This window comes from Streptomyces sp. NPDC003635 (assembly GCF_053587635.1).
In genome coordinates, this window is record NZ_JBSFOK010000052.1 from 1 (window position 1) to 57,462 (window position 57,462).

Sequence of the window (57,462 nt, forward strand, 5' to 3'; positions counted from 1 at the left end):
GATGCTGAGGGCAGGGCAGGTGCCGAGGCCGCCGGGGACGGTGCGGGCGCCGAGGCCGCTGAGGGCAGGGCAGGTGCCGAGGCCGCCGGGGACGGTGCGAGTGCCGAGGCCGCTGAGGGTGCCGCTCGGCCGTCCGAGGCCGAGGCCGAGTTGGCCGCGCAGCGGGTCGAGCGGGAGCGGATCGCGCGACGCAAGGCGGAGAAGGCCGGGCCCATCGAGGCCGGGGCCAAGCTCAGCGGGACGGCCGCGGATCTGCTGGCGGCGGTACGGGCCGTGGAGGGGGGCGCGAAGCCCGCGGCCACCGTCTTCGCCGAGCCCGAGCCCGAGCGTCGCCGGACGGCCCCGGAACCGCCGCGGCGCACGCAGCCCGTGGTGGCCGAGGCACCGGCGGCACCCGCGGCCGAAGCCGTCGCGGGCGTACGGCGGGTGCTGACCGAGGGAGGCGCTCCGGACGCGCTCGCGGGGCAGGTCGCGGCCGTGCTCGGGGAGGGCGCGGACGAGGAGTTGCGGGCGGACCCCTGGCAGTTGCTGCGGGTCACCGGGGTACGGCCCGAGCAGGCAGACGGGTTCGCGCGGGCGCTGCTCGGCGCCGAGTGCGGGCCGGACGACGAGCGGCGGGGACGGGCGCTGACCGTCTGGCTGCTGGAACAGGCGGCCGTGGCGGGGCATACGGCGCTGGAGCTGCCGACCCTCACCGCGGCGCTGGCCCGCCAGGGCGTGCCCGACGCCGACACCGCCGTACAGAACACCCTCGCCGAGGGCGAGGCGCTGGCCTTTCAGGACGCGCTCGACGACGCTCCGGCGGCGGAGGACGAGGAGGAGGAGCGGCCGGTTCGGGTGCTGGTCGGTCTGGAGCGCTACGCCCTCGCCGAGGAGAGCCTCGCGGACGGACTGGGCCGGTTGATCAACTCCGTTCTCAAGCAGGACGGTTCGGCGCAGGCCTGGGAGGAGGCCGCCGCCGCTGCCGGGGGCTCCGCGGGCGAGCTGATCCGCGCGGTCGCCGGTCACGCCCTGGTCCTGCACACCGGTGGAACGGCATCGCTCGCCGAACCGGCGGCCCTGCTCCGCGCGGCACACGCCATGGGCCTGCGTGCCTGGGCCGCCGCCCACAGTCCCCTGGGCCGGGGACGGTTCGGGGCGCTGCTGGAGGAGGGCGGGCCCGGTGTCGCGACCCTGGCCGGGCTGCTCGGCGGGGCCGAGGGGCCCGGACGGGATGCCGAGGGGGCGCTGGATCTCGATCTGCTCGTCGTGCTCGACGCCCCTCAGCTGGACGTCGAGGCGGCCGCGCTGGTGGCGGAGTCGCTGCCGGACGGGGCCCGGCTGGTGCTGGCCGGGGACCCGGGGGTGCTGTGGTCCGTGGGTCCGGGGCGGGTGTTCGCGGATCTGCTGGCCGCGCGGGTGTGTCCGCAGGTCGCCTCGCGGCGGCCCGATCCCGGTCCGCTCGGTGAGCTGGTCTCGGGCATCGGCATCGGTGAGCTGAACCAGGTCGAGGCGCCCGGCAAGGAGGTCGTGATCGTGCCGGTGCGGGACGCGGGCGAGGCCGTCCACCGGACCGTGCAGCTCGTCGCCGACTCCGTGCCGCGGGCCATCGGGGTGCCGCCGGAGGACACCCAGGTGATCACTCCGGGCCACGGCGGTGCGGCCGGCACCCGCGCGCTCAACGTCGCGCTGAAGGAGCGGCTCAACCCCGGCCCCGGCCGTTTCGGCGGCTTCGACCCCGGTGACCGGATCGCCTACAGCCCCGCGCCGGGACGTACGCTGCCCGGCCGCGTGGTGAAGGCCGACGCCGACGGGCTGCACCTGTCCTGCGTCGGTGAGGCCGTGGTCGTGCCGAAGGAGCGGGTGGAGCAGTCCGTCCGGCACGGCTGGGCACTCACCGCGCACCAGGCGGCGGGCGGTCAGTGGCCGGCGGTCGTGGTCGTCCTGCCCGGCGACGCGGCGCAGGCGCTCAGCCGTCCCTGGGTCTACACGGCGTTCGGCCGGGCGGAGCGGCACCTGTCCGTGGTCCACGGCGTCGAGCAGGCACTCCCCCGGGCCGTGGCCGAGGTCCAGGCCAAGCCCCGCACGACCCGGCTCCCGGCACTGATCAGCCCACAGCCGGCCCGGCCCAGCTAGTGCCGCGTCAGGCAACGTTGCCCGTCAAGGAGCGGCGTCCGGTGCGTGCTCTCGGCGTGCCGGGTGCAAGCCCTCGTACTGGACGTACTTGGGCTTGTGCCCGGTGCGGCGAGAGCGCGTGCCGGGCGACGTGACGGGGCGAACGTTGCCTGACGCGGCACCAGGCGGGTACGACCGAGCCGCGGCCGCACGTCACCTCGAGTAGCGCATCAGCGCTCGGACCATGTGGCACGTCGTGTCCGACGGCGGGTGCACGCCGATCAGTTCCGCCGTGTCGCGGATCGTCTCGTTGCGGGCCTGGTTGGGCATGTAGACGCCCGAGTCGAGCAGGGCTATGGCGAGGCGCAGGGCCTTGAGGCGGCGGTTGTGGGTGATGTACCAGTCGCGCGGGCGGCCCGGGGGCAGCGGGCGCTTCTCCAGCGGCGCGTACGGCAGGTCCAGCAGGACAGGGCGCTTCGCGGTGGACTGGGTCGGCAACGACTTCGGCTTCAGTGCGGCAGCGGGCACGGGCATCCTCCTGTCGCGGTCGGGGCGCCGTCGTCCGGACACTCCGGCGACGCCCTCGAACACTGCTACCAGTGTACTGCCCACCACTGACAATCAGCAGTCCGCCAAATCCATCAAACTCCCTGGTGAAACGGGTAATTGTCGGTCTGTCACGGTAGCTTCGGGTGGGATTCCTGAGGCCGGGAAAAATCGAACAGAGCCGGCCCCCGAACCCACCGATTACCGTGGGCACATGGAGATCTGGATCAACCCCGCCTGTTCCAAGTGCCGCAGCGCCCTGACCCTGCTGGACACCGAGGGCGCCGACTACACCGTCCGCCGCTACCTGGAGGACGTACCGACCGAGGGCGAGATCCGCGCCGTACTCGAGCGGCTCGGCCTCGAACCGTGGGACATCACCCGCACCCAGGAGGCCGCGGCCAAGGAGCTCGGGCTGAAGGAGTGGGCGCGGGACGAGGACTCCCGGGAGCGGTGGATCACGGCCCTCGCCGAGCACCCCAAGCTCATCCAGCGCCCGATCATCACCGCGGAGGACGGCACCGCGGTCGTGGCCCGCACCGACGACGCCGTACGGGACGCGCTGTCCCGAAAGTGACCTCCGCATACGGTTGTTGAGGCTTTGTCGCTCGGGGTGAGCGCGGGCTCCGCGCGCTGTTACCCTCCGCCGCCATGACCTTCCATGATCATGGAACGCCGTACGGCCAACCCGCCCAGCCGGACCCGCAGGCCGCCTGGGCCGCCGAGCAGGAGCGGATCCACCGGCGGCGCGGTCGCCGGGTGGCGGCCGCCGTGACGGGCGGTGTCCTGGCCGTGGCCGTCGCCGCCGGGTCCCTGCTGCTCCTGGGCGGCGACGGGGAGGACACCGCCGCGGCCCCGGAGCCGACCGCGAGCGCCACCCCGGAACCGTCGCCCACCTCCGCGGTCCCCCGCGTGGACGTCGGCACGCCGTCCAACGCCCCGAGCGCGCTGCCCTCGCTCCTGGCCCGCCCGATCATCGGCCCGCAGCAGGCGTTCCCGAAGGAGACGGTGACGCTCGAGGACGGGTCCGCCTACGAGCGCGTCGACCTCGTGACCACCACCGACTGCGCGCGCGGGATGTCCCAGGAGCTGGCGGAGCTGATCGAGCAGGGCGAGCCCTGCGCGCGGATGACCGCGGCCCTGTTCACGGACGCGGACCGGCGCTCGCAGGTGACGGTCTCCGTGCTGAGCTTCGAGAACGTCGAGGACGCCTCGCGGGTGTTCATGATGGCCTCCATGGACCCGGTCACCTACCAGGTCGTCTCGCTGGACCCGGCACCGGAGGCGGGACTGCCGACCGTGCCGCCGGGGTCGTCCGGGGTCTTCGAGCGGCGGATGACCGTGCGGTCCGTCGTGTTCGCCAACGGGCAGTGGGGCGACGGTTCCGAAACCCGCGTGGACGAGCTGACCCGGCAGACCCAGGGGCTGCTCCAGTACGTCCACGACGACGTGATGGCATACGAGGGCGACGGCTCCGAGGGATGACCGGCCCCGACTCCGCCAGGTGGCCGAGCCCCGATTCCACCCCAACTCCCTTGTGACACAGGTCACTTAAGTGACTCCTGTAACCGCTGAGTAACTTCGTTCGGTATCTCGTACATAGCGGCGTACAGCTCCCCACCACCCAGGAGGCGCGTATGTCACGCAGGAGAACACTCAGTACGAAGAAGAAGGTCGCGCTGCTGGTCAGCGCGGCGACCGTCGCGGGCGGTGGCGCCTTCGTCATGGCCGCCACCTCGAACGCCGCGCCGTCGCCGAAGTCGGCCGCGGAGTCGAGTGTCTGCCAGGGCCTGGCCACCGCGCTCGGCAACAACCAGCGGTTCATCGAGGGCCAGAAGGCGAACCCGGACGCCCAGTCGCAGGCCCGGATCGCCAACCGCGAGGCGGTCATCGCGCAGATCAAGGTCCAGCAGGAGGCGTCCGGGTGCGTCGTCGGGGAGTCGGCTCAGGGCTCCCAGGCGGCACAGCCCGCCGCGCCGCCCGCCGAGGGCCAGCAGTCGGCGCAGCCCTCGCAGCCGGCCCAGCCCGCTCAGCCCTCGCAGCCGGCGAACCAGGCCGGCTCCGGGCAGCAGGTCTGCAACGGCTCCACCGTCACCCTCTCGGGTGAGGGCGGCGCCCCGGCCGCGTCCAGCAACCAGTTCCCGGCCGGCACCAAGCTGAAGGTCACCAACCTGGACAACAACAAGTCCACGACGGTGGAGGTGACCTCGGTGTCCGGCTCCTGTGTCCTGCTGAACAACGCGGCCTTCGAACAGGTCCGTGAGCCCGGCAAGTTCCTGATCCGCCGGGCCGTGATCGAGAAGGTGGGGTGAGTCTCGGACCGCCGGAACCGCGTCACGTGTCCGGCCCTGCCGCTCCCGGCCAGGAGCGGCAGGGCCCGCGTGCGTGAAGGCCCGGGCGGGCACGGACCCGGGCGCGTGAAGGGCCCTCGTCGCCCTCACACCGTGAGTCGCGCCACACCACCCCCAGGTAACACGGGGTTCACATTCGAGCAATGACCGGGAAATCGCCTGTTGACAGGCTCGCGGGCATCAAGCGCGGCGCCCCAGTGCCGCAGCGCCGCAGCACCCGCAGTGCGCCTAGAGACCCACCCCGAAGGATGTGTCCCGTGACCTTCAAGGCTGAGTACATCTGGATCGACGGCACCGAGCCGACGGCCAAGCTCCGCTCCAAGACCAAGATCATCGCGGGCTCCCCCGCCGGTCTCGACGCGCTGCCGATCTGGGGCTTCGACGGATCCTCCACGAACCAGGCCGAGGGCCACGCCTCGGACTGTGTGCTCAAGCCGGTCTTCACCTGCCCGGACCCGATCCGCGGCGGCGACGACATCCTCGTGCTCTGCGAGGTCCTGAACATCGACCTCACCCCGCACGCCACGAACACCCGTGCCGCGCTGGCCGAGGTCGAGGCGACCTTCGCCGCCCAGGAGCCGATCTTCGGCATCGAGCAGGAGTACACCTTCTTCAAGGACGGCTACCCGCTCGGCTTCCCCAAGGGCGGCTTCCCGGCCCCGCAGGGCGGCTACTACTGCGGTGTCGGCGCCGACGAGATCTTCGGCCGTGACGTCGTCGAGGCCCACCTCGACAACTGCCTGAAGGCCGGTCTCGGCATCTCGGGCATCAACGCCGAGGTCATGCCCGGACAGTGGGAGTTCCAGGTCGGCCCGCTGGCCCCGCTGGAGGTCTCCGACCAGCTGTGGGTGGCCCGCTGGCTGCTCTACCGCACCGCCGAGGACTTCGGTGTCTCCGCCACCCTCGACCCCAAGCCGGTCAAGGGCGACTGGAACGGCGCCGGCGCCCACACCAACTTCTCCACCAAGGCGATGCGCGAGGGCTACGACGCGATCATCACCGCCTGCGAGTCCCTCGGCGAGGGCTCCAAGCCGCTGGACCACGTCAAGAACTACGGCGCCGGCATCGACGACCGCCTCACCGGTCTGCACGAGACCGCCCCGTGGGACAAGTACTCCTACGGCGTCTCCGACCGCGGCGCCTCGGTGCGTATCCCGTGGCAGGTCGAGAAGGACGGCAAGGGCTACATCGAGGACCGCCGTCCGAACGCCAACGTCGACCCGTACGTGGTGACCCGCCTGCTGGTGGACACCTGCTGCTCCGCCCTGGAGAAGGCCGGCCAGGTCTGATCCGCAGCCTTCCCGGTAAGGGGCGCCCGCCGACACGGCGGGCGCCCCTTCTGCGTATCGTGCGCTGCCATGGAGATCGACTGGGGGAAGCTGGAGCACGCCTACGGCTCCGCCGAGGACGTGCCCGCCCTGCTGCGGGCCATGGCATCCGAGGACGCGGAGGCGCGCGAGGAGGCGACGGAGGAACTGGTCTCCTCGCTGTGCCACCAGGGAACCGTCTACCCGGCCTCGGTCCACGCGGTGCCGGAACTGGCCCGCCTCGCCCTGGAGGGCCCCGGCCACCGCGCGGAACTGCTGTGGCTGCTCGGCGGCATCGCGGACGGCGATGGGCGGGCCGAACTGCGTGCCGCCGCGCGACGGGCCGTGGCCGTCGCCCTGCCGCCCCTGTCGCACCTCGCGCACGACACCGACGCGCGGGTACGGGAAGCCGTCCTGCTCCTCATCGCCGCGTGCGGCCAGGAGTACGCCCTGCCCCTGCTCCCCCTGTTGCGGGCCCGTCTCGCCGAGGAGCCCGACCCCGAGGTGCGCGGCAAGGTCGTGACCGCGCTGGCGCTGCTGGACGCGGGCGACGGCGAATGGCGGCACGCCCTGCTCACCGACCCCGAGCCCCGGCTCAGGATCGCGGCGGCCGAGGACCTGCTGCGTACGGCCGAACTGCCGCTGCCCGGTGACCTGGTGGACGTCGGCGCGGGGGCGTACGCCGAGGACCCGCACGAACGGTACGGCGGTTACTGGCCCGTCCCCTACACACCCTTCACCGACCGGCTCCTCGACGACCCCGACGCCGCCGTCCGGGCCCTGCGTCAGGGCGTGCCGCTGGCCTTCGGGATCGTCGGGCGCTGGCGGGACCGCGAGGCGGACGTCCTGCCGTGGCTGCCGCCCGAGTTGGATGCCTGGGAGCTCCAGGATCTGGCCCAACTGGTCCGCGAGTTGCCGCCGGAGCTGCACGCGCGCGTGCGGGACCTCGCACGGACCCACCTCACCGGCGACCCGCTCATGCGGGCGGCAGCGGTCACCGCGCTGGCCCACGCGCGGGCGCCGGAGGCCGTCGAGGAGGCCGTACGCCTGATCGAGGAGGACTCCGGAGCCGCGCCCGGGCCGTACGGCGTGTTCCGGGCGGCCGTGGCCGTGGCCGAGGCCTTCGGCGCCGACGCCCTGCCCGTGGCCCTGGCCGTCGCGCGGAGTGTGTCGCGGCGGCCCGAGGCCATCTCGCCGTACCTCATAGGGCTGTTGAAGAGGTACCCGGAGGCGGCGGCGGAGATCGTCGACGAGCTGGCCGCTTTGGTGCCGCGGCTTGAGGGCGGGTACGCGTGGAACGCCGTGTCCGTGCTCGGGCGGCTGGGTCCGGCCGGTGGGGAGGCGGCCGAGCGGGCGTTGCGGGAGGCGACCGCGATCGACCACCAGGACCTGCGGCTGCGGGCCGCCGTGGCCCATCACCGGGTGAGCGGGGAACCGGAGTTGGCCCTGAGCGTGCTGCGGCGGGAGCTGGCGCACGGCGAGTCGTCGTGGCCCGTGGGCCACGCCGGGAAGCTGGGCCCCGCCGCCGCGCCCCTGCTGCCGCTCGTCGAGCCGTTCCTCGCCCCCGGCCGGGCGCCCGCCTCCCGGGCCGAGGGTGCGCTGGCCGTGTGGCGCATCACCGGCCGGACCGAGGACACCGTCGAGCTCATCGCCCTCGTCCTCGCCTCGGCCGAGCGGTTCCACCCCCGGGAACTCGACGCCGTGAAGGCCCTCACGGAGATCGGTCTCGTCCCCCGGTTCACCGTGCCCGCGCTGCGGCTGGCTGCCGAGTCGCCGCGCCGGGTGGCCCCCGACCTCGGGACCGGCGAGGCCCGCCACCTCGACTACACCGTCCGGGACGCCGCCCGGACGCTGCTGGCCACGGCGGACGTGATCGACTGAGGAATCGTCCTCGCGGCCGCACGAGTGATCTGCTGACGGCAGAGCGCTGTTCCCTCCCCCGTCCCGACCAGGCAGAGTCACCGGTATGAGACTTCTGATGCTGGGCGGAACGGAGTTCGTGGGGCGGGCCGTCGTGGAGGCGGCCGTCGGGCGCGGGTGGGAGGTGACCGTCTTCCACCGGGGGCGGCACGAAGCGCCGGACGGGGTGCGGGCGTTGCACGGTGACCGCACGGCTGAGGACGGGCTCGCGGCGCTGGCCGAGGGCGAGTGGGACGCCGTCGTCGACACCTGGTCCGGGGCGCCCCGCGCGGTGCGCGACACGGCACGGCTGCTGCGGGACCGGGTCGGGCACTACGTCTACGTGTCGAGCTGCTCGGTCTACGAGTGGGCGCCGCCCGCCGGATACGCCGAGGACGCCGTCGTGGTGACCGGGGCGGCGCCGGACGCCGGGCAGACCGCGTACCCCCAGGACAAGCGCGGCGCCGAACTGGCCGTCCTCGACGCCTTCGGCGCGGGGCGTTCGGCGCTGGTGCGGGCGGGGCTGATCCTGGGGCCGTACGAGAACGTGGGCCGGCTGCCCTGGTGGCTGAACCGGATGGCCCGCGGCGGCCCGGTGCTGGCCCCCGGCCCCCGGGACCTGCCCCTCCAGTACGTCGACGGCCGCGACCTGGCCGAATGGGTACTCGGCGCCGCCGAACAAAGGCTCAGCGGGCCGTACAACCTCATCTCGCCTCCCGGGCACGCCACCATGGGCACGCTGCTGGACGCCTGCGCCGCGGTCACCGGCGGCACGGCCGACCTGCGCTGGACCGAACCGCGGGTGATCCTCGACGCCGGGATAGAGCCCTGGACCCAGCTGCCGGTCTGGGTGCCGCCGGGCAGCGACATGCACGACGCGCTGCACAGCGCCGATGTGTCCAGGGCGGTCGAGACGGGTCTGCGCTGCCGTCCCGTCGAGGAGACGGTCGCCGACACCTGGGCCTGGCTCCAGGGGCTGGGCGGTACGGCGCCCCAGCGCACGGACCGGACGGCGAAGGGCCTGGACCCGGAGGTGGAGGCGAAGGTGCTGGAGTCGGCCGTAGGTGTACCTGGCACCACCCCCTGAGCGGGGGCCCCGGCCCCGTGACCCGGTCCCCCGGCTCGTCCAGACTGACGGCATGACGACGACAGAGACGATGAGCGGCAGCCAGGCCCGGGGCATGGTGATCGCGGCACTGCGAGGACTGGGACTCTCACTGGTGCTGCTGCCGGGGGCGGTGCTCTGTTTCACGCTCACCCTGGTGTCCATCGCGCTGATCCCGATCGGCGTCGGGATCGTGACGACTCCGTGGGTGCTGACCGGCGTACGGGCGTTCGCCGACTGGCGGCGGGGCGTCGCCGCCCAGTGGGGCGGGGTGAGGATCCCGTCGGCGTACCGGCCGATACCGCGGGGCGCGAACCCCTGGACCCGTACCTTCGCGATGCTCCGCGACCCGGCGACCTGGCGGGACCTGCGGTGGCTGCCGGTGGACATGACGGCCGGTTTCCTCACCGCGCTGCTCCCCGCGGTGCTGGTGCTGTACCCGCTGGAGGGGTTCGCGCTGGCGGCGGGGCTGTGGCGGACCATGACGGGCGGGCCGTACGGCGAGTACGGCCCGTACTGGTACGGCTTCGTGCCGGTCAGCGACCAGACCTCCGCGTTCGGCGCCGCCGCGCTCGGCGCCGTCCTGCTCGTCCTCGCCCACCGGTACGCCGTGAGCGCCTTCCAGCTCCACTTCCGGCTCACCAGGGCGGTCCTCACCCCCAGCGCGGCCGAACTCGCCGAGCGGGTACGGGTGCTGACCGAGACCCGGCGGGACGCCGTGGACACCTCGGCGGCCGAACTGCGGCGCATCGAGCGGGATCTGCACGACGGGGCACAGGCCCGGCTGGTGGCGATGGGCATGGACCTCAGCACGATCGAGATGCTGATCGAGAAGGACCCCGAGCAGGCGAAGCAGCTCATCGCGCAGGCCCGCAAGTCCTCCGTCGACGCCCTGTCCGAACTGCGCGACCTGGTGCGCGGGATCCATCCGCCGGTCCTCGCCGAACGCGGACTCGGTGACGGCGTACGGGCGCTCGCGCTGCGGCTGCCGACGGCCACCGAGGTGACCGTGGAGCTGTCCGGGCGGGCCGAGGCACCGGTGGAGTCGGCCGCGTACTTCGCCGTCAGCGAGGTCCTCACCAACGCCGTGAAGCACTCCGGCGCCGACCGGATCTGGGTCGACCTGCACCACCGGGACGGCATGCTGCGCGTCACGGTCACCGACAACGGCCGGGGCGGCGCGGTGATCGGCGCCGGGTCCGGGCTGGCCGGGGTCGAACGCCGACTGGGTACATTCGACGGCGTCCTGGCCGTCAGCAGCCCCGCGGGCGGTCCCACCATGGTCACCATGGAGATCCCTTGCGCGTTGTCCTAGCCGAAGACCTGTTCCTGCTGCGGGACGGACTCGTCCGGCTCCTCCAGGCCTACGACTTCGAGATCGCCGCCGCCGTCGAGAGCGGCCCCGAGCTCGACAGCGCGCTGGCCGAACTGGAGCCGGACGTCGCCGTGGTGGACGTACGGCTGCCGCCCACGCACACCGACGAGGGCCTGCAGTGCGCGCTGCGGGCCCGCCGGGCGAGACCCGGCCTTCCGGTGCTGGTGCTCTCGCAGCACGTGGAGCAGCTGTACGCGCGCGAACTGCTCGCCGACGGGGACGGCGGGGTGGGGTATCTGCTCAAGGACCGGGTGTTCGACGCGGAGCAGTTCGTGGACGCCGTACGGCGGGTGGCGGCCGGCGGCACCGCGATGGACCCGCAGGTGATCCAGCAGCTGCTGACCCGGCGGGCGGCCGAGGACCGGCGGCCGCTGGACCGGCTGACCCCCCGGGAGCGGGAGGTGCTGGAGCTGATGGCGCAGGGGCGGTCCAACGCGGCCATCGCCGCCCAGCTCGTCGTGACGGAACGGGCCATCGCCAAGCACACCTCCAACATCTTCGCCAAACTGGACCTGGAGGTCTCGGACGACGACAATCGCCGCGTCCTGGCGGTTCTCGCCTATCTGGACCAAGGGCGCTGAAATGGCAATCCCCCAAGGGCAGTTGCCGTGAAATTTCTGAGACTGCTGAACACCTCTGGGACTTCGTCCGTATGGAACGGAGCCGCTTCACTCCTGTCGGGCGCCTCGCTGCCCCGCAAGGAAGTCAGAGGAGTTCCATGGGACGCAACACACGAAAACGCCGTACGCCGCTGGCCACCAAGGCCATAGCCGCATCGGCGGCCCTAGCGCTCGGTGGGGGCGGGCTGATCTGGGCGAACTTCTACGCATCCGCGCATGAATCGGGCACGGATCAGAACCGGACGAGGTCGGCCTCGGCGCAGATCGCCACGATCGACTGTCCCGACGTGGGCCAGCAGCTCACCGACGTGCCGGCCCAGGCCCGTGGTGAGGTCGACGGGGAACTGGCCACCCTGGACCAGCAGATCACCGAGGCCTACCAGCGGCTCGCGACCACGCGAGACGCGCAGGCGGGAGACGCGAGCTTCGTCCAGAACACGATCCTCCAGCCGCTCAAGGACCGCCGGAAGGCGATCATCGACCGGATCCAGCTGGAGATCAACCGCGTCGGCGGCAGTGCCTCGGAGGACCTGGACAACCTGTCCGGGTGCACGGGCACCCCCGCCGAGCAGCCGCAGACCAACGACGGCGAGGCCGACCAGGGCCAGGACCAGAACGGCGACGGCCAGGACCAGGGTGACGGCCAGGACCAGGGCCAGGACCAGGGTGACGGTCAGGACCAGGGCGACGGCCAGAACCCGGGCAACGGCGGTCAGGGCGGCAACGGCCCGACCGCGGACGACTTCGTCGACATCACCCAGGTCCAGGCGAACGCCCAGCCCGGCGTCGGCGCCAACGGTCTGCGGGCCAACGGCCGGTCCGGCTCGCGGGGCACCTTCACCACGAAGTGCGGCACCAACAGCAACGACAACCACAACACCGACAACGTGATCGTGGCCCCGGGTGTCAGCAACGGCGCCCACCACCTCCACGACTACGTCGGCAACCAGAACAACGACGCGTTCGCGAGCGACCAGGAGCTGGCCGGGGCGCAGACCACCTGCCAGAACCAGGGCGACCGGTCGTCGTACTTCTGGCCGGTGCTGCGTCTGCAGGACGGCAGCCAGGACTTCGACCAGAACAACGCCGGCGGCGGCACCGAGGGCAACGTGGGCAAGATCCTCGAACCCGTCCAGGCCCAGCTGAAGTTCGTCGGCAACAAGCGCGGCAAGGTCGTCGCGATGCCGCAGGCGCTGCGCATCATCACCGGTGACGCCAAGGCCTTCGTCAACGGCAACGCCAACGCGAACGTCAACTGGAGCTGCACCGGCTTCGAGAACAGCGTGCAGCTGGAGGACAAGTACCCGATCTGCCCCGAGGGCAGTGACGTGGTCCGCACGACCAACTTCCAGAGCTGCTGGGACGGCCAGAACATCGACAGCGCCAACCACCGCACCCACGTGGCGTTCGTCCAGGCCGACGGCACCTGCGCCAACGGCTTCAAGGCGATCCCGCAGCTCCAGGTCCGGCTGGTCTACGACGTTCCCGCGCCGACCATCGAGAACGGTCAGGTCGTGAACCCGTACGCGGTGGACAGCTTCCCGGAGAACCTGCACAAGCCGATCACCGACCACAACGACTTCATCAACTTCTTCTCCACGAGGCTGATGAACAAGATGGTCAACTGCATCAACACCGGCCAGCGCTGCCAGTGACGCCATGAGGAAGGCCGGCGGTGAGAAGTTCTCACCGCCGGCCTTCGCGTGTGCTCAGTGTTCCGAGGAGTGGCCCTCGGAGTGGTCGCCGGTGTGCGCCGTGTGGTCCGTGCCCTCCTCGAGGTCCCCGCCGAGGGTCTCGCGCAGCGCGGTGAGGGTGCTGGTCTCGTCTCCGACGGCCACCCACTTGCGGCCGACGAGGTAGTGACCGCCGTAGTCCTTCGCGCCGTTGATCCACTCGCGCTGCCCGCGGTCGGTGGCGAAGGTGGCGAGGATGAACTTGCCGTCGGCGTCCTTGCAGATGGCCTGGCGGATGTCGTCGGCGTCGATCTGGATGTCCGGCGCGCAACTGACCTCGGCGGCGAGCTGCTCCAGACTGCCGGACGCCGTCTCGGGCACGTCCTGCCCCTCGTCGGAGCCTCCGGAACCACACCCCGCGAGCACGAGCGCCGCGAGCATCGCGAGCACCGGTCGGGTCACCTTCATCTCTTCCTCCTACAGGGGCCTCCCGGTGGATACGGCTCCCGCGCGCGGAGCACTCAAAATACCGATGCCCCCGTGCACGCGCGCGTGCGAGAGTGACGCCCGTGGACCAGGACTGGGAAGACCGCGTGACCGCCGCTTGGGCGAGCTTCGACGACTACGCCGAGGAGCGGGCCGCCGACTTCCGGGCCGTGATCGACGCCCTCGTCGCCGAACTCCCGGACGGCAGCCCGCTCCGCCCGTTCGAGCAGGCCTGCGCCTGGGACTCCACGGGCCACTCCGACAAGGCGGTGCCGCTGTACCGGGAGGCCCTGGAGCGGGGCCTCACCGGGTACAAGGCCCGCCGGGCGAAGATCCAGATGTCCAGCTCGCTGCGGAACACCGGGCGGGCGGAGGAGGGCGTCAAGCTGCTGACGCCGGAACTGGACGCCCCCTCCGACGAGTTGGACGACGCGGTGCGGGCCACCCTGGCGCTGTGCCTGTCCAGCCTCGGCCGGGACCGCGAGGGCCTGTCCCTGGTGCTGGGCGCGCTGGCGCCCCATCTCCCGCGCTATCAGCGGTCGATGGCGAACTACGCGCGGGAGCTGGTCGAGCCCCGGGCGTGAGTCACCCGGGTGGCGGTGACCAACCAACGGTTCGCTCGTTTGGCTGGACGTGCAGTCACAGGATGTCGCCCCGCGCCCCACACCCGCCTCCGACCCCGTCGTGGACGTCGAACAGGCCGAGGCGGCGCTTGTCGAGCACTACCCCCGTCTGGTCCGGCTCGCCTACCTGGTCCTGCCCCCGGGCCTCGGCCGCAACCGGCGCGTCCTGACCGCCCACGCCCTCACCCAGCGGGCCCTGCCCCGGGGCCGGACGTCCTCGCCCGTGATCCCGGCCCAGTCGACGGGCCGTGAGCAGGACCCCGGGTACGCCTTCGTGCGGCTGCAGGTGGTGCGCACCGCGCTGGAGGCGGGCCTGCCGCTGACCCTCAAGGCGTGGCCCAAGCGGTCCCAGCTCCCGCCGCTGCTGCCCCAGGTGCGGGGCCTGCGGCTCTTCCCGCGCTCGGGCGGCGCCGACGAACTCGCCCTGGACCAGCGGCTGTCGGCCCTGTCCGGGGCGGCACGCGCGGTGTACGTCCTGCGCGGCCTGGAGAAGCTGCCCGACGGGGACGTGCGCGAGGTGCTGACGGCGGCCGGGGTGGCGGACGTGGACTCGGCACTCGAGGAGGCGGACACCGTCGAGGCGCGGTACGCGCTGCTCGACTCCCCCGAGTTCGACCCCTGCTCGCTCCAGGCCCGGCCCACCGATCTGATGCGCCGGCGTCAGCACCTGAAGGCCGCGCTGGTCGCGGGGGCCGCCCTGGTGGTGTGCGGGGCGCTGCTGGGGCTGCCCGGCGAGGGGTGGGGTCCGGACGGCGCGGCGGCTCCGTCGTACGCGAAGAATCCGGCCGCCGAGGCCGCCCTCGACCCGAGCCGGCTGACGAAGGTCGCCCCGGCCGCCTGGCAGTCGGCCTCACGCACCGACTTCTCGGTATGGCCCGCGCGCGGCGAACTCGCCGCCGACCGGGCGCTGTTGCGCCGCGCCCTGGCGGTCTGGGCCCGCCCCGGCGAGCGCGTCCGCGTCTCGGTCACCCCCGGCACTCCCTCCGGCGGCCCCTCGGGCCCGCCGCAGCTGCTGTACGCGGGCGTGGTCGACAACGCGCGCGTGGTGATCCTCTACGACGGGCTGCGCATCGCCCGCTACGCCGAGCCGAAGGACGGCACGGCCGGTGCCGCCCTGGACTTCGCGCGGGTCGACGGCGCGACCGGCGCCGAGGCGAGCGCGGTGGTGCTGGGCCGGTCCGACGGCAACGTCCGTTATCTGCTGGCGCCGTGGGTGGAGGAGGCGGCCGAGCGGGATCTGCTGAAGCCGTCGTCCGGGGCGATGGCGCTCACCCTGACCGAGGGCGTGACCTCGCCGCTGGCCAGTCCGGCCGCGCAGGAGTCGAACTGCACGTCGTGGAACGTCCTCCAGGTGACCGACGCCGAGGACACCCGCGTGCTGACGGACCTCGGTGAGCTGGTCCCGGCACGGCTGACCACCGGGCGGCCGGGCTCCGCCAAGGACGCCTCCGGCGCGGAGGAACTGCGCACCTGGGCGCCGTACGCCTGCTCGCTGGCCGCCGTGCGGGTACAGGGGGTGCGGACGGTGAACGCCTGGGAGTACGCCCATCAGCCGCTGCCGGACGCGAGCGGCACCGCGGACTGGGTGTGCACCCGCGCGGAGACCTGGCGGGGCGGCGGCACGCGGGTGCTGGCGCAGTTCCGCACCCCGGGCGGTGCGTACGGGGCGGTGGCGGCGAAGGCGGAGAACGTCCCGGCGTGCGGTCCGCGGGATCCGCACGTGCTGGCCGGGGTGCTGTGGAAGGCGCAGGGCGGGTCCTGGTACCTGCTGGCGGCCGGCAGCCGGGACACGGCGTCGGTCCGGGCGACGGGCGGGGTGGAGGCCTCGGCGCAGGGCGGTCTGCTGACGGCGGAGGCCGAACAGGGCGCGCAGGCCGAGCTGAAGGGGACGCTGGAGAGCGGGCGAGCCATCAGCGGACTGCGCTGAGGCCTGATCCGGAAGTCGGTGCACGAGGGTTCCCCTAGGACTTACCCGTCAGTACATTGACGCCATGTCTAACAAGCAGGCCCGGGTGCCCCGACCCGTCGAGGACGAGCGCACACCGCTCAAGGCACGCAAGGTGTCCTTCTCGTGGGAGGACACCCCGCTGCACTGGGTGCCGGGGGATCCGTTCACCACGCACACCATCAACGTGCTGCATCTGCTGCTGCCCGCCGGTGAGCGGTGGTTCGTGCACGTGTACAAGCAGGTCCTGCCCTACATCCGGGACGAGCGGCTGCGCGAGGACGTCATCGGGTTCATCGGCCAGGAGGCGATGCACTCCCAGGCCCATGACGAGGTCCTGCCGCACCTGCGGGAGCAAGGGCTGGACCCGACGCCGTACACCGCCCAGGTGGACTGGTTCTTCGAGAAGCTGCTCGGGGACCGGACCCTGCCGCCGGGACCGGCGCGCCGGTGGTGGCTGATGGAACGGGTCGCGCTCATCGCGGCCATCGAGCACTACACCGCCTTTCTGGGCGACTGGGTGCTCAACGCCGAGGAACTGGACCGGCGCGGCGCCGATCCCGCCATGCTGGATCTGCTGCGCTGGCACGGCGCCGAGGAGGTCGAGCACCGGTCCGTGGCCTTCGACCTGTTCATGCATGTCGACGGCGGCTATCGGCGACGCGTGCGGACCTGGGCCCTGTCCTTCGCCGCGCTGGTGTTCCTCTGGCAGCGCGGGACCCGCTTCTTCATGGCGAACGACCCGACCCTGCTGGACGGCAGGGCGAGCTTCAAGGCCTTCTACCTGCGCGGCCGGCGCGGGGTGCTGCCCACCACCGGGGCCATGCTGCGCTCGATCCCCACCTACCTGAGCCGGACATACCACCCCTCCCAGGAGGGCTCCACCGAGCAGGCGGTGGCCTATCTGGCCTCCTCCCCCGCCGCGCTCGCCGCCGAGGCCGCGCAGAAGGGGGCCAAGTGATGCCGCGCATCGGAACGGTCCTCGTCGTCACGGGGGCCGCGGTCCTCGCCAGGCGCGCGCTGCGCCGCCGCGTCCAGGGCTCGCCGCTGTGGCCGATGCCCGCGCTGGACGAGCCGACGTCCGGGCGCCCCCGGTCCCGGGCGCTCCGGCTGCTGGTGACCGCCCACGAGAAGGTCGCCGACGGTGTCGTACGGCTGCGTCTGGAGGGCCACGACCTGCCGCGCTGGGAACCCGGCGCCCATCTGGACCTGGTGCTGCCCTCGGGTCTGGTCCGGCAGTACTCGCTGTGCGGGGACCCGGAGGACACCTCGTCGTACACCGTCGCCACCCGGCTGGTGGAGGACGGGCGGGGCGGTTCGCGCGAGGTGCACGAGCAGCTGGCCGAGGGCATGGAACTGGAGGTGCGCGGGCCGCGGAACCGGTTCGCGCTCATCGAGGCGGAGTCGTACGTCTTCGTCGCGGGCGGCATCGGGATCACGCCGATCCTGCCGATGCTGCGGGCCCTGCCGGATGGGGCCGAGTGGCGGCTGCTGTACTGCGGGCGGTCGCGGGAGTCGATGCCCTTCGTGGACGAACTGGAGAAGCTGGACCGGGTGACGGTCGTCACCGGGGTGCCCGACCTCGACACGCTGGAGGTGCCGGAGGGCGCCGCCGTCTACTGCTGCGGGCCCGAAGGGTTGATGGCGGCGGTCGAGGCGCGGTTCCCGTGGGTGCGCATGGAGCGCTTCACGCCACGCGCCACCGCGCCGGGAGGCGCCTTCGAGGTCGAACTGCGGCGCAGTGGACGCACGGTGACCGTGCCGCCCGGCTCGTCCGTGCTGGCCGCCGTTCGCGAGGAGCTGCCGGACACGCTGTACTCCTGCGAGCAGGGATTCTGCGGGACCTGCCAACAGCGGGTGCTGGAGGGCGAGGTGGACCACCGGGACGAGCTACTGACGGACGCGGAGCGTGACGACTCGATGCTCATCTGTGTCTCGCGGGCGCGCGGTGAGCGCCTGGTGTTGGACATGTGAACACCCTTGGCCGATGCGGCCCGTTCGAGGGCCGAATCCGATCGGTAAGGTGTTCGTATGACTACCGGGGTACGCCGCAGAATGGGCGTCGAGGAGCGACGGCAGCAGCTGATCGGCGTCGCCCTCGACCTCTTCAGCCGACGCTCGCCCGACGAGGTCTCCATCGACGAGATAGCGTCGGCCGCGGGCATCTCCCGTCCGCTGGTCTACCACTACTTCCCCGGCAAACTCAGCCTGTACGAGGCCGCGTTGCAGCGGGCCTCGGACGATCTCGCGTCCCGGTTCGTGGAGCCGCACGAGGGTCCCCGGGGGGCCCGGCTGCTGCGGGTGATGCGCCGCTTCTTCGACTTCGTCGACGAGCACGGCCCCGGTTTCGCGGCCCTGATGCGGGGTGGCCCGGCGGTCGGCTCGTCCACGACGAACGCGCTCGTCAACTCCGTACGGCAGGCCGCGTATGACCAGATCCTTTCGCAGCTGGGCATCGAGGACCCGCCCGCGCGGCTGGAACTGGTCATCCGCTCCTGGATCTCGCTCGCCGAGTCGACGGCCCTGATCTGGCTGGAGGGCCGGCGCATCCCGCGCGAGGAGCTGGAGGTCCAGCTCGTGCACGACTTCGCCGCGCTGGCCGCCGTCAGCGCCGCCCACGACGAGGAGATGGCGGCGCTGCTGCGCCGCATGCTCCGGGACGAGCCGGCCGACGGCCTGTTCAGCGACCTGGCCGCCCGGCTGATCGCGCTGGCGTCCTAGAGCCGGCCGGACTAGTACTCGGCCTTGGCGTAGGACGGGTCGAGGTCGCGGACCTCGGCGGAGACATGCATCCGGCAGCCGTCCTGCGGCTGGACGAACTTGCGCAGCAGTTCCACCACCGCCTCGGTCAGTTCCGCCTTGGTCTCGTCGGTGCGTCCGGCGAGCAGGCCGATCGAGACGTGCACGAGGCCGTGGCCCTCGACGTCGTCCCCGACCGCCACGTCCTCCCCGCGCACGACCTGCGTCTTGCACGCCTCCGGACGGGCGGCCGCCTTCTCGACGACCAGCTGGTTCAGTGCTGCGGCGAACCCCTCCCAGTCGACGTCGTCGCGCCCGGTTCGGGTGACGAGGATCTGAGGCATGGGCACTCCTGTTCTACGGCGGCAACAGGCCTCACCCTAGTCGCAGGGCCAGCATCGCGATGTCGTCCTCCCGGTCCTGGCCGAAGCAGCGGAGCAGGGTGTCGCACAGGGCGGCCGGTGCCGGTGGGGCCGCGGCGGCGGCCGTGCGCAGTTGTTCCATCGATACGGCGAGGTCGACGCCGCGGGTCTCGATCAGCCCGTCGGTGACCATCAGCAGGCGGTCGGTGGGGGCCAGGATGATCTCCGCCGGCTCGGGCCGGTTCAGGCCGAGGCCCAGCAGCGGGCCGCACACCTTCACGTACTCGGCCTCGCCGCCCTCGCGCACGACGAGCGGCGGGATGTGCCCCGCGTTGGCGATCCGGGCGTGCCCGGTGGCGGGGTCGGCGAGCACCAGGCAGACCGTCGCCGTGACCTCGCGGTGGTAGTGCGTGAGCATCCGGTCGAGCCGCTCGGCCAGCACCCGCGGATCGCCGTCCTCCACGCAGTAGGCGCGCAGCGCGTGCCGGATCTCGACCATCACGGTGGCCGCCTCCAGCGAGTGCCCGACGACGTCCCCGACCGCGGTGAGCACGCCGCTCGGGGTGCGCAGCGCGGCGTAGAAGTCGCCGCCGATCTCGGTCTCCCGGGACGCGGGCACGTACCGCACGACCAGGTCGACGCCGGGCAGCCGGGGCAGCCGGTGCGGCTGGGGCAGGAAGCTGCGCTGGAGGGTGAGCGCGATGTGCCGCTCCGCCTGGTACATGAGCAGCGGCTCGGCGGCGAAGGCGGTGGCCTGGGCGAGCCGGAGGAGGGACGCGGTGTCCCCCGAGGTGCGGCGCGCGGGGGTGGCGACGCACACCGGGGTGTGCCCCTCCTTGGTGAACGCCAGCACCAGCCGGGCGTCGTCCTGCCGCCCGGTCCGGAAGAACCCGGGGGGCCACAGCGGCGCGGGCACGACCGTGCTGTGCACCCCGATGCGGCCCTTGGCGATCCGGGAGATGAGGCGTACCACCGCCTCCTGCGCACTCGCGTCCGGCATCACGAGCCGGCTGCGGGAGGTGCCGATGGCCGTGTCGCCGTCCGGGCCGAGCACGAAGACGACGGCGTCGGTGCCGGTGAGCCGGGCCGCGCCCTCGGCCGCCGCGTCGGCCAGCTCCCGCGGGCAGCGGGCCGCCTGCACGGTGACGATCGCCTCGGACAGCAGGGTCAGCCGGTGCGCGAGCAGTTCGAAGTCACCGCGCCGACGCGCCCCGCGCACGGCGGCCCGGACGACGGCCTGGATCTCCTGGGGCTCGGCCGGCACGGTCAGATAGGCGTCGCCACCCGCGTCCAGGCCCCTGCACCGGTCGTGCGGGCCGACGGCCGCGGCGGAGAAGTGGACGACGGGCAGGGTGGCCGTGGAGGGACGGGCCCGGACCTGGCGGCACAGCTCGTAGCCGCTCATGTCGGGCAGCCCGACGTCCACGAGAGCCACGTCGGGCAGGGCGCCCTCGTGCAGCCGCGCGTCCAGCTCGACGAGCGCCTCCCCGCCGCTCGCCACGGGCACCACCCGATGCCCGGCGCGCCGCAGCACGGCGCCCATGGCGTACCGGCTGGCCGCCACGTCGTCCACGACCATGACGGTCGTCGGGTCGGACCTGTCGTCGTAACCGTCCATCTCCAGCAGCCCTCATGGCGTGGGAAACGGGGTGGAGCGGACCCCGAACGGGGCCCGCTCCACCCAACTTAGTGCGATGTCAGCCGATTCGGGAGAAGACGGCGACAGTGCGCCCCGGAACGGCGAAGGTCGCGGTTTCCTTCTCGTACGACGACGTCCTGACGATAGGATCCGCGCCCTTCTCCTGCACCTGGTGCAACGCGTAGCCCTTCCCGGCCAGTTCGGCCACACGCTGCTCCTGCCGCTCGGGCGTCGCGTTGAACACGATCACGAGGTCGCCGAGCGTCATGGTGATCACGCCGGGCGTCTCGTCCGTGCCGGACAGCGGGAAGGCGAGCTTCGACTGCACCTGCTCGGCCGAGTCGAGCGAGAACACACCCTCCGTCGACCGGATCCGCAGCAGGTCGCGGTAGGCGGCCGAGGCCCCGTCGATCTGCTCGCAACCGACCTTCACCGTGCTCAACAGCGGTCTGGCGTAAGTCCACTTGGACTGGTTGTCGGCGGCCATGGGCAGCCCGCGCCCGAAGCCGTTGCCGTCCGCGCAGTTCCAGTGGATGGCGTTGAACCAGTCGCCGCTGTCGTAGGAGTTGCGGTCCAGGGACTTGGAGCGCAGCAGGTCGGTGCCGGCCTGGGAGAGCGCCGGGCCCTGCGAGAGGGTGGCGGTGGCCATGGCGAGGACCTGCATACGGGCCCGGTCGTCCGCGCTCACCGTGGTGGGCAGCTTGAAGGCGAGGGCGTCGAAGAGGGACTCGTTGTCGTGCGCGTCGGCGTAGGCGAGGGCGTCGCCGGGCGCTTCGGCGTATCCGGCGGGCTGGCCGTTGTAGTCGACCTCGGCGCCCTTGACCTGCTTGCCGCTGGTGTCGGTGAACCGGTAGCCCGCGAGGTTGCCGGACAGACCGACCTTGATCAGGTCCTGGTAGTGCAGCAGACGGGCCTTCTGCTCCGCCTCGGTGCCGTTGTTCTCGGAGGTGTTGGGCTCGGTGTAGAGACCGGAGGCGAAGCCCTGGACACCCGGGTCCTCGTCGAAGGGCCCGCCGCCGCGGACCGCGTCCCGCGCCCGGTCGGAGAAGGTCGCGACGCCCGTCCCCGCCATGTTCTTCTGCGTGGCCTGGGTGAAGCGGGCGTCGTCGGCGACCTCGCCGAAGTTCCAGCCCTCCCCGTACAGGATGATCTTCTTGCCGTCGACGCCGTCCTTCTCCAGGGTCAGCGCGTCGAGGGCCTTGCGGACCGCGAGGATGTTGGCCTTCGGGTGGTGGCCCATGAGGTCGAAGCGGAAGCCGTCGACCTTGTACTCCTTGGCCCAGGTGACGATCGAGTCGACGACCAGCTTGCCCATCATGGCGTTCTCGGTGGCCGTGTTGGCGCAGCAGGTGCTGTTGGCGACCGAGCCGTCGGCGAGGAGCCGCTGGTAGTAGCCGGGCACGATCCGGTCCAGGACGCTCGTCGCGGCCTGGCCGCTGGCCGCGGTGTGGTTGTAGACCACGTCCATGACGACCCGCAGGCCGTCCTCGTTGAGCGCCTTGACCATCTTGCGGAACTCGACGTTACGGGTGGTGCCGTCCGGGTCGGTGGCGTACGAGCCCTCGGGGACCGTGTAGTGGTACGGGTCGTAGCCCCAGTTGTAGGCGTCCTTCGCGGCGATCTTCTTGACGCACTCCTGCTGCTTGTCGGAGTCGGCGGCGAAGGAGGCGAGGTCGCAGTCCGTCGTCGCCTGGTCGGCCTTCTTCTCGGGGATCGTGGCGATGTCGAACGCGGGCAGCAGATGGACGTACGACGTCCCCGCCTCGGCGAGCTTGCGCAGGTGCTGGGAGCCGTCGCTGAGCTTGTCGGTGAAGGCCAGGTAGGTGCCCTGGTGGGCGGCCGTCCTGTCCTCGACCGAGAAGTCCCGGACGTGCAGCTCCTGGATCTGCGCGTCCTTCAGCGGCACCGCCTTCGGCTTGGTGTACGTCGACCAGCCCGCCGGGGCCAGGGACCTGTCGGCGAGATCGACGACCAGGCTGCGCTCGGAGTCGGCGGTCAGGGCGACGGAGTAGGGGTCGGTGACCTTGTTGGTGACGACCTGGCGGACGCTGGGCGCCCACACCTTCACGACGTACCGGTAGGGCTTGCCCTTCCAGGAGGCCGGGCCGGTGACGGACCAGACACCGGTGCGGGCGTCGCGCTTCATGGCGACGGTCGAGCCGCCGAGCTCCAGCTTCACCGACTGCGCGGTCGGCGCCCAGACGGACAGCGTCGGACGGCCCTTGTCGAAGGTCGGCCCGAGGTCGGCCTTCGTCGCGTCGTAGAGGTCGTCGAGCACGCCACCGATCTGCACGCCGGTCGCGGCGAGCACCGCACCGTTCGCCGCGCGCTGGGAGGCGACGACCTGACCGCGCAGGGCCTCGCGGACCCGGTCGCGGTCGCGGGGGTCGACGGTCCAGGCGGTGTACGACTTCAGGTGCGGGAACCGCGCCTTCTGGGCGTCGGTGAGCGAGGTCTTCGACAGCCGGAGCCAGCGCTGGTCGGCGCCGGTCAGGGTGCCGTTCTCGACGGCGATCGAGCCGGTGCGCGAGGACAGCAGCTGAGTGGAGGCGGCCGCGTCCGAGCCGTTCCAGGCGACCGTGTTCCGGTCGATCCAGACCGCCTTGGAGGTGGTCAGGTCGAGCGCGGCGGCACTGCCCGCGGGCTGCGGCAGCAGGTACTTCTCCTGGCCGTTCAACAGCCACACCTCATGGCCGTTGGCCGCGAGGTCCAGCGACTGGTCGGCGGGGAGATCCTTCTCGTCGCCCTTGTGGAGGATGTAGCTGAGGCTGGTGGCACCGTCGGTGAGCGGTACCTCGAAGACCGCACCATAACTGTCAGTCTTCACCGGCTTCAGCGGGTTCGACCACTCGGTGGGGTTCGCGGCACCCGTCCAGACGTGCAGGCCCCAGCCGTCGTAGTCACCGTCCGCGCGGTGGTAGTGCAGGATGGCCTTGGACTTGTCCTGCGCCGGGTACTCGGGTCGCTCGGTCCTCACCTCCTCCTTGCCCTGCTCGATCCAGATCTCACCGGACTTGGTGACATCGATCGTGCGGTCGGCGGAGACGTCCTTGTTGCCGTCCTTGTCGATGACCAGGAAGCCCACGTTCGAGGCGCCGGGCTTGAGCTTGACGTAGGCGAAGGCGCCGTAGGCGTCCCGGCCGACGAACGGGTGGCTGTCGGGCCAGTTGGTGGACTCGCCGTCGGCGAGGTCGCCCCAGGCGTACAGGCCCCAGTTCGCGTAGTCGCCGTCCGTGCGCTTGTAGTGGACGATCGCGTAGTCCCGGGAGGAGGCGGTGGGCGTCTCCTCGGCGGGCGGGGTGCCGGTGGTGCTCTGCGCGAGGGCGCTCGCCGTACGGCCCGCGGAGTCGATCACGACCGCCTTGTAGCGCAGGGCGGTTCCGGCCGGTACGTCCCTGCCGACGACCTGCGTGACCTTGTACGGGGCGTGGTCGGCGGAGCCGAGGGTGCGCCACTTGCCGTTGCCGACCTGGGCGGCGAAGACCACGCGGTTGAGCTGACCGCCGTCGACGTCGGCGGAGATCTCGACCGTGCCGGTGGCTCCGGTGGCCGGGGCCTTCAGGGTGATCGTCGGCTTGGCGGCGGGGGCGGGGAGCTTTCCGCCGGCCTTGAGGACGATCGCGGAGCCGGCCGGGACGGTGACGGTGATCTTCTTGTCGGCGGCGGAGGTCACGGCGGTGTCGGTGCCGTAGATGCCCTGGAAGCGCATGCCCGCGGAACCGGTCGCGAAGGTGGCCGACTTCGCCTCGGAGGCGTTGTTGAAGGCGACGACGTACTCGGTCTTCGTCCGGGCGTCGGTGCGGGAGAAGGCGTAGACGCCGGCGCCGTCGGCGGCGTAGCGCTCGGTCTGGACGCCGTCCGCCAGGGCCGGGTGGGCCTTGCGGAGCTTGGCGAGGGCGCTGATCTGCCGGTAGAGCGGCGCGCTCGGGTCGTAGGCGTCGCTCGCGTGGGTGCGGTCGGTGCCGAGCTGGTCGTCGTCCAGGTAGTCGGCGGTCTTGGAGGCGAACAGGGTCTGGCGGGCGTCCTTGTCGCCGCCGGCGCCGGTGTAGCCCTGCTCGTCGCCGTAGTAGACGACCGGGTTGCCGCGGCTGAGGAACATCAGCTCGTTGGCGAGCCGGTCCTTGGCGAGCAGCTCGGCGTCCGTGGCCTTGGGGTTGTCCTGCTTGAGGAAGTACCCGATCCGGCCCATGTCGTGGTTGCCGAGGAAGGTGACCTGCTCGTACGCGTTGGCCTTGTCGGTCGAGTACTTGTAGTCATCAGCGAACACGGAAGCGAGCCGCTGCGCGCTTCCGCCCTGGGAGGCGTACTGCCGGGCCGCCTCCTGGAAGGGGAAGTCCAGCGTGGCGTCGAGGCGGCCCTGGGTGACGTAGGGGGACGTGATGCTCGTGTCGGCGGAGTACACCTCGCCGAACATGAAGAAGTCGTCCCGGCCCTGCTTGGCGGCGTAGGCGTCGAGGGCGGTGGCCCACTGGGTCCAGAAGTCCATGTTGACGTGCTTCACGGTGTCGATGCGGAAGCCGTCGATGTCGAAGTCCCTGACCCACCGCTGGTAGATCTTCTCCATCCCGTGGACCACCTCGGGACGCTCGGTCCACAGGTCGTCGAGGCCGGAGAAGTCACCGTTCTCGGAGCTCTCACCGGCGAAGGTGGAGTCGCCCCGGTTGTGGTACATCGTCGGGTCGTTGAGCCACGACGGGACCTTGTTGTTCTTCGTCGCCTTCGGCGTGCGCGGGAAGGAGTCGGCGTCGACCTCGGGGAAGTCCCGCGTGCCGTCGGCGTAGTCGGCGTCGTCGAAGGGCGCGCCGTCCTTGGTCAGGTACGGGAAGGCGCCCTGGGAGAGGTAGTCGTAGGACTTCTCCTCGTAGTCGACGACGTCCGCGGTGTGGTTGGTGATGACGTCGAAGTAGACCTTCATGCCCTTGGCATGCGCCTTGGAGATGAGGTTCTCCAGGTCCTGGTTGGTCCCGAAGTGCGGGTCGACCTGGGTGAAGTCGGTGATCCAGTACCCGTGGTAGCCGGCCGAGGCGTTGTTCCCCGTGCCCTGGACGGGCCGGTTCTTGAAGATCGGCGCCATCCAGATGGAGGTGGTGCCGAGGCCCTTGATGTAGTCGAGCTTCCTGGTCAGGCCTTTGAGGTCGCCGCCCTGGTAGAAGCCCTTGTCGGTGGGGTCGTAACCGGTGCTGAGGCGCGTGCCGGTCAGTCCGCCCTCGTCGTTGCCGCGGTCGCCGTTGGCGAAGCGGTCCGGGAGCACGAAGTAGAACTGCTCGCGGGTGGCCTCGTGGCGGGCGGGCTCGGCCGCGAGCCGGGCGTCGGAGGGGGGCGCGGGCGGGGTCTCGGCCCGCGCCGCGAGCGGCTGGACGAGCGCTGCGGCCAACGCGGTCACGGTGACCGCGGCGACCCGTCCGGCCTGCGCGGTGCGGCGCCTGGGCGGCGCCGGCCATCTAGGTATCACTGACGTGAACTCCTTGCGATACGGCTCTGTTGGGTCCGACCCCGCGCGACCGTATCGCCGCCGTAAGCGTTACAGCAAGAGTCCTGAAATGATTGGTAAGAGCTTTCAGCTCTGAAGGTCGATCCGCTTCAGCAGCTCGACTTGCCCGCGTAGATCGCCAGGGCGGTGTTGGAGCCGAGCGTGGCCGAGAACTGACCGCTGGAGTTCACGGTCACCGTGGTGTTGTTCTGCACGTTGCAGTACGTGCCGGCCGGGAGCGAGGTCTGGTAGGTGCGGGTCAGACTGCCCGACTCGTGGTTGATGGCGACGTAGCCCTTGGAGCCGCGGCCGAAGGCGATGGCGTCGGCGCCGTTGTCCCACCAGTTGGTGACGGCCTGCCCGCGGGTGGCGTTGCGGAAGGCGACCATGCGCTGGATCTCCGGCCAGGCGTGCTGACACTTCCAGCCGTCCTGCCAACAGGCGTTCACCGTACCTCCGTTGGGCGGTCCGGCGTCGATGTCGGACCATTCGTAGGCGGAGTTGATGTCCGGGGCGCCGTAGGGGTAGGCGAGCATGAAGACGTTGGCCAGGGTGTAGTTGGCGCCGTCCTTGTAGTTGAGCGTGGAGCCGTTGCGCTCGGTGTCGTGGTTGTCGACGAAGACGCCCGAGACGGAACTGCTCATGTAGCCCCAGCCCTCGCCGTAGTTCTTCAGGTAGGCGAGGTTCTCGTTGTTGAAGACGCGCTTGAGGTCGTAGGCGTAGCGGAACTCCTGGACGTCGCCGTTGCCCGTGTACTCGGTGGGCTGGACGGCCTCTCCGCTGCCGTAGATCACCTCCTGCTTCCAGTAGACGCCGGGATTGGTCAGCCGGGACTTGATGTTGGCGAGGTCGGCGGCCGGGATGTGCTTGGCCGCGTCGATGCGGAAGCCGTCGACGCCGAGGGAGAGCAGGTCGTTCATGTACCCGGCGATGGCACCGCGGACGTAGGACTCACCGGTGTCGAGGTCGGCGAGGCCGACGAGTTCGCAGTTCTGGACGTTCGCGCGGTCCGCGTAGTTGGTGATCTGCGCGGTGCAGTTGTCGAAGTCGAAGGAGGAGTACAGACCGGGATAGTTGTACTTGGTGTACGACGATCCGCCGGTGCCGGTGCCGCTGCCCGCGGACATGTGGTTGATGACGGTGTCGACGACGACCTTCACCCCGGCCGCGTGGCAGGCGCTGACCATGTTCTGGAAGGCCGTACGGTCGCCGAGCCGGCCGGCGATCTTGTAGCTGACCGGCTGGTACGAGGTCCACCACTGCGCGCCCTGGATGTGCTCGGCGGGCGGGGAGACCTGGACGTAGCCGTATCCGGCGGGGCCGAGGGTGTTGGTGCACTCCTTGGCGACGGAGGCGAACTTCCACTCGAACATCACCGCGGTGACGTCCTTGGTGCCCGGCGGGGAGGCCTGGGCGGTGCCGGCGGGGGCCAGGACGGCCGCGGCGGCGGCGACCGCGGTGGCGGTCGCTGTCCATCTCGATATCACGTGGGGGCTCCTTGCTCGACGGCCGGGCGTCTTTGCCCGGCGCCGGCGTGAACGTACCGCTGACGAAAGCTTTACAGCAAGGGGCTTGAAACTCACAGCAAGAACTTTCACCGACTCTCTTGACGTGCCCTTCTCAACTGCCGCACGCTCACGGCTTGTTGAATCCCTTACCTCAGTTTCCGGAGCCGCACATGACCGACAGACACCGGCCCCCTGGTGTCCTGCGCCGCGCCGCCACGGCCGCGGCGGCGGGTGCGCTCGCGCTGGCGGGTGTGATCGGGCTGCCCGCCTCCCCCGCGCAGGCCGACGCCACGACCTCTGGCGATGTGATCGCCAACCTCTGGTCCTACAACTGGGACTCGGTGGCCTCCGAGTGCACGGACGTGCTCGGGCCGAACGGCTACGGCGCGGTGTGGGTGGCCCCGCCGGCCGAGTCGCTGAAGCAGACCAACTACTACTGGTGGGACGTCTACCAGCCCTACTCCTACGAACTCAGCGGCCGTTTCGGGACGGCGGCCGACTTCGCCTCCATGGTGGACGCCTGCCATCGGGCGGGCGTGAAAGTGTATACGGACGCCGTGGTCAACCACACCGCGGCGCAGACCGGCACGGGTTACAACGGCACGACGATCAGCAACAAGTACGACACCCCGGACTGGGACCCGGACGACTTCCACACCTCGGCCGAGTGCGCCGACTCCGACCTGATCATCGACGACTGGTCGAACCTCACCGAGATCCAGAACTGCGAACTGCTCGGCCTGCCGGACCTGGAGACGGAGGACGACGACGTCCGCTCCGGTATCGCCGCCTACCTGAACGAGCAGCTCGCGCTCGGTGTGGACGGCTTCCGGATCGACGCGGCCAAGCACATGCCGGTGGCCGACCTCAACGCGATCCGCGCGAAGCTGGACAACACGACGGCGGGCGCGGAGCCGTACGTCTTCCAGGAGGTGTACCCGGGTTCGACACCGGCCGCGTCGGACTACTACCCGGCCGGTGACGTCCTGGACTTCGCCTACGCGAGCAAGCTGAAGTCGTCGTTCCAGGGCAATGTGAGCGACCTGGAGTCGCTGCCGTCGTCCGGCACACTGCCCCCCGCCAACTCAGTGTCCTTCGTGACGAACCACGACACCGAGCGCAACGGTCTGCACATGTCGTACAAGGACGGGGACACCTACCGGCTGGCGAACATCTTCCAGCTCGCCTACAAGTGGTCGACCCCGACGGTGTACTCGGGCTTCGAGTTCTCCTCCTCCGACCAAGCGCCACCGAACTCGAACGGCTTCGTCACGGACACCGACTGCTCCAGCGGCTGGTACTGCCTCCAGCGGGACACCGCGATCACCGGCATGGTGAAGTGGCACAACGCGGTCGGCTCGGCGTCGGTGGCCAACTGGTCCACCAAGTCGTCGAACGTCATCGGCTTCAGCCGCGGCACGGCGGGCTTCGTCGCCCTGAACAACGGCTCGTCGGCGGCGACGTACACCTTCGCGACGGGCATGGCGGACGGCACCTACGCGAACGTCGTCGACAACGGCGCGACGACGGTCACGGTGTCGGGCGGCAACGCGAGCCTCACCATCCCGGCGAAGAGCGCGATCGCCTTCTACGACGGCGAGTTCCTCCCCTGCGACACGGCCTGCGAGGAGCCGGACGACGGCACCTCGACGGTGACGGCGACCTTCCACGAGTACGCGACGACGACGGCCGGGCAGGACGTGTACGTGGTCGGCTCGATCGCGGCGCTGGGCGGCTGGGACACCTCGAAGGCGGTGAAGCTGTCGTCCTCCGGTTACCCGCTCTGGTCGGGTGCGGTGAGCGTGCCGGTGAACACGTCGTTCGAGTTCAAGTACATCAAGAAGGACAGCTCCGGCAACGTCACCTGGGAGTCGAACGCCAACAGAGCCGCCGCCACGACCACTTCGGCGGTCGGGTTCCACAACTCCTGGAACGTGGCGAGCGCCGACGCCACCGACGTCACCTTCAACGTCACGGCCACGACCGACTGGGGCACCGACGTCTACGTGGTCGGCTCCCTGGCGTCCCTCGGCTCCTGGAACCCGGCCGCCGCCATACCCCTGTCGTCGGCTTCGTACCCGACCTGGACCAAGCGGGTGATCGTCCCGAAGAACACGACGTTCGCGTACAAGTTCATCAAGAAGGACAGCTCCGGCAACGTGACCTGGGAATCCGGCACGAACCGCTCGTACACCACGGGCGGCTCCTCGGGCTACGGCACCAGCGACACCTGGAAGTGACACCGTCCTGAACTCAGAGGCCGGTCTGGGCGTCGGTGATCTCGGCCAGCAGGGTGCGGGCATCCCGGATGCGGGGGTGTTCCGGGTGCAGGGACCGCTCGCAGTCGCTCAGCGCCCGGCGCACCGCCGCTTCCGCCTCGCTCCGGCGCCCCAGGCCGTGCAGGGCCTCGGCGGTGACGAGGTACAGGCTCCCGCCCTGTCCCCGTTTCCGGGGCGGGGCGGTCCGGCGTGCCTCGGTGAGCGCTTCCTCGTACCGACCCTGGCCGTTGAGGCTGCGCACCAGACCACAGTGGAGTCCGGCGGCGGAGCCCTCCTCGGCGCGCGGAAGGTTTCCGCGCGCGACAGCCTCGGCCTCCTCGGGGCGACCCTGTGCGCACAGGACGGGGACCAGGTTGCCCAGCACGGACAGCTCGATGTTCCACACCCGCGCCAGGTGCTTGACCCGGTTCAGGTCGCGCAGGATGTCCAGCCCTTCAGCCTCGGCCTCGCCGTAGCGCCGCGCACCCGCGAGGACCACCGTGCGGTTGTTCCGTACGAGCAGCAGAAGTTGCCGCTCCCGCGGCTCGGACGCCTCGCGCAGCTCAGCGACGAGTGACTCCAACTCGGCGAGCAGGCCCGCCCTGCGCCCGTGGTCACACGCGGCGGCCGTCGCCATGGCTCTGGCGTACCACCCCAGCGCGCGGCGCCGCTCGCGCCCGCGCAACCGCCCGGCTTCCGCCTCCAGCGCTCGGGCCTCGGCCTCCAGCTCCTCGTACCGGCCCGCCTCCCAGAGCCGGTCGAGGCGTTCCAGGGCGGCGGCGTCCCCTGCGCGGCTCCGGATCATCCGTGCGATCTCCACGAGCCGAGAGGGTACGGGAACGGAACAGGGCCCGTTGCCTGTCGAGGCAACGGGCCCTGGGGTGGGCGGGACCGGTCAGGCGGTCGTCCACCAGGCCGTGGTGTCGGCCGGGAGCTTGGCCTCGCCGTCCACCTCGGCGATCTCGCCGCTGGCGAGGAGCAGGCGGCCGTGGACAGGGGTGGTCACCGACTCGCCGGTCGTGTTCGCCACGCAGACGAACTCACCGCGGCGGAAGGCCAGTACGCCCTCGGGGGCCTTCAGCCACTCCACCGCTTCCCCGGCGCCCAGGTCCGGGTGCTCGCGGCGGGCGGCGAGCGCCGCGCGGTACAGCTCCAGGGTCGAGTCCGGGTCGCCCGTCTGGGCCTCCACGCTCAGCTCCGCCCAGGTCGCGGGCTGCGGGAGCCAGCTGCCGCCGGTGCCGAAGCCGTAGGAGGTGCCCTCGCGGGTCCAGGGGATCGGAACCCGGCAGCCGTCGCGGAAGCCGTCCTGGCCCTCGCCGCGGAAGTAGGCCGGGTCCTGGCGGACCTCGTCGGGGAGGTCCACCACGTCCGGCAGGCCCAGTTCCTCGCCCTGGTAGACGTACGCCGAGCCCGGCAGCGCCAGCATCAGCAGGGTGGCCGCCCGCGCCCGGCGCAGGCCGAGGTCGCGGTCGCCGGCCGTGCGGATCTGGGTGCCGAGGCCGGGCGGGTTCGCGAAGCGCGTGGCGTGCCGGGTCACGTCGTGGTTGGACAGCACCCAGGTCGCGGGGGCGCCCACCGGGCGCATCGCCTCCAGCGTGCGGTCGATGACCGTGCGCAGCTCCTCGGCGTCCCATTCGGTGCCCAGGTACTGGAAGTTGAAGGCCTGGTGCAGCTCGTCGGGGCGGACGTAGTTCGCCGTGCGCTCGACGGTCGGGGTCCACGCCTCCGCCACGAAGATGCGCTCGCCCGCGTACTCGTCGAGGATCGTCCGCCACTGGCGGTAGATCGCGTGCACGCCGTCCTGGTCGAAGAACGGCATGACATCGTTGCCCAGCAGCTTGAGCTGATCGTGGTCGCCGAGGTCGGGCAGACCGTCGGCCTTGACCAGGCCGTGGGCCACGTCGATGCGGAAGCCGTCGACGCCCATGTCCAGCCAGAAGCGCAGGATCGAGCGGAACTCGTCACCCACGGCCGGGTGTTCCCAGTTGAAGTCGGGCTGCTCCGGAGCGAACAGGTGCAGGTACCACTCGCCGTCCTCGACCCGGGTCCAGGCCGGACCGCCGAAGATCGACTCCCAGTCGTTGGGCGGGAGTTCGCCGTTCTCGCCCTTGCCGGGGCGGAAGTGGTAGCGGTCACGCAGCGGGGAGCCCGGGCCTTCCGCGACGGCCCGCTTGAACCACTCGTGCTGGTCGGAGGAGTGGTTGGGGACCAGGTCGACGATGATCCTCAGGCCCAGCCCGTGGGCGTCCCGGATCAGCGCGTCCGCGTCGAGCAGGTTGCCGAACATGGGGTCGACGGCCCGGTAGTCGGCGACGTCGTAGCCGGCGTCGGCCTGCGGCGAGGCGTAGAAGGGACTCAGCCACACGGCGTCCACGCCGAGGTCGCGCAGATACGGAAGTCGGGAGCGTACGCCTTCCAGGTCGCCCATGCCGTCGCCGTTGCTGTCGGCGAAGCTGCGCGGGTAGACCTGGTAGATCACCGCGTCCCGCCACCAGTCGCGGCGGTGGGCGACGGTGGCGACGGCGGAGGTCGGTGCCTGGTCGGCTGCGGCTGAATGCTGCTGGCTCATGGCGTCCTTGAGTGGTCTAACGGTTTCGTCATTCAGGTCAGGAGCGGGGGCGTACTGCCGAGACGGCCGCGTGGCAGCGGGGTCGGATGGCCACGCGGCCGTCTCGAGTTCCGGGAAGGGCCGAGACGTCAGCCCTTCGTGCCGCCCGCGGTAAGCCCGGTCACCAGGTTCTTCTGCACGAGGTAGAAGAAGGCGGAGACCGGTATCGCGATCAGCACGGCCGTGGCGGCCATGAACTGGCGCTGGGCGTCGTGCTCGCTGACGAAGGTCTGCAGCGCCACGGCGAACGTGTACTTGGTGTCGGACAGCATGAACGTCGACGCGAACGCGACCTCACCGAAGGCGGTGATGAAGCTGTAGAAGCCGGCCACGGCGAGCCCCGGCCTGGCGAGCGGCAGGATCAGCCGTACGAACGTGCCGAAGGGGCTCAGTCCGTCGACGCGGCCGGCCTCGTCGATCTCGAACGGGATGGTGTCGAAGTAGCCCTTGAGCAGCCAGGCGCAGTAGGGCACCGCGGTCGAGCAGTAGACCAGGATCAGGCCGAGGTAGCTGTCGATCAGCTGGAGCTCGGACATGATCTGGTACATCGGCACGATGAGGACGGCGATCGGGAACATCTGGGTGACCAGGAGCACCCACATGAACTTCTTGTAGCCCGGGAAGCGCATCCGCGAGACCGCGTACCCGGTGGTCGCGGCGATCAGCACACCGACGACCGTGGTGCCGAGCGAGACGATCAGCGTGCTCCACAGCCAGTCGAAGAAGTTGGTGTCCTGAAGGACGTAGGAGTAGTTGTCCAGCGTCATCTTCCCCCAGATCTCACCGGGGTGGAGATAGTCGTCCTTGTCCGGGCCGAGGGACAGGAACACCAGCCAGGCGATCGGGAAGAGCGCGATGAGGCTCGCGACGATCAGGATGCCGTGCGAGGCGACCGAGGCCGCGAGGCTGCGCTCACTGCGGCGGCGCACCTGGCCCGGAGAGGGGGCCATGCGGATCTCCTTCTTCACTTCGGCGGAAGTCTCAACGGTAGTACTCATGGGAACTCCTGCCTCAGATCGCGAGCTGCTGGTCATTGCGGTTCAGCCAGCGGCGGTAGAAGGAGGTGAAGACGATCAGGATGGCGAGCAGCAGCATGCCGTAGGCGGCCGACTGCGCGAAGTCGCGCGGCTGCTGTCCGAAGCCGAGGTAGTAGGCCCAGGTCACGAGGATCTGCGCGTCCGGGGCGGTGTCGCCGAACAGCAGGAAGATGATCGCGAACTGGTTGAAGGTCCAGATGATGCCGAGCAGGATCACGGTCGAGCTGACCGAGCGCAGGCCGGGCAGGGTGACGTAGCGGAACTGCTGCCACTTGCTGGCGCCGTCCATCTCCGCGGCCTCGTACAGCGTGGAGTCGATGGACTGCAGTCCGCCGAGCAGCGAGAGCATCATGAACGGAACACCGCACCAGGTGTTGACCATGATCGCGGCGAACCGCTGCCAGAAGGTGTCCTCCAGCCACGCCGGCGTCGGCAGGTGCAGGAACTCCAGACCGGAGTTGATGACGCCGCCGTCGGCGAGCATGAAGCGCCAGCCGAAGACGGTGACGAAGGTCGGCACGGCCCAGGGCAGGATCAGGATCAGCCGGTACAGGGTGCGGCCGCGCAGCTTCTGGTTGAGCAGCAGCGCCAGGCCGAGGCCGAGGGTGTAGTGCAGGCCGACACAGGCGGCCGTCCACACGATCGTCCAGATGAAGTGCGACCAGAACCGCTCGTAGGCGGTCTCGCCCCACAGGATGTCGGCGTAGTTGTCGAAGCCGATGAACTTGTAGGTGGCCTCGATCTCGTTGACGCCGATCGTGCGGGCCGTGTTGAGGCTGTTGGCGTCCGTGAGCGTCAGATAGAAGCCGTAGGCCAGGGGGTAGAGCACGAGGACGCCGAGGACGACGACCACGGGCGTGATCATCGCGTAGGCGTACCAGTGCTTCTGGTAGGCGCGCTTCAGACGCTGGCCCAGCCCGGGCCGCGGCGCGCGGTCACCGTGGCGCTTGCCGGTGGCGCGGTCGATGGCGACTGTCATGGTTCTCGACACCTTCTGGAGGATCAGGGGATGGGCCAGGCCACAGGTCTGTGACCGCCGGGTCCCTCCCCCCTTGCAGGCGGGACCCGGCGGTCACGGGCTGACTACTTGCTGAAGTCCGGCACCAGCTTGGCGATGGCGGTCTCAGCGCTGCTCAGGCCCTCGTCGAGGGACTTCTTGCCACCGGCGATGGCCAGCAGCTCGGTGTCCACCGGACCCCACAGGGAGCTGTACTCGGGCAGCGCCGGGCGCGGCTGGGCGACGGCCAGGACTTCCTGGTAGCCGGCGATGCCCGGGTCGGCGACGACCTTGACGGTGTAGGCGTCGTCACGCGTGGGCAGCGTGGAGTTCTTCAGGGCGATGGTCTCCTGCGCCTTGGCGGAGGTCATGAAGTTGACGAACTTCAGGGCCGCCTCCTGGTGCGCGGCGTCCGAGCCGGCGTAGACCGAGAGGTTGTGGCCGCCCGTCGGGGCGCCCTGACCGGCGGAGCCGGCCGGCACCTTGACGATGCCCAGGTTCTCCTTGTCCTTGAACGCCGAGCCCTTGTAGAAGTTGGTGATCTCCCACGGGCCCTGGATGATCGAGGCGACCTTGCCGCTGACGAACGCCTCCTGGATGTGGGCGTAGGCGTCGGCGGTGGTGTCGGCCTTGTGCAGGCCCTTGCCGTCGAAGAGGTCCAGCCAGGTGCCGTAGGCCTTCTTGGCCTCCGCGGAGTTCACGGTGATCTTCTTGGCGTCGGCGTCGATGGTGTCGGTGCCCTCGCCGTGCAGGAAGGACTGGGCGTAGTAGGCCTGGGTGGAGCCCCAGTAACCGTCGACGCCGGTCTTCTCCTTGATCGTGGCGGCGGCCTTCTTCAGCTCGTCCCAGGTCTTGGGGGCCTCGACGCCGGCCTTCTCGAAGAGCTCCTTGTTGTAGACGAGGGCCAGGGTGTCCGTGGTGAAGGGGACACCGTAGGTCTTGCCCTCGTACTTGGCCTGCTCGATCAGGTTCGACTTGAACTTGCTCTCGTCGGCGAGGGCCTCGGTGCCGTCCAGCGGCAGGAAGAAGCCCTTCTTGGCGAAGGCGGGGGTCCAGCCGACCTCGGAGCGCAGGATGTCCGGCGCGCCCTTGGAACCGGCGGCGGTGTCGAACTTGTTCTGCGCCTGGTCGAAGGGGACGTTGACGTACTTGACCTTGATGTTCTTGTTGGCGGCCTCGAACTCCTTGACCAAGGCCTTGTACGTCGGCGCCTCATTGGTGGCGTTGGAGGTGTCCCACCAGGTGATGGTGACCGGACCGTCGGCCTTGTCGCCGCTGTCGCTGTCTCCGCCGCAGGCCGTCGCCGCGAGGGCGAGGGACGCCACCAGCGCGGTGGCCGCTATGCCACGCCGCATGAGTTCTCCTTGAGGGTGAAAGCCCGTGTGGTGCAGGAGCGGCCCCGTCAGCCGTCCCTGCCTGCAGGGGGCAGTCCCGCCTGCCACCTCTGCTGTCTTGCCGACTGCGCCGTTGCGGCCGCCGGGCGTCGTGAACGTAACAGCGATGTAAGCGCCGCGAAAGACCTTGCAGAAAAAAAGTGCAAGGCATCACCGAAGTTACCCGGGCGTGACCTCTTGGCGACTACCGCGAGACCGTTGTTCTGCGGGGTTGAGCGGGCACGGACCGTGTTGTGCAAGACTTGCAAGCTCTTGCCATCCGTTTCATGAGGGGACGCCATGTCACAGCAAGGCGCGTCGCGCCGGTCAACCGTCCGCACTCGGCGTCCGATTGGTGTGCAAGGCGAGATACGGCCGGTACAGTCCAGTGCCGTGACCACACGGCTTGCGGACATCGCTGCGCAGGCGGGGGTGAGCGAAGCGACCGTCAGCCGCGTTCTCAACGGCAAGCCTGGCGTCGCCGCCACCACCCGCCAGTCGGTGCTGGCTGCCCTCGACGTCCTGGGCTACGAGCGCCCGGTGCGTCTGCGGCAGCGCAGCGAAGGCCTGGTGGGCCTGATCACCCCGGAGCTGGAGAACCCGATATTCCCGGCCCTCGCCCAGGTCATCGGGCAGGCGCTGACCAGGCAGGGCTACACCCCGGTGCTCGCCACCCAGACCCCCGGTGGCTCCACCGAGGACGAGCTGACCGAGATGCTCGTCGACCGCGGGGTCGCGGGCATCATCTACGTCTCCGGACTGCACGCGGACACCACGGCCGACATGCAGCGCTACGAGCGGCTGCGCGCCCAGGGTGTCCCCTTCGTCCTCGTCGACGGCTTCTCCCCCAAGGTGCAGGCGCCCTTCATCTCCCCCGACGACCGGGCCGCGATGACGCTCGCGGTGACGCACCTGGCCTCGCTCGGGCACATTCGGATCGGCCTGGCGCTCGGTCCGAAACGGTTCGTCCCGGTCCAGCGGAAGATCGAGGGCTTCGTCCGCTCGATGCAGGACCAGGTGGGCCTGGCGGCGGAGGTCATAGAGACCGAGCTGGTCCAGCACTCGCTGTACACCCTGGAGGGCGGCCAGGCGGCCGCCACCGCACTGATCGACCGGGACTGCACCGCGGTGGTCTGCGCCAGCGACATGATGGCGCTGGGCGCGATACGAGCGGCCCGGCAGCGAGGGCTCCGGGTCCCGACCGACATCTCGGTCGTCGGTTTCGACGACTCCCCGCTGATCGCCTTCACCGACCCGCCGCTCACGACCGTCCGCAAGCCGGTGCCGGCGATGGGCCAGGCCGCGGTGCGGACGTTGCTGGAGGAGATCGGGGGGACTCCGGCACCGCACAGTGAGTTCGTGTTCATGCCGGAACTGGTGGTGCGCGGTTCGACCGCTTCTGCCCCTGGGGACCGAAATCGTCCTTAGGGCGGAGACGCGACGGGCCGGCGCCGTGCACGCGGAGGAGAGCGCGGCCTCCGTCCGTCGTAGAACGTGCGACCGGAACGAGACCAGGGGATGATCGGTGGGGGAAGGCTCTTCTGGCAGACTCTGTGCCTATGGGTGAGACGACCGTGACCGAGCTGGAAGACCGCACGCAGGCGGCCGTTCCGCACCCCGTCACGGCGTCGGAGCGACCGGGCCTGCTGCACAGGATGCGCGCCCCGCGCCGGCCCCGGCTGTGGTTCGAGATCCTGCTGATCGCGGTGAGTTACTGGACGTACTCACTGATCCGCAACGCCGTGCCGGAGCAGAGGTCCGAGGCGCTGCGCAACGCCGACTGGATCTGGAAGGCGGAGCAGACCCTCGGCTTCGCCGTGGAGCAGTCGGTCAACCACGCCGTGAACTCGGTGTCTTGGCTGATCGTGGGCATGAACTACTACTACGCGACGCTGCACTTCGTGGTGACGCTGGGTGTCCTCGTGTGGCTTTACCGCAGTCACCCCGGGCGCTACGCGGCGACCCGCACGGTGCTGTTCGCGACCACCGGTGTGGCCCTGCTCGGTTACTACCTGTATCCGCTCGCTCCGCCCCGGTTGATGACCGGCGGCAACTTCATCGACACCGTGCTGGTCCACCAGACCTGGGGCTCGATGGCCTCCGGCGACCTGAAGAACATGTCGAACCAGTACGCCGCGATGCCGTCGATGCACATCGGCTGGTCCCTGTGGTGCGGCCTGACCATCTTCGCCCTGGCCTCGGTGCCCTGGGCGAAGGTCCTCGGCCTGCTCTACCCGGCGGCCACCCTGGTGGTCATCGTCGCCACCGCCAACCACTTCTGGCTGGACGCGGTCGGCGGCCTGCTGTGCCTCGCCTTCGGCTACACAGTGGCACGGGTGTGGTACGGCGCGTTGCCGCACGCGCTGCCGCAGGCGGCCCCGCCGAAGGGCGCGCGGCGCCCCCTGCCGCTGGCCGGCAGGTTCAGGCGCTGAACCGGAACCCGCCGAGCTGGTAGTCGAGTCCGGCACGGAACTCCAGGCGCGGCACGGCCGCCCGCAGATCGGCGTACAGCTCGACGGGGACCGCGTACACGCCGGCCAGGAGCAGCTCGTCGTCACCGCGCGGGAACAGGTCGCGCACACGCAGGATCTCCTCCCGGGTGAGCGTCGTCTCGTGTGCGGCCAGGTCGTCGGTCGCCCAGCCGATGAGCTCCCAGCCGAGCCCGTCGGGATCGGTCCCGCCCCCGTTTTCGATCATGGCCCTACCGTATCCGGGGTTCACGCCCCGTAGAACAGCTCGTCCACCACGCTCCGGGCCCGTCTCGCCGTGCGGCGGTAGTCGTCGAGCATGTCACCGACGCGGCCGGGGCCGTAGCCGAGGTAGCGGCCGACGGCGGCGAGTTCGCGGGGGTCGGAGGGGAAGGTGTCGCCCGCCCGGCCCCGGACCAGCATGACCGCGTTGCGGACCCGGGTGGCCAGGACCCAGGCCTCGTCCAGGGTGGCCGCGTCCGGCGCGGGGATCAGATCGGCCGCCGCCGCGGCCGCCAGGGCCGCCCGGGTGCGGGTGGTGCGCAGGGACGGCTCGGCGGCGCCGTGGCGCAGCTGGAGGAGCTGGACCGTCCACTCGACGTCCGAGAGGCCGCCGGGGCCGAGCTTGGTGTGGAGCTTGGGGTCGGCGCCGCGCGGGAGCCGTTCGGACTCCATCCGGGCCTTCAGCCGGCGGATCTCGCGGACCGCGTCGTCGGCGAGGCCGGACGCGGGGTAGCGCAGCGGGTCGATCAGCTCCAGGAAACGGCGGCCGAGGTCCTCGTCGCCCGCGACCACTTCGGCCCGCAGCAGCGCCTGCGACTCCCACACCAGTGACCAGCGCCGATAGTAGGCCTCGTACGACTTCAGCGTCCGCACCAGCGGCCCGGACTTGCCCTCGGGGCGCAGATCGGCGTCGATCAGCAGGGGCGGGTCGGCGCTCGGGATCTGGAGCAGCCGCCGGGTCTCGGCGACGACGCTGTTGGCGGCCCGGGCCGCCTCCTGCTCGTCGACACCGTCGCGCGGCTCGTGCACGAACAGCACGTCCGCGTCCGAGCCGTAGCCCAGCTCGTGGCCGCCGAAGCGGCCCATGCCGATGATCGCGAACCGGGTGGGCAGGGTGTCGCCCCAGCCCTCGCGGACGACCGCGCGCAGGGTGCCGGCCAGCGTCGCCGCGGTCAGGTCCGACACCGCGCCGCCGACCAGGTCCACCAGCGCGCCCTGGTCGGCCTCGGCGGGCTGGGCCTCGGTGCCGTAGGAACCGACGATGTCGGCGGCGGCCGTACGGAAGAGTTCGCGGCGGCGCACGCCGCGCGCAGCGGTGACCGCCTGGGCGCCACCGTCGGCGCGGCCGACCGCGGCGAGGATCTCCTGTTCCAGGTGGGCACGGGAGCGGGGCTCCAGGCCGCCGCCGTCACCGTCACCGAGCAGGGCGACCGCCTCGGGGGCGCGCATCAGCAGGTCGGGGGCGAGCCGCCCGGCGGACAGTACGCGCGCGAGGTTCTCCGCGGCAGCGCCCTCGTCGCGCAGGAGCCGGAGGTACCAGGGGGTCTTGCCCAGGGCGTCGGAGACCTTGCGGAAGTTGAGCAGGCCCGCGTCCGGGTCGGCGGAGTCGGCGAACCAGCCGAGCAGCACGGGCAGCAGGGTGCGCTGGATGGCGGCCTTGCGGGTGACGCCGGAGGCGAGCGCCTCCAGGTGGCGCAGGGCGGCGGCCGGGTCGGCGTAGCCGAGCGCGACCAGCCTTTCGCGGGCCGCCTCGCTGCTCAACCGGGCCTCGCCGGTGGCGAGTTGGGCGACGGCGTCGAGCAGTGGCCGGTAGAACAGCTTCTCGTGCAGCCGTCGTACGACGGAGGCGTGCCGCTTCCACTCGCGGTTCAGGTCGGCCACCGGATCGCTGCGCAGGCCCAGCGAGCGGGCGATGCGGCGCAGGTCGGCGTCGTCCTCGGGGACGAGGTGGGTGCGGCGCAGCCGGTACAGCTGGATGCGGTGCTCCATGGAGCGCAGGAAGCGGTAGGCGGCGTCCAGTTGGGCGGCGTCGGTGCGGCCGACGTAACCGCCGGCGGCGAGCGCCCGCAGGGCGTCCAGGGTGGTGCCGCTGCGCAGGGAGGCGTCGGACCGCCCGTGCACCAACTGCAGGAGCTGTACGGCGAATTCGACGTCCCTGAGCCCGCCGGGGCCGAGCTTGAGCTGGCGGTCGAGTTCGGCGACGGGGATGGTCTCCACCACCCGGCGCCGCATCTTCTGCACGTCGGTGACGAAGTTCTCCCGCTCGGCGGCCTTCCACACGAGGGGCTGGAGGGCGGCGACGTACTCCTCCCCCAGGTCGATGTCACCGGCCACCGGGCGGGCCTTGAGCAGCGCCTGGAACTCCCAGGTCTTCGCCCAACGCTGGTAGTAGGCGAGGTGGCTGGAGAGGGTGCGCACCAGCGGGCCGTTCCTGCCCTCGGGCCGCAGGTTCGCGTCCACGGGCCAGATCGAGCCCTCGACGGTCGTCTCGGAGCAGATCCGCATCATGTGCGAGGCGAGTTTGGTGGCCGCTCTCAGAGCCTTGGTCTCGTCGGCTCCCTCCGCGGGCTCGCCGACGAAGATGACGTCGACGTCGGAGACGTAATTGAGTTCGTGGCCACCGCACTTGCCCATCGCGACCACCGCGAGCCGGCACGCGGAGGCGTCGTCGGGTGCGGCGGCGCGGGCGATGGCGAGCGCGGCGCGCAGGGTCGCGGTGGCCAGATCGGCCAACTCGGCGGCGGACTGGGCGACATCGGTGGTGCCGCACACGTCACGGGCGGCGATGGACAGCAGACAGCGCCGGTAGGCGACGCGCAGCGACACCGGGTCGACGGCCTCGGCGAGGCCCCGCTCGAACTCGGCGACTCCGGGATGCAGATCCCGCGGCTCGTAGGTGACCAGCGCCTGCCAGTCGCCGGCGTGCCGGGCCAGGTGGTCGGCGAGCGCGGCGGACGCGCCGAGCACCCCGAGCAGCCGGTCCCGCAGGGGCTTGGCCGCTATCACGGTGTCCAGCAGCTCACGGTCGGGCTGCGCCTCGAGCAGGCGTACGAGGCCGTGCAGGGCGAGATCGGGATCGGCCGTCGCCCCCAGCGCCTCCAGCAGCACCGGGTCGTTGCGTACGGCGGCGAGCTCCGAGCTCTCCAGCAGCCGCTCGGCGGCGCTCGGATCGGTGAAGCCGTGCCGCAGCAGCCGTGTGAAGGTACTGCTTCTGCGCCCCGGCGCCGTCATCCTCGGCCTCCTGTCGGATCAAGGTCGTACGCGATCGAGCGTAACCGGAGTGATTGCGACAAGCGCCGATGAGTTCAGGGGGTGGACAGGGTCTTCCTTGTATGACCGACAACGCGATGGAGCCGCGGACCAGTCTCGACGCCCGCTACAGCGACGCGACCGCCGAGGCGAGGCCCTGGGCGGAGGCGCTGGCGCTGCTGTCCGCGGCGGAGCTGTTCTGGATCTCGACGGTACGGCCGGACGGGCGGCCCCACGTGACCCCGCTGCCCGCGGTGTGGTCCGGGGGCGCGCTGCACTTCTGCACGGGCCCGGAGGAGCGCAAGGCGCGCAACCTGGCCGAGAACCCGCAGGTCGTGCTGACCACGGGCACGAACACCTGGGACGAGGGCTACGACCTGGTCGTCGAGGGCGAGGCGGTGCGGGTGACGGACGAGGCCCGGCTGCGCGAGCTGGCGGCGGCCTGGGAGGCGAAGTACGGCAGCTTCTGGCACTTCGAGGTCCGGGACGGTTCCTTCCACCACGGAGCGGGACACGCTTTCGTTTTCTCGGTGGCGCCACGGACCGTTTTCGGCTTCGGTAAGGGTGAACCGTTCAGCCAGACCCGTTGGCGATTCTCCAGGGAGGACCAGCAATGGACTTCACGCTCGAAGTGATTCCGCTGCCCGTGAGCGACATCGACCGAGCCAGGGACTTCTACCGGGACAAGGTCGGCTTCCACGTCGACATCGACCAGGAGGTCATGCCCGGGATGCGTATCGTCCAGCTGACGCCCCCGGGCTCCGGCTGCTCGATCGCGCTGGGCGACAACCTCTGGGACGAGTCCCGGGGCCAGGCCAAGCCGCAGCCCGGTTCGTACCAGGGGCTGCAGCTGTGCGTGGCGGACATCAAGGCGGCGCGGGCGGAGCTGGTGGAGCGGGGCGTGGAGGTGTCGGAGCCGGTCCAGTACACCCCCGACGACGGCGCCACGTTCATGTACTTCAAGGACCCCGACGGCAACGGCTGGGCCGTCCAGGAGTACCGCGTCCGCGGCGACAAGCCCCTCCATCAGCTCCTGTCGGAACAGGCCGGCTGAGACTCAGGCAAGGCCGCTCTGCGTGAACGGGCACCCCTGAAGCCGCCGACGCCACCACCGCAGCCGGGGATCGGCGAGCGGATCCGGGAGAGTACGGGCCCGGTACCGCGCGTCCAGCACACCGACGATCCGCGCCAGCTCGGCCCGTTCCCGCGGGGGCAGACTCCGCAGGACGGTGCCGAGCACGTCGCGGGCGTGCCGCACGTCCCGCAGTTCACAGCCCCGGCAACCGCAGTCGTCGCCGTACGGATATCTGGGCCGCCGTCCCGGCGGACTCAGGAAGGCCCGGTACCGCCGCAGGGCGTGGTCGGTGACGCCGGGAAAGATGAAGTAGTCGCGGGACAACGCCTCGGACCGATGCACGGCGAGGCTGACCTGGGCGGAGAGCCCGTGGATACGGTCCGGCGGGGGCACGTCCCTGCTCCGCTGACCCTGACGAAGGCGCTGCGCGGCTCGCAGCGCGACCGGCCGTTTACGCGGCATCGGCCTTTCGTGACGTCGAATTCATGGCCGCAGGATACCCCAGAACCGCAGGTTTCGTTGAGTTGCGTGTGGCGCAACTACGTGATGAACTGGAGATTCACCCTTCCTGTCACCTTCCCGATATCACAGGATTGTGATTCGAATGAGTGACGACGACGTAGTTGCGCACAAGAAGATTGGCTCATGGCGTCAGCGCGCGAGTGCTCACATCGCGGCCGTGCAAGCCGAACTGGACCGCATCGAAGATATGCAGGGCCTGTCGGAGCACGACAAAAAGCTGGCGAAAAAGGCGCACCAGCTTTTACAAGGCGCGCGACAGACCACGGACAGCTGGCCGCCGTTCTGGGCCGCCGCGTCCGCGCGAGATCGCACCCTGGCGACCGTCCACGAAGCCGAGCTGATCGTCCTCAAACTGACACCGGCCCAGGAAATCGGCTGGGCCGGGCCCACTGTTCTGGCCAAGGGCATCCAGCACCTGGGGCAGGAGGACCTTCGGCTCAAGCTGCTGGAAGAGCATCTGCGCGAGAACAACAACCTGCTGGATGCCACCGGGAGACACCTGGCGGCGGACGTCCTCCATGCCGCGCATCACACGGAGGAGATTGAGATAGGCAGGGTGCGGAATTTCCGCAACATCCTGCTGCTCGCCTTTCTCGCGCTTTCCGCGTTCACGGTCCTGCTGATTCTCTCCGGCTATCAGAATCCTGACGCGCTCGCGGACAAACTCTGCTTCGAGCCGCCTAAACCGACCCCCGAGAACCTCGATGCCACGGCTTACATCTGCCCGGTCGAAGGGAAAGAACCCGAGGGCGCCAACGTCTTGCTGGTGGCCTCGCTGGGGGCGGCGTCCGCGGCACTCGCCGGCGCTGCGTCAATTCGCCACATACACGGGTCCGCGGTCCCCTACATGGTGCCCATGAGCCTGCTCGTTCTGCGCATCCCCATCGGCGCGCTCTCCGCCATTCTGGGCCTGGTTCTCATCCACGGGGAATTCATCCCCGGACTGACGGCACTGGACAGCAGGGCGCAGATCGCCGCATGGGCCGTGGCGTTCGGGATCGGTCAGGAGAGCCTGACGCGGCTGCTCGACAAGAAGGGCAACCTGCTCCTGGAGAACGTGCGCGGTTCGGCGCGGGCCGTGGAGTCACCGCCGCCCAGCACGGACAGGCTGATGAAACCCGTACTGCGCCCGCCCGGACCCAATGGCGCCAAACGCGGCGGTGACGGGGCGGCGGTTCAGGAGGAGGAAGAGGAGGCCGAACGGCCGGAGAACCGCCGCTGACCTCCCCGCGGGCCCGTCTACAGCACCGGCAGGTTCTTCCGCAGCTCGAACGCGGTCACCTCGGAGCGGTACTCCTCCCACTCCGAGCGCTTGTTGCGCAGGAAGAAGTCGAAGACGTGTTCGCCGAGGGTTTCGGCGACCAGGTCGCTGTTCTCCATGAGGGTCAGGGCCTCGCCGAGGTTCTGCGGGAGGGGTTCGATGCCCATCGCGCGGCGCTCGGCGTTCGACAGGGCCCAGACGTCGTCCTCGGCGCCCGGCGGGAGTTCGTAGCCCTCCTCGATGCCCTTAAGGCCGGCGGCCAGGAGCACCGCGTAGGCCAGGTAGGGGTTGGCGCCGGAGTCGATCGAGCGGACCTCGACGCGGGCCGAGCCGGTCTTGCCGGGCTTGTACATGGGCACGCGCACCAGCGCCGAGCGGTTGTTGTGGCCCCAGCAGATGTACGACGGCGCCTCGCCGCCCGCACCGGCCGTGCGCTCGGAGCCGCCCCAGATCCGCTTGTAGGAGTTCACCCACTGGTTGGTGACCGCGGAGATCTCGGCGGCGTGCTTGAGCAGGCCGGCGATGAAGGAGCGGCCGACCTTGGAGAGCTGGTACTCCGAGCCCGACTCGTAGAAGGCGTTGCGGTCGCCCTCGAAGAGCGAGAGGTGGGTGTGCATACCGCTGCCCGGGTGCTCCGAGAACGGCTTGGGCATGAACGTGGCCTGCACGCCCTGCTCCAGCGCCACCTGCTTCATGACCAGCCGGAAGGTCATGATGTTGTCGGCCGTGGACAGCGCGTCGGCGTAGCGCAGGTCGATCTCCTGCTGGCCCGGGGCGCCCTCGTGGTGGGAGAACTCCACCGAGATGCCCATCGACTCCAGCATGGTGATGGCCTGACGGCGGAAGTCCATGCCGACGTTGGTCGGGGTGTGGTCGAAGTAGCCGGAGTTGTCGGCCGGGGTGGGGCGGGAGCCGTCCAGCGGGCGGTCCTTGAGCAGGAAGAACTCGATCTCGGGGTGGGTGTAGAAGGTGAAGCCGAGGTCGGAGGTGCGGGCCAGGGCGCGCTTGAGGACGTAGCGCGGGTCGGCGAAGGACGGGGAGCCGTCCGGCATCAGGATGTCGCAGAACATGCGGGCCGTGCCGGGGGTCTCCGCGCGCCAGGGCAGGACCTGGAAGGTGGAGGGGTCCGGCTTGGCGATCATGTCGGACTCGTAGACCCGGGCGAAGCCCTCGATGGCGGAGCCGTCGAAGCCGATGCCCTCGTCGAAGGCCTGCTCGAGCTCGGCCGGGGCCACGGCGACGGACTTGAGGAAGCCCAGCACGTCCGTGAACCACAGGCGTACGAACCGGATGTCGCGCTCCTCCAACGTACGGAGCACGAACTCCTGCTGCTTGTCCATCTTCCGCTTCCCCATCCTTGCTGGTCAGGCCGCCTGTTCCGCGCACCGCGGACAGGCGGTCGGGCACCCGAGCATCACACCACAACACCGTTTCGGGCGCGTTGCCGACCTTGATCTGCGAGCTGACCTCGGTCTGAACGCCCGGCGTGCCGCGGGTGTACGGCTCTGCCGCCCATCTTGCCTGCTCGGACCGACATCCGTAATGCCCGGCCGTCGACGGCTGTGGCGCGTGCGCGACCGTTTAATTTGCATCTCAGATGCAAGTTTTAATAGCGTGCCGTCCAGCGCGGTGCCCGTGCCGTCCGGCCGGCGCCGTCCGGTCCAGCGCCCGAAGGAGCCCCCGATGCTGTCCGAACCGTCCGCCGCCACCGTCCGAGCGACCCTCCCCGCCGTGGCCGCCTCCCTGGACGAGATCACCGATCGCTTCTACTCCGGGCTCTTCGCCGCCCGCCCCGACCTGCTGCGGGACCTCTTCAACCGCGGCAACCAGGCCGCCGGCACCCAGCGCCAGGCCCTGGCCGGTGCCGTGGCCGCCTTCGCCACGCACCTGGTCGAGCACCCGGAGCGGCGGCCGGACGCGATGCTGGCCCGTATCGCCCACAAGCACGCGTCCCTCGGGGTCACGCCGGAGCAGTACGCGCTCGTCCACGAGCACCTGTTCGCCGCCATCGCCGGCGTGCTCGGCGAGGCCGTCACCCCCGAGGTCGCGGCGGCCTGGGACGAGGTCTACTGGCTGATGGCGAACGCCCTGATCGCGCTGGAGAAGCGGCTGTACGAGGAGTCCCGGGAGCCGGGCTGGCGGCGCTGGGAGGTCGTGGAGCGGGTGCCGGAGACCCCCGAGGTGATCACCCTCCGGCTCCGCCCCTCGGACGGCGGCCCGGTGGCGGACTTCCGCGCGGGCCAGTACGTCTCGGTCCGCGTCGAGCTCCCCGACGGCGCCCGGCAGATACGGCAGTACAGCCTGTCCGGGGCGCCCGGTTCGACGCTGCGCCAGATCAGCGTGAAGCGGGTGACGGACGAGGCCGTGACGGGCGAGGTCTCCGACCACCTCCACGCGCGCGTGGAGGTGGGCAGCGTCCTCGAACTCTCCGCTCCTTACGGCGACCTGGTCCTCGACCCGGCCGACGACCGCCCCCTCCTGCTCGCCTCCGCGGGCATCGGCGTCACCCCGATGACCGCGATGCTGGCGCAGCTCGCCCAGGACGGCCACCCCACCCCGGTCACCGTCCTCCACGCCGACCGTTCCCCCGCCACCCACGCCCTGCGCACCGACCAGGAGACCTACGCGGCCAAGCTCCGCGAGGCGAGCGTCCACTTCTGGTACGAGCAGGACGCCCCCGAGGACGCCAGGACCGGCCGGACGGACCTCACCGACGTCGCCGTGGCACCGGACACGCGCGCGTACCTGTGCGGCCCGCTCCCCTTCATGCGAACGGTGCGCGCACAGCTGCTGGCGAAGGGCGTACGAGCCGCGGACATCCACTACGAGGTCTTCGGCCCCGACCTGTGGCTCGCGCAGGAGGGTTAGGCCAGGGTCAGGCCCTGTCCTCGGGTCGGCCCGGCCGCGAGAAGCGGTCCGGTCCGGCCGACGCCGGGATGATCCAAGCGACAGGGCCTGGTCCCGCTCACGCGTGCGGCGCCCGTCCGATCTCCAGCAGGAGCGGTCCCGTCGGGGAGGCGACCATGTCGGCGACGGTCAGCGGGTCCAGGGAGGCGAAGAAGGCCTCCTGGGCCCGGCGCAGGGCGCCGCGCAGGCGGCAGGCGGACCGCAGGGGGCAGGGGGTGGGGCCCTCGCAGTCGACCACGTCGCCGTCGCCCTCGAAGGAGCGGACCACCGCGCCCACGGACGCCGTGCGGCCCTTCTCCGTGAGGGTCAGGCCACCGCCCCGGCCTCGACGGGCGTCGACCAGGCTCTGGTGCTGGAGTTCCGCGACGACCTTCGCGGCGTGCGTGTACGGGACGTCCATGTCCTCGGCCACCTCACGCGTGGTCGGCGTGGAGCCTTCGGACACGGCGAGTCGCATGAGGATCCGCAGGGCGAGGTCGGTCGAACGCAGCAGCCGCATACCGGAAGCGTAGATAATGCGCATCTGCGCTTCAAATTATTCGCGGAGCACCTGTCGGGTGGCTGTCGATTCCGTTGCGATCCGGCCCTTTCCTGTGCCCTCCCTTCGGGACGCCACTGTTTCCCCATTACGATCAGCGGACCCGACCGTCCCTTTCCGCAGAAGGACATCACGCCATGGGATCCGCCAAGAAGAGCAACGCGGCGCGCAAGGCCCGCATAGAAGAGATGCGGCGCGCCGAGCAGGCTCGCGAGCGCCGCAACCGGATCCTCACGATCGGCGCCAGCGTGACGGTCGTCACAGCCCTGGTCGTCGGCGCCGTCGTCCTGGTGCAGACGCAGGATGACGACGACACCGCGTCCGACTCCAAGACCACGGGCTCCCTGGTGGCCGGTGCCGACGGCGTGAGCACCTGGCAGGGCGGCAAGCTGTCCCAGACCCACGTCGAGAAGAAGGTCAGCTACCCGGTCCAGCCCCCGGTCGGCGGCGACCACAACCCGGTCTGGCAGAACTGCAACGGCGACGTCTACACCGAGGCCGTCGCGAACGAGAACGCGGTGCACTCCCTGGAGCACGGCGCGGTCTGGGTGACGTACACGAGCAAGGCCAAGAAGGCCGACGTCGACGCGCTCGCGGCGAAGGTGAAGAAGACGCCGTACACGCTGATGAGCCCCTACGAGGACCAGAAGTCGCCGATCATGCTGTCGGCCTGGGGCGCGCAGCGCACGGTGACCGGCGCGAGCGACCCGAACCTCGACAAGTTCTTCGAGAAGTACGTGCAGGGCGAGCAGACGCCCGAGCCGGGCGCCGCGTGCACGGGCGGTAAGGCGGAGTGATGAAGCACGTCGGCTGGATCGCCGGTACCGCGGCGGCGGTCCTCGTCGCGGCAGGCGCGATCACGTACGCCGTGGCTCAGGACGAGGCGGCCGACGCGCCCCCCACCGCCGACTCCGCGGACGCCGGGTTCGCGCGGGACATGGCGGTGCACCACCAGCAGGCCGTGGAGATGTCGTACATCGTGCGCGACCGCACGGACGACACCGAGGTGCGGCGCCTCGCGTACGACATCGCGCAGACGCAGGCCAACCAGCGCGGGATGCTGCTGGGCTGGCTCGACCTGTGGAAGCTGCCGAAGGTGTCCTCGGACGCGCCGATGACCTGGATGGACATGGGCGCGATGGCCTCCGGCGAGGACGGCGCGCTGATGCCCGGCATGGCGACCAACACCGAGATGAAGAAGCTCGGGACGCTCAACGGCAAGGCGGCGGAGATCTTCTTCCTCCAGCTGATGACCGCCCATCACAAGGGCGGCATCCACATGGCGGAGGGCTGTCTGGAGCGGTGCGAGGTCGGGGTGGAGAAGCGGCTCGCGCAGACCATGGTCAACGGCCAGGAGTCGGAGATCCAGCTGATGGCGGACATGCTCGCCGACCGGGGCGCCAAGGCGCGGCCGTAGGCCCTCGGGCGCGGGCCCTCGGCCGTGGGCGTACGCCGTGGGGTGGCCCACACCACTTCACCACCCCATCGCGTCGCTCTGACGATTACACTGGGCGCGTGCCTCAACTTCGCCTCGCTCTGAACCAGATCGACTCGCGCGTCGGTGACCTCGCCGGGAACACCGAGACGATCCTCCGCTGGACCCGGCACTCCGCCGAGCAGGGAGCGCACCTCGTGGCGTTCCCGGAGATGGCGCTGACCGGGTATCCCGTCGAGGACCTGGCCCTGCGGACCTCCTTCGTGGAGGCGTCCCGCGCGGCATTGCGGACGCTTGCGGCCCGGCTCGCCGAGGAGGGCTTCGGAGAGCTGCCGGTGGTCGTCGGCTACCTCGACCGCTCCGAGACGGCCCAGCCGAAGTACGGCCAGCCGGCGGGCGCCCCGCGCAACGCGGCGGCGGTGCTGCACGGCGGCGAGGTGGTCCTCACCTTCGCCAAGCACCACCTGCCGAACTACGGCGTCTTCGACGAGTTCCGCTACTTCGTGCCCGGCGACACCATGCCGGTGGTGCGCGTGCACGGCGTGGACGTGGCCCTCGCCATCTGCGAGGACCTCTGGCAGGACGGCGGCCGGGTGCCAGCGGCACGGTCGGCCGGGGCCGGGCTGCTGCTCTCGATCAACGCCTCGCCGTACGAGCGCGACAAGGACGACACCCGGCTGGAGCTGGTCCGCAAGCGCGCCCAGGAGGCGGGCTGCACCACCGCCTACCTCGCGATGATCGGGGGCCAGGACGAGCTGGTCTTCGACGGCGACTCGATCGTCGTCGACGCGAGCGGTGAGGTCATCGCGCGGGCGCCGCAGTTCGCCGAGGGCTGTGTGGTCCTGGACCTCGACCTGCCCGCGGCCGCGGCGGACGCCCCCACGGGCGTCGTCGACGACGGTCTGCGGATCGACCGCCTGGTCCTGTCCGAGGACCCGCTGCCCGCGTACACCCCGGAGCTGACGGGCGGCTACGCGGACCGCCTGGACGACGACGAGGAGGTCTACTCGGCCCTGGTCGTGGGTCTGCGGGCGTACGTCGCCAAGAACGGCTTCCGGTCGGTCCTGATCGGCCTGTCCGGCGGCATCGACTCGGCACTGGTCGCGGCCATCGCCTGCGACGCGGTGGGCGCGCAGAACGTCTACGGCGTCTCCATGCCGTCGAAGTACTCCTCGGATCACTCCAAGGGCGACGCGGCGGAACTCGCGCGCCGCACGGGCCTGAACTTCCGTACGGTCCCGATCGAGCCGATGTTCGACGCCTACATGGCGTCGACGGACCTCACCGGCCTGGCCGAGGAGAACCTGCAGTCCCGGCTGCGCGGCACGCTGCTGATGGCGATCTCCAACCAGGAGGGCCACATCGTCCTGGCGCCGGGCAACAAGTCGGAGCTGGCGGTGGGGTATTCGACGTTGTACGGCGACTCGGTGGGCGCGTACGGCCCGATCAAGGACGTCTACAAGACCTCGATCTTCCGCCTCGCCGAGTGGCGCAACCGTTCGGCGGCCGAGCGCGGGCAGACCCCGCCGATCCCGGAGAACTCGATCACCAAGCCGCCGAGCGCGGAACTGCGCCCCGGCCAGGTCGACACCGACTCCCTGCCCGACTACCCGGTCCTGGACGCGATCCTGGAGCGCTACGTCGACCGCGACGAGGGCGCCGACGCCATCGTGGCCGCCGGTTACGACCCGGCCCTGGTCACCAAGACCCTGCGCATGGTGGACACGGCGGAGTACAAGCGCCGCCAGTACCCGCCGGGCACGAAGATCTCGGCGAAGGGCTTCGGCAAGGACCGACGGCTGCCGATCACGAACGGGTGGCGGGAGACCGCGTAAGCGCACCACAGGGGGGCCGGAGCAATCCGGACCCCCCTGTTTGCACGGTGCGGACCGCAGCCTGTTCCCCGTTCAGGAGCGCGGCCCGTCCCTGCTCAGTCAGGACCGCACGGCCGCCGCCTCTCCCGGCACATGCCCGGCGACGATGAGTTCCCGCCCCGCCACCGGTACCCGGCGCCGGTCCACCGCGTACGCCGCCCCGGCCACGCCCAGGCCCAGCACCGCGAGGGCCGCGCCCGCGAGCGCCGGGGAGGTGACCCCGAGCCCGGCGGCCAGGGCGAGCCCGCCGATCCAGGCGCCGCCCGCGTTCGCCAGGTTGAAGGCGGCCTGGTTCGCGGAGGAGGCGAGGGAGGGGGCCGCCGAGGCCTTCTCCATGACCATGAGCTGGAGCGGGGACCCGGTGACGAAGGCCGCCATGCCGAGCAGGACCACCCCGAGCGCCGCGCTCCACGCCGTGGACATCAGCACCGGGAACAGCCCGAGCACCAGCGCCAGCGCGGCCAGCCCGCCGAACAGGGTCGCCCGCATCGCGTGGTCCGCCAGGCGTCCGCCCAGCAGGTTCCCGGCGGTCGCGCCCACGCCGAACAGCGCGAGCAGCAGCGTCACGCTGGCGTCGGCGTACCCGGCCGCGTCGGTCAGCATCGGCGTGATGTAGCTGTACGCCGCGAACAGCGCCCCGAAGCCGGCCACCGTCGTACCGAGGGCCAGCCAGACCGGCACCGACCTCAGCGCGGCCAGCTCGCCGCGCAGGCCGGAGGCGGGGGACGCCTGCGGGTGCTCGCGCGGGACCAGCAGGAACAGCGAGACGATCGCCGCCACGCCGATCGCGCTCACCCCGAGGAAGGTGGCCCGCCAGCCCAGGTGCTGGCCCATGAGGGTGGCGACGGGGACGCCCGCGATGTTCGCGACCGTCAGGCCCAGGAACATCAGGGACACCGAGCGGGCCTTGCGCTCCGGCGCGACCAGGGTCGTCGCCACCACCGCGCCGACGCCGAAGAAGGCGCCGTGCGGCAGGCCGCTGAGGAAGCGGGCGGCGAGCAGCGAGCCGTTGTCGGGGGCGAGGGCCGACAGGGCGTTGCCGGCCACGAAGAGCGCCATCAGGCCGATCAGGACCTTGCGGCGGGACATGCGGGCGGTGACGGCGGCGAGGAGCGGGGCGCCGACGACGACGCCGAGGGCGTACGCCGAGACGAGATGGCCGGCGGTCGGGATCGAGATGCCGAGGTCGGCCGCGACGTCGGGCAGCAGGCCCATCATCACGAACTCGGTGGTGCCTATGCCGAATGCGCCCACGGCGAGGGCGAGCAAGGCGAGGGGCATGAGGGGGCCGTGCCTTTCGGGAGCGGGGTTCCGTGCATCATATGTTCACGCACGGAACAAAGTCTCCCCGGCCCGCTATTCCAGGCGGTTACGAGGAGGTGTCGACCTTCACCCGGGCCGCCACCGGCAGGTGGTCGCTCCCGGTCTCCGGCAGCGTCCACGAGCTGATCGGCTCGATGTCCCGCACCAGGATCTGATCGATCCGCGCCATCGGGAACGACGCCGGCCAGCTGAACCCGAAGCCGCTGCCCGCCGCTCCCTGCGTGGAGCGCATCTGGGAGGTGACGGCGTTCAGGGCGCGGTCGTTCATCGTGCCGTTGAGATCGCCGAGCAGCACGCTGCGCGGCAGCTTCTCGTCGGCGATGGCCTCGCCCAGGGCGTCGGCGCTCTTGTCGCGCTGCCGGGCGGTGAAGCCGGCCTCCATCTTGACCCGCACCGACGGCAGGTGGGCGACGTACACCGCGATCTCGCCGGACGGCGTGCTGACGGCGGCGCGCATGGCCCGGGTCCAGCCCAGCTTGATGTCGACGGCCTTCACCCCGCTCAGCGGGTACTTGCTCCACAGCCCGACGGTGCCCTGCACCGAGTGGTACTTGTACGTCGACGCCAGCGCCTCCTCGTAGACCGGTACGGCGGTGGCGGTCAGCTCCTCCAGGGCCAGCACGTCCGCACCGGAGGCGGCCACGTCGCGGGCGGTGCCGGCGGGGTCGGGGTTGTCGGCGTTGACGTTGTGTGTGGCGATGGTGAGGTCGCCGCCGGAGGAGGTCTTGCCGGTGAGGAGCCCGCCGAAGAGGTTCAGCCACACGACGGCGGGCAGGACGATCGCGATCAGCGCGGTCGCGGACTTGCGCACCACGCCCAGCACGAGCAGCAGCGGGACGAACAGGCCGAGCCAGGGCAGGAAGGTCTCGGTCAGGCTGCCGAGGTTGCCGATGGCGTTGGGGATGTGCGCGTGCAGCAGCATGACGAGGGCGAGGAGCACCGCGAAGACGGCGGTGACGATGCCCCGGCGCCAGATCCGCGGGTCGCCGCGCCAGCCGGTCAGGAGCCGCTCCAGCAGACGCCGGAACCGGTTTCCCCGGCGCTCGGGTCCCGAGCCGCCGCTGTCCCTCTCCGTCATGTACGCCTGCTGCGCCATACCGTCGCCTCACTGCCTGCCGTGCACACCATCGTCCCCCGCTGTTACGACCCTAGGGGATGATCGGTTCTCTTCCCGCCGTCCCATGACGGCCGTACGGGCACAGGGACGTACAAGTCGGCTTCCGGAGTTCCGGTTACCGATGCGGAAAGCGCGCTCTGTGACGAAACGCGCACATCCGCTATGCGGGAGGCGAACTGACGGGCGGTGAGCTGACGGGCCGTAGGCCTTCGAGGAGGGTGTCGACGATCTGTTCGGACAGGCCCTCGGGGAGGTCGCCGTCCGGGTGCAGGACCGCGCGGACCAGCATGGGGCCCACGAACAGGTCGTTGAGCAGTTCGACGTCGATGTCGTCGCGCAACTCGCCGTTGGCCTGGCCCCGGCGCAGCACTTCGATGCCGAGCCGGCGCCGGGGCGCGACGACGTTGGTGTGGTACGCCGCCCACACCTTGGGGCTGGTCTTCATCTGGGCGTGCACGTTGTGCAGGATCGCCGAGGAGCGGCTGAGCAGTCCGCGTCGCCGCAGTGACTCCAGCAGGACGACGAGGTCGTCGCGCACGGACGTGCCGGGGAGTTCGGCGTCGGGCGGCTCCGCCGCGCGCACGACGTCGACGAACAGCTCCTCCTTGCCGCTCCACCGGCGGTAGATGGCGGCCTTGCCGACACCCGCGGTGCGGGCGATGCGCTCGATGGACAGCTCGGCGAGGGGCACGCCCTCCTCCAGCAGCTTCACCACGCCCTCGATGATGGCGCGCTCCACGGCCTCGCTGCGGGGGCGGCCCCGGACCGGGCTGGGCTGACTGTCGGCGAGGTTCACGTGCGTGCGTCCCTTCTGTGGTCTGGGGATTCTCCCCTACGGCTGCTCCTCCTCGGCCCGGGGTGGCTTCCCCGGCAGGAACAGTCCGACGACGATCGCGCCGATCACGGCGACCGCGGCTCCGCCGAGCGCGGTGACGTGCATGGCGTGCAGGAAGGAGTCGTTGGCCTGCGCGACCAGGGTTCCGGGGCTGTCGAGCTTCGCGGCGACGGCCAGCGTGGACTCGATGGACTCGCCCGCGGTGTGGCGCAGCCCGGGCGGCAGCGCGGTGAGGTCGTCCTCGATGGAGGAGCGGTACGAGGTGGAGAGCACCGAGCCGAGCACCGCGATGCCGAGGGCGCCGCCGACCTGGCGGAAGGTGTTGCTGAGCGCGGAGGCGGAACCGGCCTTCTCGCGGGGCAGGGCCTGCATGATGACGACGCTGACCGGGGTCATGATGTGCGCCATGCCGGTGCCCATGAGGAAGAAGATGACCTCGAGGATCCAGATCGGGGTGTCCGCCTCCAGCGTGGCGAAGGCGGCGAGCGTCGCGGCGATGAGGGCCATGGCGGCGGTCGTGGTGGCCCGGTAGCCGAAGCGGTCCACGAGCAGCCGGGCGCGGGGCGCGAAGACGAGCTGGGCGACGGCCAGCGGCAGCAACAGCAGCCCGGTCTCCAGCGGGGAGTAGCCGCGCACGCTCTGGGTGTAGAAGACGGAGAAGAAGGTCACGCCCATCAGCGCGAAGAAGACGAGCGCGATGGCGGCGATGGCGGCCGAGAAGACCTTGTCGCGGAAGTAGGTGACATCGATGGACGGATGGTCGCTGCGCTTCTCGAACACCACGAAGGCGACCAGGACGGCGAGTCCGGCGCCGATGGTCGTCAGCACGGTGGCGTTTGTGAAGTCGGCCAGCTCGCCGCCCCGGATGATGCCGTAGACGAGCAGGACCAGGCCGACGACGGACAGGGTGACGCCGACGGGGTCGATCCGGCCGGGGTTCGGGTCGCGGGAGTCGGGGACCAGCCAGATCATCAGCGCGAGCGCGATGATCACGATCGGCACGTTGATGAGGAAGACCGAGCCCCACCAGAAGTGGTCGAGCAGGACGCCGCCGGTGATCGGGCCGATGGCGATGGCGAGGCCGACGCCGCCCGCCCAGATGCCGATGGCCTTGGGCTGCTCGTCCCGTTCGAAGACGTTCATGAGGACGGCGAGGGTGGCGGGCATCACGAAGGCGGCGCCGAGGCCCATCACCGCGCGGAAGCCGATCAGCTCGCCCGGCGAGCCGGCGAAGGCGGCGAGGGCGGAGCCGATGCCGAACACGACGAGCCCGCCGAGCAGGACCTTCTTGCGGCCGAGCCGGTCGCCGAGCAGACCGGCGCTGAACAGCAGGCCCGCGAAGACCAGGGTGTAGGCGTTGATCGCCCACTCCAGCTCGCTCTGGGTGGCTCCGAGGCCGGTCGGAGCGGGGGTCGAGATCGTCTTGACCGCGACGTTGAGAATGGAGTTGTCCAGGACGATGATCAGCAGACTCAGCATGAGCACGCCGAGAATGGCCCAGCGGCGACGGTGTACCGCTTCCGGTATCCGGGTCGCGGGAGGAGCGGATGTAGTCATGCCGTCAACGCTAACCCCATTACGATACGAGACCGATCCGTATCGTAATTCTCTTACCCGGCTCTTACGCCGCTCGAGCGTGACCGGGGTCCCCCTAGCCGCGCCTGGCACGAGGTGCCACCATGGAGGGGATCCGGGGACGCCGTCAGGGTGCCTCGAGATGACGTAAGGAGCCGTTGCCATGACGCAGCTTTCGGCTGCCCAGACCACACCTTCCGGCGGCAGCAAGGCGCTGTACGGGGGGAAGGGCACCCGCCGTATCACCGTTCGCGACATCGCCGCCGCCAAGGAGCGCGGCGAGAAGTGGCCCATGCTCACCGCCTACGACGCCATGACCGCGTCCGTGTTCGACGAGGCCGGTATCCCGGTCATGCTCGTCGGGGACTCGGCGGGCAACTGCCACCTCGGCTACGAGACCACCGTGCCCGTGACGCTCGACGAGATGACCATGCTCTCGGCGGCCGTCGTACGCGGCACCTCCCGCGCCCTGATCGTCGGCGACCTGCCCTTCGGCTCCTACCAGGAGGGCCCGGTGCAGGCGCTGCGCTCGGCGACCCGGCTGGTGAAGGAGGCCGGCGTCGGCGCGGTCAAGCTGGAGGGCGGCGAGCGCTCGCACGAGCAGATCCGCCTGCTGGTCGAGTCCGGCATCCCCGTCATGGCCCACATCGGCCTGACGCCGCAGTCCGTCAACGCCATGGGCTACCGCGTCCAGGGCCGCGGCGAGGAGGCGGCGGCACAGCTGCTGCGGGACGCCAAGGCGGTCCAGGACGCGGGCGCGTTCGCGGTCGTCCTGGAGCTGGTCCCGGCGGAGCTGGCGGCCGAGGTGACGCGGGTGCTGCACATCCCGACGGTCGGCATCGGTGCCGGCCCGGAGACCGACGCGCAGGTCCTGGTCTGGACGGACATGATGGGCCTGACCGGCGGCCGGGTCCCCAAGTTCGTGAAGCAGTACGCGAACCTGCGCCAGGTCATGGGCGACGCGGCCAAGGCGTTCGCGGAGGACGTCGTCGGCGGAACGTTCCCGCTGGAGGAGCACTCCGTCCACTAGAAGCCACAGCGGTACAGAAGCAGCCCGCCGATTTCCCCCGTCGGCGGGCTGCTGCCGTTCGGAGCGGACCGCGACATCGGCTCGTCGGAAGGTCCTGCGGCGGAGGTCCGTCGGCGCGGGCGCCGGTGCGGCCCTGTCGGCGGGCGGCGCAGATCCGTCGGCGCGGGCGCCGGTGCGGCCCTGTCGGCGGGCGGCGCAGATCCGTCGACGCGGGCGCCGGTGCGGGCCCGTCCGC

46 protein-coding genes are annotated in these 57,462 nt (G+C 70.8%); 26 read left to right on the plus strand and 20 right to left on the minus strand.

Annotation, left to right across the window (positions count from 1 at the left end; all coding sequences use genetic code 11):
• A partial coding sequence (locus tag ACWDRW_RS33815; protein ID WP_451730271.1) for an ATP-binding domain-containing protein occupies positions 1-2,115 on the plus strand: 2,115 nt, incomplete at its 5' end.
• 192 nt (positions 2,116-2,307) lie between these two features.
• Here the strand turns inward: ACWDRW_RS33815 and ACWDRW_RS33820 are convergent.
• A complete protein-coding gene (locus ACWDRW_RS33820) occupies positions 2,308-2,622 on the minus strand; it encodes a hypothetical protein (protein ID WP_451730274.1) in 315 nt (104 codons plus the stop codon).
• 232 nt (positions 2,623-2,854) lie between these two features.
• Here ACWDRW_RS33820 and ACWDRW_RS33825 point away from each other — a divergent pair, with 232 nt between their 5' ends.
• From ACWDRW_RS33825 to ACWDRW_RS33865, 9 genes are all read left to right on the plus strand, one after another.
• Positions 2,855-3,217: an arsenate reductase family protein gene (locus ACWDRW_RS33825; protein WP_451730276.1), complete on the plus strand. Its 363-nt coding sequence runs from the start codon at positions 2,855-2,857 to the stop codon at positions 3,215-3,217.
• Between the two features lie 74 nt (positions 3,218-3,291).
• Positions 3,292-4,125, plus strand: a complete 834-nt coding sequence (locus tag ACWDRW_RS33830; protein WP_451730279.1) for a hypothetical protein — start codon at positions 3,292-3,294, stop codon at positions 4,123-4,125.
• A 152-nt stretch (positions 4,126-4,277) separates the two neighbouring features.
• Positions 4,278-4,952: a hypothetical protein gene (locus ACWDRW_RS33835; protein ID WP_451730282.1), complete on the plus strand. Its 675-nt coding sequence runs from the start codon at positions 4,278-4,280 to the stop codon at positions 4,950-4,952.
• Positions 4,953-5,248: 296 nt separating this feature from the next.
• Entirely contained in the window at positions 5,249-6,280 is a 1,032-nt protein-coding gene (glnII, locus tag ACWDRW_RS33840) for a glutamine synthetase (protein WP_451730285.1), read from the plus strand.
• 69 nt (positions 6,281-6,349) lie between these two features.
• Positions 6,350-8,179: a hypothetical protein gene (locus tag ACWDRW_RS33845; RefSeq protein WP_451730287.1), complete on the plus strand. Its 1,830-nt coding sequence runs from the start codon at positions 6,350-6,352 to the stop codon at positions 8,177-8,179.
• A gap of 85 nt (positions 8,180-8,264) precedes the next feature.
• Positions 8,265-9,284: an NAD-dependent epimerase/dehydratase family protein gene (locus ACWDRW_RS33850; protein WP_451730290.1), complete on the plus strand. Its 1,020-nt coding sequence runs from the start codon at positions 8,265-8,267 to the stop codon at positions 9,282-9,284.
• 52 nt (positions 9,285-9,336) lie between these two features.
• Positions 9,337-10,617 carry a sensor histidine kinase gene (locus ACWDRW_RS33855; protein WP_451730293.1) on the plus strand — a complete coding sequence of 427 codons (1,281 nt, stop codon included), beginning with the start codon at positions 9,337-9,339 and terminating at the stop codon, positions 10,615-10,617.
• Entirely contained in the window at positions 10,602-11,258 is a 657-nt protein-coding gene (locus ACWDRW_RS33860) for a LuxR C-terminal-related transcriptional regulator (RefSeq protein WP_451730295.1), read from the plus strand. Before ACWDRW_RS33855 ends, ACWDRW_RS33860 begins: the two co-directional genes overlap by 16 nt.
• Before the next feature lie 137 nt (positions 11,259-11,395).
• Entirely contained in the window at positions 11,396-12,952 is a 1,557-nt protein-coding gene (locus ACWDRW_RS33865; protein ID WP_451730298.1) for a DUF1996 domain-containing protein, read from the plus strand.
• Positions 12,953-13,006: 54 nt separating this feature from the next.
• Here the strand turns inward: ACWDRW_RS33865 and ACWDRW_RS33870 are convergent, their stop codons facing one another.
• Positions 13,007-13,438: a hypothetical protein gene (locus ACWDRW_RS33870; RefSeq protein WP_451730300.1), complete on the minus strand. Its 432-nt coding sequence runs from the start codon at positions 13,436-13,438 to the stop codon at positions 13,007-13,009.
• A gap of 101 nt (positions 13,439-13,539) precedes the next feature.
• Here ACWDRW_RS33870 and ACWDRW_RS33875 point away from each other — a divergent pair, with 101 nt between their 5' ends.
• From ACWDRW_RS33875 to ACWDRW_RS33895, 5 genes are all read left to right on the plus strand, one after another.
• Positions 13,540-14,040 carry a tetratricopeptide repeat protein gene (locus tag ACWDRW_RS33875; RefSeq protein ID WP_451730303.1) on the plus strand — a complete coding sequence of 167 codons (501 nt, stop codon included), beginning with the start codon at positions 13,540-13,542 and terminating at the stop codon, positions 14,038-14,040.
• 49 nt (positions 14,041-14,089) lie between these two features.
• The gene (locus ACWDRW_RS33880) at positions 14,090-16,006 is read left to right on the plus strand and encodes a hypothetical protein (protein ID WP_451730306.1); all 1,917 of its coding nucleotides are present in this window, start codon (positions 14,090-14,092) and stop codon (positions 16,004-16,006) included.
• 64 nt (positions 16,007-16,070) lie between these two features.
• On the plus strand, positions 16,071-16,985 hold the full coding sequence (locus ACWDRW_RS33885; protein WP_451730309.1) for a metal-dependent hydrolase: 915 nt from the start codon (positions 16,071-16,073) through the stop codon (positions 16,983-16,985).
• Positions 16,985-17,998, plus strand: a complete 1,014-nt coding sequence (locus ACWDRW_RS33890; protein ID WP_451730312.1) for a PDR/VanB family oxidoreductase — start codon at positions 16,985-16,987, stop codon at positions 17,996-17,998. Before ACWDRW_RS33885 ends, ACWDRW_RS33890 begins: the two co-directional genes overlap by 1 nt.
• 57 nt (positions 17,999-18,055) lie before the next feature.
• Positions 18,056-18,745 (plus strand): TetR/AcrR family transcriptional regulator, encoded by a 690-nt coding sequence (locus ACWDRW_RS33895; protein ID WP_451730315.1) that lies wholly within the window; start codon positions 18,056-18,058, stop codon positions 18,743-18,745.
• Positions 18,746-18,756: 11 nt separating this feature from the next.
• On the opposite strand, the gene ACWDRW_RS33900 is transcribed toward ACWDRW_RS33895, so the two are convergent.
• The 4 genes from ACWDRW_RS33900 to ACWDRW_RS33915 form a co-directional block, all read right to left on the minus strand.
• Positions 18,757-19,107, minus strand: coding sequence for a 5-carboxymethyl-2-hydroxymuconate Delta-isomerase (locus tag ACWDRW_RS33900; RefSeq protein WP_451730318.1), 351 nt, complete (start codon positions 19,105-19,107; stop codon positions 18,757-18,759).
• A 31-nt stretch (positions 19,108-19,138) separates the two neighbouring features.
• The gene (locus ACWDRW_RS33905; protein ID WP_451730321.1) at positions 19,139-20,743 is read right to left on the minus strand and encodes a SpoIIE family protein phosphatase; all 1,605 of its coding nucleotides are present in this window, start codon (positions 20,741-20,743) and stop codon (positions 19,139-19,141) included.
• Between the two features lie 79 nt (positions 20,744-20,822).
• Positions 20,823-26,216 carry a pullulanase-type alpha-1,6-glucosidase gene (gene pulA / locus ACWDRW_RS33910; RefSeq protein WP_451730324.1) on the minus strand — a complete coding sequence of 1,798 codons (5,394 nt, stop codon included), beginning with the start codon at positions 26,214-26,216 and terminating at the stop codon, positions 20,823-20,825.
• A 128-nt stretch (positions 26,217-26,344) separates the two neighbouring features.
• Positions 26,345-27,721, minus strand: a complete 1,377-nt coding sequence (locus ACWDRW_RS33915; protein ID WP_451730327.1) for an alpha-amylase — start codon at positions 27,719-27,721, stop codon at positions 26,345-26,347.
• Positions 27,722-27,912: 191 nt separating this feature from the next.
• On the opposite strand from ACWDRW_RS33915, the gene ACWDRW_RS33920 reads away from it, so the two are divergent.
• Positions 27,913-29,982: a carbohydrate-binding module family 20 domain-containing protein gene (locus tag ACWDRW_RS33920; RefSeq protein ID WP_451730330.1), complete on the plus strand. Its 2,070-nt coding sequence runs from the start codon at positions 27,913-27,915 to the stop codon at positions 29,980-29,982.
• 13 nt (positions 29,983-29,995) lie between these two features.
• Here the strand turns inward: ACWDRW_RS33920 and ACWDRW_RS33925 are convergent, their stop codons facing one another.
• The 5 genes from ACWDRW_RS33925 to ACWDRW_RS33945 all read right to left on the minus strand — a co-directional run bounded on the left by ACWDRW_RS33925 (position 29,996) and on the right by ACWDRW_RS33945 (position 35,997).
• Positions 29,996-30,820: a tetratricopeptide repeat protein gene (locus tag ACWDRW_RS33925; protein ID WP_451730332.1), complete on the minus strand. Its 825-nt coding sequence runs from the start codon at positions 30,818-30,820 to the stop codon at positions 29,996-29,998.
• A 75-nt stretch (positions 30,821-30,895) separates the two neighbouring features.
• The gene (locus ACWDRW_RS33930; RefSeq protein WP_451730335.1) at positions 30,896-32,569 is read right to left on the minus strand and encodes a glycoside hydrolase family 13 protein; all 1,674 of its coding nucleotides are present in this window, start codon (positions 32,567-32,569) and stop codon (positions 30,896-30,898) included.
• Positions 32,570-32,697: 128 nt separating this feature from the next.
• The gene (locus ACWDRW_RS33935; RefSeq protein WP_451730337.1) at positions 32,698-33,606 is read right to left on the minus strand and encodes a sugar ABC transporter permease; all 909 of its coding nucleotides are present in this window, start codon (positions 33,604-33,606) and stop codon (positions 32,698-32,700) included.
• Between the two features lie 13 nt (positions 33,607-33,619).
• On the minus strand, positions 33,620-34,624 hold the full coding sequence (locus ACWDRW_RS33940; RefSeq protein WP_451730340.1) for a carbohydrate ABC transporter permease: 1,005 nt from the start codon (positions 34,622-34,624) through the stop codon (positions 33,620-33,622).
• 104 nt (positions 34,625-34,728) lie between these two features.
• A complete protein-coding gene (locus tag ACWDRW_RS33945; protein ID WP_451730343.1) occupies positions 34,729-35,997 on the minus strand; it encodes an extracellular solute-binding protein in 1,269 nt (422 codons plus the stop codon).
• 411 nt (positions 35,998-36,408) lie between these two features.
• Here ACWDRW_RS33945 and ACWDRW_RS33950 point away from each other — a divergent pair, with 411 nt between their 5' ends.
• On the plus strand, positions 36,409-37,443 hold the full coding sequence (locus ACWDRW_RS33950) for a LacI family DNA-binding transcriptional regulator (RefSeq protein WP_451730346.1): 1,035 nt from the start codon (positions 36,409-36,411) through the stop codon (positions 37,441-37,443).
• A gap of 131 nt (positions 37,444-37,574) precedes the next feature.
• Complete coding sequence (locus ACWDRW_RS33955) at positions 37,575-38,447, plus strand: phosphatase PAP2 family protein (protein WP_451730348.1); 873 nt, start codon at positions 37,575-37,577, stop codon at positions 38,445-38,447.
• Here the strand turns inward: ACWDRW_RS33955 and ACWDRW_RS33960 are convergent.
• Positions 38,437-38,712 (minus strand): hypothetical protein, encoded by a 276-nt coding sequence (locus ACWDRW_RS33960; protein WP_451730351.1) that lies wholly within the window; start codon positions 38,710-38,712, stop codon positions 38,437-38,439. The two genes, ACWDRW_RS33955 and ACWDRW_RS33960, sit on opposite strands and share 11 nt — an antisense overlap.
• Positions 38,713-38,732: 20 nt before the next feature.
• A complete protein-coding gene (locus ACWDRW_RS33965; RefSeq protein ID WP_451730354.1) occupies positions 38,733-41,717 on the minus strand; it encodes a bifunctional [glutamine synthetase] adenylyltransferase/[glutamine synthetase]-adenylyl-L-tyrosine phosphorylase in 2,985 nt (994 codons plus the stop codon).
• A gap of 101 nt (positions 41,718-41,818) precedes the next feature.
• Between ACWDRW_RS33965 and ACWDRW_RS33970 the strand changes: the two genes are divergently transcribed.
• Positions 41,819-42,370, plus strand: coding sequence for a pyridoxamine 5'-phosphate oxidase family protein (locus tag ACWDRW_RS33970; RefSeq protein WP_451730357.1), 552 nt, complete (start codon positions 41,819-41,821; stop codon positions 42,368-42,370).
• A complete protein-coding gene (locus tag ACWDRW_RS33975) occupies positions 42,349-42,789 on the plus strand; it encodes a VOC family protein (protein ID WP_451730360.1) in 441 nt (146 codons plus the stop codon). Before ACWDRW_RS33970 ends, ACWDRW_RS33975 begins: the two co-directional genes overlap by 22 nt.
• Positions 42,790-42,792: 3 nt before the next feature.
• Here ACWDRW_RS33975 and ACWDRW_RS33980 read toward each other — a convergent pair whose 3' ends face one another.
• Complete coding sequence (locus ACWDRW_RS33980; RefSeq protein ID WP_451730363.1) at positions 42,793-43,203, minus strand: hypothetical protein; 411 nt, start codon at positions 43,201-43,203, stop codon at positions 42,793-42,795.
• A 211-nt stretch (positions 43,204-43,414) separates the two neighbouring features.
• Between ACWDRW_RS33980 and ACWDRW_RS33985 the strand changes: the two genes are divergently transcribed.
• Positions 43,415-44,554, plus strand: coding sequence for a hypothetical protein (locus ACWDRW_RS33985; RefSeq protein WP_451730366.1), 1,140 nt, complete (start codon positions 43,415-43,417; stop codon positions 44,552-44,554).
• A 17-nt stretch (positions 44,555-44,571) separates the two neighbouring features.
• Here the strand turns inward: ACWDRW_RS33985 and glnA are convergent, their stop codons facing one another.
• Positions 44,572-45,933: a type I glutamate--ammonia ligase gene (gene glnA, locus ACWDRW_RS33990; protein ID WP_451730369.1), complete on the minus strand. Its 1,362-nt coding sequence runs from the start codon at positions 45,931-45,933 to the stop codon at positions 44,572-44,574.
• 343 nt (positions 45,934-46,276) lie between these two features.
• On the opposite strand from glnA, the gene ACWDRW_RS33995 reads away from it, so the two are divergent.
• The gene (locus ACWDRW_RS33995; protein WP_451730372.1) at positions 46,277-47,461 is read left to right on the plus strand and encodes a globin domain-containing protein; all 1,185 of its coding nucleotides are present in this window, start codon (positions 46,277-46,279) and stop codon (positions 47,459-47,461) included.
• A gap of 97 nt (positions 47,462-47,558) precedes the next feature.
• On the opposite strand, the gene ACWDRW_RS34000 is transcribed toward ACWDRW_RS33995, so the two are convergent.
• Positions 47,559-47,999 carry an RrF2 family transcriptional regulator gene (locus ACWDRW_RS34000; RefSeq protein ID WP_451730375.1) on the minus strand — a complete coding sequence of 147 codons (441 nt, stop codon included), beginning with the start codon at positions 47,997-47,999 and terminating at the stop codon, positions 47,559-47,561.
• Between the two features lie 176 nt (positions 48,000-48,175).
• On the opposite strand from ACWDRW_RS34000, the gene ACWDRW_RS34005 reads away from it, so the two are divergent.
• The 3 genes from ACWDRW_RS34005 to ACWDRW_RS34015 all read left to right on the plus strand — a co-directional run bounded on the left by ACWDRW_RS34005 (position 48,176) and on the right by ACWDRW_RS34015 (position 51,308).
• Entirely contained in the window at positions 48,176-48,835 is a 660-nt protein-coding gene (locus tag ACWDRW_RS34005; protein ID WP_451730378.1) for a DUF3105 domain-containing protein, read from the plus strand.
• Positions 48,835-49,455 carry a DUF305 domain-containing protein gene (locus ACWDRW_RS34010; RefSeq protein ID WP_451730380.1) on the plus strand — a complete coding sequence of 207 codons (621 nt, stop codon included), beginning with the start codon at positions 48,835-48,837 and terminating at the stop codon, positions 49,453-49,455. Before ACWDRW_RS34005 ends, ACWDRW_RS34010 begins: the two co-directional genes overlap by 1 nt.
• Positions 49,456-49,553: 98 nt before the next feature.
• Entirely contained in the window at positions 49,554-51,308 is a 1,755-nt protein-coding gene (locus ACWDRW_RS34015; protein ID WP_451730383.1) for an NAD+ synthase, read from the plus strand.
• 99 nt (positions 51,309-51,407) lie between these two features.
• Here ACWDRW_RS34015 and ACWDRW_RS34020 read toward each other — a convergent pair whose 3' ends face one another.
• The 4 genes from ACWDRW_RS34020 to ACWDRW_RS34035 form a co-directional block, all read right to left on the minus strand.
• Positions 51,408-52,628 (minus strand): MFS transporter, encoded by a 1,221-nt coding sequence (locus tag ACWDRW_RS34020; protein WP_451730386.1) that lies wholly within the window; start codon positions 52,626-52,628, stop codon positions 51,408-51,410.
• An 88-nt stretch (positions 52,629-52,716) separates the two neighbouring features.
• Positions 52,717-53,766 carry an endonuclease/exonuclease/phosphatase family protein gene (locus tag ACWDRW_RS34025; RefSeq protein ID WP_451730389.1) on the minus strand — a complete coding sequence of 350 codons (1,050 nt, stop codon included), beginning with the start codon at positions 53,764-53,766 and terminating at the stop codon, positions 52,717-52,719.
• A gap of 181 nt (positions 53,767-53,947) precedes the next feature.
• Positions 53,948-54,583 (minus strand): TetR/AcrR family transcriptional regulator, encoded by a 636-nt coding sequence (locus tag ACWDRW_RS34030; RefSeq protein ID WP_451730392.1) that lies wholly within the window; start codon positions 54,581-54,583, stop codon positions 53,948-53,950.
• Between the two features lie 36 nt (positions 54,584-54,619).
• On the minus strand, positions 54,620-56,179 hold the full coding sequence (locus tag ACWDRW_RS34035) for an MFS transporter (protein WP_451730395.1): 1,560 nt from the start codon (positions 56,177-56,179) through the stop codon (positions 54,620-54,622).
• Positions 56,180-56,360: 181 nt separating this feature from the next.
• Between ACWDRW_RS34035 and panB the strand changes: the two genes are divergently transcribed.
• A complete protein-coding gene (gene panB, locus ACWDRW_RS34040) occupies positions 56,361-57,227 on the plus strand; it encodes a 3-methyl-2-oxobutanoate hydroxymethyltransferase (RefSeq protein ID WP_451730397.1) in 867 nt (288 codons plus the stop codon).
• The last annotated feature ends 235 nt before the right edge of the window (positions 57,228-57,462 follow it).

Coding starts and splice junctions, on each gene's coding strand:
- ACWDRW_RS33825 (WP_451730276.1), top strand. CDS start 2,855: ATGGAGATCTGGATCAACCCCGCCTGTTCCAAGTGCCGCAGCGCCCTG.
- ACWDRW_RS33830 (WP_451730279.1), top strand. CDS start 3,292: ATGACCTTCCATGATCATGGAACGCCGTACGGCCAACCCGCCCAGCCG.
- ACWDRW_RS33835 (WP_451730282.1), top strand. CDS start 4,278: ATGTCACGCAGGAGAACACTCAGTACGAAGAAGAAGGTCGCGCTGCTG.
- ACWDRW_RS33845 (WP_451730287.1), top strand. CDS start 6,350: ATGGAGATCGACTGGGGGAAGCTGGAGCACGCCTACGGCTCCGCCGAG.
- ACWDRW_RS33850 (WP_451730290.1), top strand. CDS start 8,265: ATGAGACTTCTGATGCTGGGCGGAACGGAGTTCGTGGGGCGGGCCGTC.
- ACWDRW_RS33855 (WP_451730293.1), top strand. CDS start 9,337: ATGACGACGACAGAGACGATGAGCGGCAGCCAGGCCCGGGGCATGGTG.
- ACWDRW_RS33865 (WP_451730298.1), top strand. CDS start 11,396: ATGGGACGCAACACACGAAAACGCCGTACGCCGCTGGCCACCAAGGCC.
- ACWDRW_RS33870 (WP_451730300.1), bottom strand. CDS start 13,438: ATGAAGGTGACCCGACCGGTGCTCGCGATGCTCGCGGCGCTCGTGCTC.
- ACWDRW_RS33885 (WP_451730309.1), top strand. CDS start 16,071: ATGTCTAACAAGCAGGCCCGGGTGCCCCGACCCGTCGAGGACGAGCGC.
- ACWDRW_RS33890 (WP_451730312.1), top strand. CDS start 16,985: ATGCCGCGCATCGGAACGGTCCTCGTCGTCACGGGGGCCGCGGTCCTC.
- ACWDRW_RS33895 (WP_451730315.1), top strand. CDS start 18,056: ATGACTACCGGGGTACGCCGCAGAATGGGCGTCGAGGAGCGACGGCAG.
- ACWDRW_RS33900 (WP_451730318.1), bottom strand. CDS start 19,107: ATGCCTCAGATCCTCGTCACCCGAACCGGGCGCGACGACGTCGACTGG.
- ACWDRW_RS33905 (WP_451730321.1), bottom strand. CDS start 20,743: ATGGACGGTTACGACGACAGGTCCGACCCGACGACCGTCATGGTCGTG.
- ACWDRW_RS33920 (WP_451730330.1), top strand. CDS start 27,913: ATGACCGACAGACACCGGCCCCCTGGTGTCCTGCGCCGCGCCGCCACG.
- ACWDRW_RS33930 (WP_451730335.1), bottom strand. CDS start 32,569: ATGAGCCAGCAGCATTCAGCCGCAGCCGACCAGGCACCGACCTCCGCC.
- ACWDRW_RS33935 (WP_451730337.1), bottom strand. CDS start 33,606: ATGAGTACTACCGTTGAGACTTCCGCCGAAGTGAAGAAGGAGATCCGC.
- ACWDRW_RS33940 (WP_451730340.1), bottom strand. CDS start 34,624: ATGACAGTCGCCATCGACCGCGCCACCGGCAAGCGCCACGGTGACCGC.
- ACWDRW_RS33945 (WP_451730343.1), bottom strand. CDS start 35,997: ATGCGGCGTGGCATAGCGGCCACCGCGCTGGTGGCGTCCCTCGCCCTC.
- ACWDRW_RS33955 (WP_451730348.1), top strand. CDS start 37,575: ATGGGTGAGACGACCGTGACCGAGCTGGAAGACCGCACGCAGGCGGCC.
- ACWDRW_RS33960 (WP_451730351.1), bottom strand. CDS start 38,712: ATGATCGAAAACGGGGGCGGGACCGATCCCGACGGGCTCGGCTGGGAG.
- ACWDRW_RS33965 (WP_451730354.1), bottom strand. CDS start 41,717: ATGACGGCGCCGGGGCGCAGAAGCAGTACCTTCACACGGCTGCTGCGG.
- ACWDRW_RS33970 (WP_451730357.1), top strand. CDS start 41,819: ATGACCGACAACGCGATGGAGCCGCGGACCAGTCTCGACGCCCGCTAC.
- ACWDRW_RS33975 (WP_451730360.1), top strand. CDS start 42,349: ATGGACTTCACGCTCGAAGTGATTCCGCTGCCCGTGAGCGACATCGAC.
- ACWDRW_RS33985 (WP_451730366.1), top strand. CDS start 43,415: ATGAGTGACGACGACGTAGTTGCGCACAAGAAGATTGGCTCATGGCGT.
- glnA (WP_451730369.1), bottom strand. CDS start 45,933: ATGGACAAGCAGCAGGAGTTCGTGCTCCGTACGTTGGAGGAGCGCGAC.
- ACWDRW_RS33995 (WP_451730372.1), top strand. CDS start 46,277: ATGCTGTCCGAACCGTCCGCCGCCACCGTCCGAGCGACCCTCCCCGCC.
- ACWDRW_RS34000 (WP_451730375.1), bottom strand. CDS start 47,999: ATGCGGCTGCTGCGTTCGACCGACCTCGCCCTGCGGATCCTCATGCGA.
- ACWDRW_RS34005 (WP_451730378.1), top strand. CDS start 48,176: ATGGGATCCGCCAAGAAGAGCAACGCGGCGCGCAAGGCCCGCATAGAA.
- ACWDRW_RS34010 (WP_451730380.1), top strand. CDS start 48,835: ATGAAGCACGTCGGCTGGATCGCCGGTACCGCGGCGGCGGTCCTCGTC.
- ACWDRW_RS34020 (WP_451730386.1), bottom strand. CDS start 52,628: ATGCCCCTCGCCTTGCTCGCCCTCGCCGTGGGCGCATTCGGCATAGGC.
- ACWDRW_RS34025 (WP_451730389.1), bottom strand. CDS start 53,766: ATGGCGCAGCAGGCGTACATGACGGAGAGGGACAGCGGCGGCTCGGGA.
- ACWDRW_RS34035 (WP_451730395.1), bottom strand. CDS start 56,179: ATGACTACATCCGCTCCTCCCGCGACCCGGATACCGGAAGCGGTACAC.
- panB (WP_451730397.1), top strand. CDS start 56,361: ATGACGCAGCTTTCGGCTGCCCAGACCACACCTTCCGGCGGCAGCAAG.